38 protein-coding genes, 6 tRNA genes, 1 pseudogene and 1 riboswitch (1 of these 46 cut by a window edge) are annotated in these 50176 nt (G+C 72.3%); of the genes and pseudogenes, 26 read left to right on the top strand and 19 right to left on the bottom strand.

Annotation, left to right across the window (positions count from 1 at the left end; translation table 11 throughout):
* The 5 genes from purL to purM all read left to right on the top strand — a co-directional run.
* On the top strand, positions 1 to 1257 hold the 3' portion of the coding sequence (gene purL, locus ACWDD7_RS02360; protein ID WP_450455778.1) for a phosphoribosylformylglycinamidine synthase subunit PurL. It extends 1002 nt beyond the left edge of the window; the window shows 1257 of its 2259 coding nt (coding positions 1003-2259); its start codon lies beyond the left edge, outside the window; its stop codon occupies positions 1255 to 1257.
* Positions 1258 to 1411: 154 nt separating this feature from the next.
* Positions 1412 to 2209 (top strand): maleylpyruvate isomerase family mycothiol-dependent enzyme, encoded by a 798-nt coding sequence (locus ACWDD7_RS02365; RefSeq protein WP_351880271.1) that lies wholly within the window; start codon positions 1412 to 1414, stop codon positions 2207 to 2209.
* Between the two features lie 122 nt (positions 2210 to 2331).
* Positions 2332 to 2691: an META domain-containing protein gene (locus tag ACWDD7_RS02370; protein ID WP_351880268.1), complete on the top strand. Its 360-nt coding sequence runs from the start codon at positions 2332 to 2334 to the stop codon at positions 2689 to 2691.
* Between the two features lie 203 nt (positions 2692 to 2894).
* Positions 2895 to 4424: an amidophosphoribosyltransferase gene (gene purF / locus ACWDD7_RS02375; RefSeq protein WP_046423025.1), complete on the top strand. Its 1530-nt coding sequence runs from the start codon at positions 2895 to 2897 to the stop codon at positions 4422 to 4424.
* A gap of 34 nt (positions 4425 to 4458) precedes the next feature.
* On the top strand, positions 4459 to 5526 hold the full coding sequence (gene purM, locus ACWDD7_RS02380; RefSeq protein WP_450455780.1) for a phosphoribosylformylglycinamidine cyclo-ligase: 1068 nt from the start codon (positions 4459 to 4461) through the stop codon (positions 5524 to 5526).
* 94 nt (positions 5527 to 5620) lie between these two features.
* Here the strand turns inward: purM and ACWDD7_RS02385 are convergent, their stop codons facing one another.
* Together ACWDD7_RS02385 and ACWDD7_RS02390 are read right to left on the bottom strand one after the other, a co-directional pair.
* The gene (locus ACWDD7_RS02385) at positions 5621 to 5869 is read right to left on the bottom strand and encodes a DUF3073 domain-containing protein (RefSeq protein ID WP_351880261.1); all 249 of its coding nucleotides are present in this window, start codon (positions 5867 to 5869) and stop codon (positions 5621 to 5623) included.
* A gap of 319 nt (positions 5870 to 6188) precedes the next feature.
* Entirely contained in the window at positions 6189 to 7292 is a 1104-nt protein-coding gene (locus ACWDD7_RS02390; protein WP_450455782.1) for a Leu/Phe/Val dehydrogenase, read from the bottom strand.
* Between the two features lie 199 nt (positions 7293 to 7491).
* Here ACWDD7_RS02390 and ACWDD7_RS02395 point away from each other — a divergent pair, with 199 nt between their 5' ends.
* The gene (locus ACWDD7_RS02395) at positions 7492 to 8334 is read left to right on the top strand and encodes a hypothetical protein (protein WP_450455784.1); all 843 of its coding nucleotides are present in this window, start codon (positions 7492 to 7494) and stop codon (positions 8332 to 8334) included.
* 554 nt (positions 8335 to 8888) lie between these two features.
* Complete coding sequence (gene bldC, locus ACWDD7_RS02400; RefSeq protein WP_003949541.1) at positions 8889 to 9095, top strand: developmental transcriptional regulator BldC; 207 nt, start codon at positions 8889 to 8891, stop codon at positions 9093 to 9095.
* 452 nt (positions 9096 to 9547) lie between these two features.
* Here bldC and ACWDD7_RS02405 read toward each other — a convergent pair whose 3' ends face one another.
* From ACWDD7_RS02405 to ACWDD7_RS02440, 8 genes are all read right to left on the bottom strand, one after another.
* A complete protein-coding gene (locus tag ACWDD7_RS02405; protein WP_392212092.1) occupies positions 9548 to 9721 on the bottom strand; it encodes a DUF6274 family protein in 174 nt (57 codons plus the stop codon).
* A gap of 443 nt (positions 9722 to 10164) precedes the next feature.
* A tRNA-Asp gene (locus tag ACWDD7_RS02410) sits at positions 10165 to 10239 on the bottom strand.
* Positions 10240 to 10336: 97 nt separating this feature from the next.
* The gene (gene hrpA / locus ACWDD7_RS02415; RefSeq protein ID WP_450455786.1) at positions 10337 to 14281 is read right to left on the bottom strand and encodes an ATP-dependent RNA helicase HrpA; all 3945 of its coding nucleotides are present in this window, start codon (positions 14279 to 14281) and stop codon (positions 10337 to 10339) included.
* A gap of 70 nt (positions 14282 to 14351) precedes the next feature.
* The gene (locus tag ACWDD7_RS02420) at positions 14352 to 14669 is read right to left on the bottom strand and encodes a hypothetical protein (protein WP_450455788.1); all 318 of its coding nucleotides are present in this window, start codon (positions 14667 to 14669) and stop codon (positions 14352 to 14354) included.
* Positions 14670 to 14745: 76 nt separating this feature from the next.
* Positions 14746 to 14819: transfer RNA gene (locus ACWDD7_RS02425), tRNA-Phe, on the bottom strand.
* 24 nt (positions 14820 to 14843) lie between these two features.
* Positions 14844 to 14918 (bottom strand) — tRNA-Asp (locus tag ACWDD7_RS02430).
* 39 nt (positions 14919 to 14957) lie between these two features.
* Positions 14958 to 15030, bottom strand: a tRNA-Glu gene (locus ACWDD7_RS02435).
* An 80-nt stretch (positions 15031 to 15110) separates the two neighbouring features.
* A complete protein-coding gene (locus ACWDD7_RS02440; RefSeq protein WP_450455789.1) occupies positions 15111 to 16682 on the bottom strand; it encodes a metallophosphoesterase family protein in 1572 nt (523 codons plus the stop codon).
* An 84-nt stretch (positions 16683 to 16766) separates the two neighbouring features.
* Between ACWDD7_RS02440 and ACWDD7_RS02445 the strand changes: the two genes are divergently transcribed.
* The 8 genes and pseudogenes from ACWDD7_RS02445 to ACWDD7_RS02480 all read left to right on the top strand — a co-directional run bounded on the left by ACWDD7_RS02445 (position 16767) and on the right by ACWDD7_RS02480 (position 23604).
* A complete protein-coding gene (locus tag ACWDD7_RS02445; RefSeq protein WP_351877459.1) occupies positions 16767 to 17117 on the top strand; it encodes a metallopeptidase family protein in 351 nt (116 codons plus the stop codon).
* A 120-nt stretch (positions 17118 to 17237) separates the two neighbouring features.
* A complete protein-coding gene (locus ACWDD7_RS02450; protein ID WP_450455791.1) occupies positions 17238 to 17756 on the top strand; it encodes a hypothetical protein in 519 nt (172 codons plus the stop codon).
* A 229-nt stretch (positions 17757 to 17985) separates the two neighbouring features.
* Positions 17986 to 20163: a DEAD/DEAH box helicase gene (locus ACWDD7_RS02455; RefSeq protein ID WP_450455793.1), complete on the top strand. Its 2178-nt coding sequence runs from the start codon at positions 17986 to 17988 to the stop codon at positions 20161 to 20163.
* Between the two features lie 193 nt (positions 20164 to 20356).
* Positions 20357 to 20572: pseudogene (locus ACWDD7_RS02460) on the top strand (hypothetical protein); the annotation flags it as partial.
* Positions 20573 to 20620: 48 nt separating this feature from the next.
* Positions 20621 to 22114 carry an amino acid permease gene (locus ACWDD7_RS02465; protein WP_450455794.1) on the top strand — a complete coding sequence of 498 codons (1494 nt, stop codon included), beginning with the start codon at positions 20621 to 20623 and terminating at the stop codon, positions 22112 to 22114.
* 87 nt (positions 22115 to 22201) lie between these two features.
* A tRNA-Lys gene (locus ACWDD7_RS02470) sits at positions 22202 to 22274 on the top strand.
* A 65-nt stretch (positions 22275 to 22339) separates the two neighbouring features.
* Entirely contained in the window at positions 22340 to 22876 is a 537-nt protein-coding gene (locus tag ACWDD7_RS02475; RefSeq protein ID WP_450455796.1) for an NADPH-dependent FMN reductase, read from the top strand.
* Positions 22873 to 23604, top strand: coding sequence for a leucine-rich repeat domain-containing protein (locus ACWDD7_RS02480; protein WP_450455797.1), 732 nt, complete (start codon positions 22873 to 22875; stop codon positions 23602 to 23604). The genes ACWDD7_RS02475 and ACWDD7_RS02480 overlap by 4 nt, the downstream gene beginning before the upstream one ends.
* Before the next feature lie 106 nt (positions 23605 to 23710).
* On the opposite strand, the gene ACWDD7_RS02485 is transcribed toward ACWDD7_RS02480, so the two are convergent.
* Together ACWDD7_RS02485 and ACWDD7_RS02490 are read right to left on the bottom strand one after the other, a co-directional pair.
* Positions 23711 to 24367 (bottom strand): DUF2637 domain-containing protein, encoded by a 657-nt coding sequence (locus ACWDD7_RS02485; protein WP_450455799.1) that lies wholly within the window; start codon positions 24365 to 24367, stop codon positions 23711 to 23713.
* A gap of 10 nt (positions 24368 to 24377) precedes the next feature.
* The gene (locus ACWDD7_RS02490) at positions 24378 to 24551 is read right to left on the bottom strand and encodes a hypothetical protein (RefSeq protein WP_285563442.1); all 174 of its coding nucleotides are present in this window, start codon (positions 24549 to 24551) and stop codon (positions 24378 to 24380) included.
* Positions 24552 to 24744: 193 nt separating this feature from the next.
* Here ACWDD7_RS02490 and lspA point away from each other — a divergent pair, with 193 nt between their 5' ends.
* The 5 genes from lspA to ACWDD7_RS02515 all read left to right on the top strand — a co-directional run bounded on the left by lspA (position 24745) and on the right by ACWDD7_RS02515 (position 29183).
* A complete protein-coding gene (lspA, locus tag ACWDD7_RS02495) occupies positions 24745 to 25275 on the top strand; it encodes a signal peptidase II (protein WP_450455800.1) in 531 nt (176 codons plus the stop codon).
* A gap of 50 nt (positions 25276 to 25325) precedes the next feature.
* Positions 25326 to 26483, top strand: a complete 1158-nt coding sequence (locus tag ACWDD7_RS02500) for a dihydrofolate reductase family protein (protein WP_450455802.1) — start codon at positions 25326 to 25328, stop codon at positions 26481 to 26483.
* A 66-nt stretch (positions 26484 to 26549) separates the two neighbouring features.
* A tRNA-Met gene (locus tag ACWDD7_RS02505) sits at positions 26550 to 26623 on the top strand.
* A gap of 314 nt (positions 26624 to 26937) precedes the next feature.
* Positions 26938 to 27102: riboswitch (cyclic di-AMP (ydaO/yuaA leader) on the top strand.
* Positions 27103 to 27111: 9 nt separating this feature from the next.
* Positions 27112 to 28173: a M23 family metallopeptidase gene (locus tag ACWDD7_RS02510; RefSeq protein ID WP_351876910.1), complete on the top strand. Its 1062-nt coding sequence runs from the start codon at positions 27112 to 27114 to the stop codon at positions 28171 to 28173.
* A 65-nt stretch (positions 28174 to 28238) separates the two neighbouring features.
* On the top strand, positions 28239 to 29183 hold the full coding sequence (locus ACWDD7_RS02515; RefSeq protein WP_450455804.1) for an aldo/keto reductase: 945 nt from the start codon (positions 28239 to 28241) through the stop codon (positions 29181 to 29183).
* 21 nt (positions 29184 to 29204) lie between these two features.
* Here the strand turns inward: ACWDD7_RS02515 and ACWDD7_RS02520 are convergent, their stop codons facing one another.
* From ACWDD7_RS02520 to ACWDD7_RS02535, 4 genes are all read right to left on the bottom strand, one after another.
* On the bottom strand, positions 29205 to 30578 hold the full coding sequence (locus ACWDD7_RS02520) for a PrsW family intramembrane metalloprotease (RefSeq protein ID WP_450455805.1): 1374 nt from the start codon (positions 30576 to 30578) through the stop codon (positions 29205 to 29207).
* Positions 30579 to 30620: 42 nt separating this feature from the next.
* Complete coding sequence (trmB, locus tag ACWDD7_RS02525; RefSeq protein ID WP_450455807.1) at positions 30621 to 31433, bottom strand: tRNA (guanosine(46)-N7)-methyltransferase TrmB; 813 nt, start codon at positions 31431 to 31433, stop codon at positions 30621 to 30623.
* A gap of 13 nt (positions 31434 to 31446) precedes the next feature.
* Positions 31447 to 32703, bottom strand: coding sequence for an L-2-hydroxyglutarate oxidase (gene lhgO / locus ACWDD7_RS02530; protein ID WP_450455809.1), 1257 nt, complete (start codon positions 32701 to 32703; stop codon positions 31447 to 31449).
* A gap of 102 nt (positions 32704 to 32805) precedes the next feature.
* Positions 32806 to 34230 (bottom strand): MFS transporter, encoded by a 1425-nt coding sequence (locus ACWDD7_RS02535; RefSeq protein ID WP_351876905.1) that lies wholly within the window; start codon positions 34228 to 34230, stop codon positions 32806 to 32808.
* Between the two features lie 710 nt (positions 34231 to 34940).
* On the opposite strand from ACWDD7_RS02535, the gene ACWDD7_RS02540 reads away from it, so the two are divergent.
* Positions 34941 to 37007: an asparagine synthase-related protein gene (locus tag ACWDD7_RS02540; RefSeq protein ID WP_450455810.1), complete on the top strand. Its 2067-nt coding sequence runs from the start codon at positions 34941 to 34943 to the stop codon at positions 37005 to 37007.
* A 264-nt stretch (positions 37008 to 37271) separates the two neighbouring features.
* A complete protein-coding gene (locus ACWDD7_RS02545) occupies positions 37272 to 40532 on the top strand; it encodes an ATP-binding protein (protein ID WP_450455812.1) in 3261 nt (1086 codons plus the stop codon).
* Here the strand turns inward: ACWDD7_RS02545 and ACWDD7_RS02550 are convergent.
* Both ACWDD7_RS02550 and ACWDD7_RS02555 read right to left on the bottom strand, forming a co-directional pair.
* Complete coding sequence (locus tag ACWDD7_RS02550; protein WP_450455814.1) at positions 40519 to 42363, bottom strand: sigma-70 family RNA polymerase sigma factor; 1845 nt, start codon at positions 42361 to 42363, stop codon at positions 40519 to 40521. The two genes, ACWDD7_RS02545 and ACWDD7_RS02550, sit on opposite strands and share 14 nt — an antisense overlap.
* 223 nt (positions 42364 to 42586) lie before the next feature.
* Entirely contained in the window at positions 42587 to 43372 is a 786-nt protein-coding gene (locus ACWDD7_RS02555; RefSeq protein ID WP_450455815.1) for a TetR/AcrR family transcriptional regulator, read from the bottom strand.
* 374 nt (positions 43373 to 43746) lie between these two features.
* On the opposite strand from ACWDD7_RS02555, the gene ACWDD7_RS02560 reads away from it, so the two are divergent.
* From ACWDD7_RS02560 to ACWDD7_RS02570, 3 genes are all read left to right on the top strand, one after another.
* Positions 43747 to 45111 (top strand): NAD(P)/FAD-dependent oxidoreductase, encoded by a 1365-nt coding sequence (locus tag ACWDD7_RS02560; protein WP_450455816.1) that lies wholly within the window; start codon positions 43747 to 43749, stop codon positions 45109 to 45111.
* Positions 45112 to 45244: 133 nt separating this feature from the next.
* Positions 45245 to 46900 carry an ATP-binding SpoIIE family protein phosphatase gene (locus ACWDD7_RS02565; RefSeq protein ID WP_450455818.1) on the top strand — a complete coding sequence of 552 codons (1656 nt, stop codon included), beginning with the start codon at positions 45245 to 45247 and terminating at the stop codon, positions 46898 to 46900.
* Between the two features lie 52 nt (positions 46901 to 46952).
* Entirely contained in the window at positions 46953 to 47738 is a 786-nt protein-coding gene (locus tag ACWDD7_RS02570) for a class I SAM-dependent methyltransferase (protein ID WP_450455820.1), read from the top strand.
* A gap of 13 nt (positions 47739 to 47751) precedes the next feature.
* On the opposite strand, the gene ACWDD7_RS02575 is transcribed toward ACWDD7_RS02570, so the two are convergent.
* Positions 47752 to 49014, bottom strand: a complete 1263-nt coding sequence (locus ACWDD7_RS02575) for an MFS transporter (protein ID WP_450455849.1) — start codon at positions 49012 to 49014, stop codon at positions 47752 to 47754.
* A 134-nt stretch (positions 49015 to 49148) separates the two neighbouring features.
* Here ACWDD7_RS02575 and ACWDD7_RS02580 point away from each other — a divergent pair, with 134 nt between their 5' ends.
* Entirely contained in the window at positions 49149 to 49697 is a 549-nt protein-coding gene (locus ACWDD7_RS02580; RefSeq protein WP_450455822.1) for a MarR family winged helix-turn-helix transcriptional regulator, read from the top strand.
* The last annotated feature ends 479 nt before the right edge of the window (positions 49698 to 50176 follow it).

A 50176-nucleotide genomic window follows, 5' to 3' on the forward strand; every position in this document is an offset into this window, starting at 1 on the left:
GAGCCGGAGAAGGTCGAGCGCTTCCTCCAGATCTGCGAGAAGTGGGACGTCATCGCCACGGTCATCGGCGAGGTGACCGACGGCGACCGTCTGGAGATCTTCTGGCACGGCGGGAAGATCGTGGACGTCGACCCGCGCACGGTCGCGCACGACGGCCCGGTCTACGAGCGCCCGTACGCGCGCCCCTCCTGGCAGGACGAGCTCCAGGCGGACGACGCGAACAAGCTGCCGCGTCCGGCGACGTCCGAGGAGCTGAAGGACCAGGTCCTCAGGCTCGTCGGGTCCCCGAACCAGGCGTCCAAGAAGTGGATCACGCAGCAGTACGACCACTTCGTGCAGGGCAACACGGTGCTGGCGCAGCCCGAGGACTCGGGCATGATCCGCGTGGACGAGGAGACCGGCCTCGGCGTCGCCATCGCGACGGACGGCAACGGCCGCTACGCCAAGCTGGACCCGTACACCGGCGCCCAACTGGCCCTCGCCGAGGCGTACCGGAACGTGGCCACGACGGGCGCGAAGCCGCTGGCCGTCCCGGACTGCCTGAACTTCGGTTCGCCCGAGGACCCGGCGGTCATGTGGCAGTTCGCGGAGGCGGTACGCGGCCTCGCGGACGGCTGCCTGCAGCTCGGCACGCCGGTCACCGGCGGCAACGTCTCCCTCTACAACCAGACGGGCGAGGCGGCGATCCACCCGACCCCGGTCGTGGCCGTGCTCGGTGTGATCGACGACGTCGCCCGCCGCACCCCGGTCGCCTTCCAGGAGGAGGGCCAGCTGCTCTACCTCCTCGGCGACACCCGCGAGGAGTTCGGCGGCTCGGCCTGGTCCCAGGTGATCCACGACCACCTGGGCGGCATGCCTCCGGCGGTCGACCTGGAGCGCGAGCGCCTGCTGGCCGAGATCCTGATCTCCGCTTCCCGCGACGGCATGATCGACTCCGCGCACGACCTCTCCGACGGCGGTCTGATCCAGGCCGTGGTCGAGTCGGCCCTGCTGGGCGACAAGGGTGCCCGCCTCGTCGTCCCCGACGGCCTGGACGCCTTCACCTTCCTCCTCTCCGAATCCGCGGGCCGCGCCCTGGTGGCCGTGCCCCGCTCGGAGGAGGTCCGCTTCAACGACATGTGCGGCGCGCGCGGCCTCCCGGCCACCCGCATCGGCGTCGTGGACGGCGACTCGGTGGAGATCCAGGGCGAGTTCGCCCTCCCCCTCGCCACCCTGCGCGAGGCCCACGAGGGCACGATCCCCTCGCTGCTGGCGTAGGCACGGCGGCACCCCGAGGCCCCGTCCGTCGCGTCGCGACGGACGGGGCCTCGGGGCCGCGCCGGCATCGGAGCGTCCACCCGGCGTTCCCGCGCGGCGCGACCGCGGGCCGAAATGCGTCGGCGAAGGGGACCGCGCCGCATAGGCTCGCCCCATGCCCCCCGCCAAGAAGCGTGCCCGTGCGTATGACCCCGTCCGGATCCGTGCCGCGGTCCTCGACCAGCTGGGTGTGGTGCGGGATGCCGTACGCACGCTCGGCGAGGAGCAGTTGGCGGGACCCACCCGGCTCGGGGACTGGGCCGTGCGGGAGCTGGTGGTGCACATCGGGATGGCGGTGACCGCCGTGCGCCGGGCGGTGGATCAGCCCGCGCCGGGCAAGGCGGATGCCGTGTTGCTCGACTGGCCGTTCGCGACCTCCGCCAACTCCGCGGTCATCGACGCGTTCACCAGGGAACTCACCGCCGAACATCCCGACCTGGACGCCTACCTGGCGGACGTCGACGCCTCCCTGCGCGGCCTTCTCGCCGAGCACCCCGGCGACCGGCTGCTGCGGACCAACGTCGGCGCCCTCTCCCTGGACGACTACCTCGTCACCCGCGCCGTCGAACTCGTCGTGCACACCGATGACCTCAACGCCGCCGTACCGGGGCTCGACGTGTCGTACGACCGGCAGGCGCTCGCCGCCACGACCCGGCTGCTCGCCGACGCGCTCGCGGTGAAGGCGCCCGGGGGGTCCACGGAGGTGCGTGTGCCGCCGTACGCCGTGGTGCAGTGCGTCGAGGGGCCCCGGCACACCCGGGGCACCCCGCCCAACGTGGTGGAGACCGATCCGCTGACCTGGGTCCGCCTCGCCACCGGGCGGCTGAGCTGGCAGGACGCCGTGGACGAGGCCAAGGTCAGCGCGAGCGGGGAGCGGGCCGACATCGGGGGGCTGCTCCCGGTCATGTCCTGAGGGAACCGGGGGGCGCGCCTCACCGTCGTACCGGCATGAAACGACACAGAACGGCCGCTGGTCTCGCGCTCCTCGTCCCCCTGGCGGTGGCCTGTGGCGCCGCTCCCGGGCACAGTGGAGCCGTGACCGTCGACGAACCCCTGACCGGTGTCGAGTGGCGCGTCGTGAGCGTCGTCGCTGACGGCACGACGCATGCCGCGCCCGCGTCCGCCCGCCTCCGTATCGACGCGCGGGGGACCGCCGCCGGCAACCTCGGCTGCAACACCTTCAGCGCCCCGGTCGCCCTCGACGCGGACCGCGTCACCTTCGGGGAACTCCGCACCACCAAGATGGCCTGCGACAGCGCCCGGATGGCGTTCGAGCGGCTGCTCGGGGGGCTGCTCGGCGGCCAGTCGCTCACCGGAAGGGCCGAGCACGGCGAGCTCACGCTCACCACGGGTCACGGAGACCACGTCAACCTCACCCGCAGCACACCCGAATGATGTGCGACACCTCACTCACGCATACGGCCAAACCGCCCCGCGCACGGCCGCGACGCGTGGAGCGGAACCCCGCCCACCGGTAGACACGCCGCGCTGACCTGCGGAAATGCGGAAACCGCCAAGGAGATCCGTAAACCACCCGTCCGTTACGACCGCGTATCCCCAATTCGGACCAGTGGTCGACCTCGCCTACACTCGGTGCTGTGCCACGTGGTGACGGTCGACTCAATCACGACCTGCTCCCCGGTGAGAAAGGCCCCCAGGACGCGTGTGGCGTCTTCGGTGTCTGGGCTCCGGGTGAAGAGGTCGCAAAGCTCACGTACTTCGGGCTCTACGCCCTCCAGCACCGGGGTCAGGAATCCGCGGGAATCGCGGTCAGCAATGGCTCCCAGATCCTCGTCTTCAAGGACATGGGCCTGGTCTCCCAGGTCTTCGACGAGACCTCTCTCGGATCACTCCAGGGTCATATCGCGGTCGGACACGCCCGCTACTCGACCACCGGTGCCTCCGTGTGGGAGAACGCCCAGCCGACGTTCCGCGCCACCGCGCACGGTTCCATCGCGCTCGGCCACAACGGCAACCTGGTCAACACGGCGCAGCTCGCCGAGATGGTCGCCGAACTCCCGAACGAGAACAACAGCCGCTCCACCCGGGTCGCGGCCACCAACGACACCGACCTGCTGACGGCGCTGCTCGCCGCCCAGGTCGACGAGGACGGCAAGCCGCTGACCATCGAGGAGGCCGCCCAGCAGGTCCTCCCGAAGGTCCGGGGAGCCTTCTCGCTCGTCTTCATGGACGAGCACACCCTCTATGCCGGCCGTGACCCCCAGGGCATCCGCCCGCTGGTCCTCGGCCGCCTGGAGCGCGGCTGGGTGGTCGCCTCCGAGTCCGCCGCCCTGGACATCTGCGGCGCCAGCTTCGTCCGCGAGATAGAGCCGGGCGAGTTCGTCGCCATCGACGAGAACGGCCTTCGCAGCTCCAGGTTCGCGGAAGCAAAGCCCAAGGGCTGTGTCTTCGAGTACGTGTACCTGGCCCGCCCGGACACCGACATCGCCGGCCGGAACGTGTACCTCTCCCGCGTGGAGATGGGCCGCCGGCTCGCCAAGGAGGCCCCGGTCGAGGCCGATCTGGTCATAGCGACCCCGGAGTCGGGCACCCCGGCCGCCATCGGCTACGCCGAGGCGTCCGGCATCCCCTTCGGCGCGGGACTGGTGAAGAACGCCTATGTGGGCCGCACCTTCATCCAGCCCTCCCAGACCATCCGCCAGCTGGGCATCCGGCTGAAGCTGAACCCGCTCAAGGAAGTCATCAAGGGCAAGCGCCTGGTGGTCGTGGACGACTCGATCGTGCGCGGCAACACCCAGCGGGCCCTGGTGCGCATGCTCCGCGAGGCGGGCGCCGCCGAGGTGCACATCCGCATCTCCTCGCCGCCCGTGAAGTGGCCCTGCTTCTTCGGCATCGACTTCGCCACCCGGGCGGAGCTGATCGCCAACGGCATGACGATCGACGAGATCGGCACCAGCCTCGGCGCCGACTCGCTCGCCTACATCTCCATCGACGGCATGATCGACGCGACCACCATCGCGAAGCCGAACCTGTGCCGCGCCTGTTTCGACGGCGAGTACCCGATGGAGCTGCCGGATCCGGAGCTGCTCGGCAAGCAGTTGCTGGAGACCGAGCTGGCGGCCGGTCCGGCCGAGACGGCCGCGGCCGACGCGATCCGCCGCCCGTAACACCCCGCAGTACGACACGAAAGCTCTCACAGTCATGTCTGAGACAACTGGTGCCAGCTACGCAGCGGCGGGCGTCGACATCGAGGCGGGCGACCGCGCCGTCGAGCTGATGAAGGAGTGGGTGAAGAAGACCCAGCGCCCCGAGGTCCTGGGCGGCCTCGGCGGCTTCGCCGGGCTCTTCGACGCCTCCGCCCTCAAGCGCTACGAGCGGCCCCTGCTGGCCTCCGCCACGGACGGCGTGGGCACCAAGGTGGACATCGCCCGCCGCATGGGCGTCTACGACACCATCGGCCACGACCTGGTCGCCATGGTCATTGACGACATCGTGGTGTGCGGCGCCGAGCCGCTGTTCATGACCGACTACATCTGCGTCGGCAAGGTCCACCCCGAGCGGGTGGCCGCCATCGTCAAGGGCATCGCGGAGGGCTGTGTGCTGGCCGGCTGCGCCCTGGTGGGCGGCGAGACGGCCGAACACCCGGGTCTGCTCGGTGAGGACGACTTCGACGTCGCCGGCGCCGGTACGGGCGTCGTGGAGGCCGACCGGCTGCTCGGCGCGGATCGCATCCGCAAGGGTGACGCCGTGATCGCCATGGCGGCCTCCGGGCTCCACTCGAACGGGTACTCCCTGGTCCGCCACGTCCTGCTGAACACCGCGGGTCTGGCCCTGGAGTCGGAGGTGGCCGAGCTGGGCCGCACCCTCGGCGAGGAGCTGCTGGAGCCCACCAAGATCTACTCGCTGGACTGCCTGGCCCTGACCCGCACGGCCGAGGTGCACGCCTTCAGCCACATCACCGGCGGCGGCCTCGCGGCCAACCTGGCCCGGGTGATCCCGGACGACCTGCACGCCGTGGTCGACCGCGCCACGTGGACCCCGGGCGCGATCTTCGACCTGGTCGGCAGGACCGGGCACGTGGAGCGCCTGGAGCTGGAGAAGACGCTGAACATGGGCGTCGGCATGATGGCGGTCGTCCCGGCGGAGTCCACCGAGGTGGCCCTCGCGACGCTGGCCGACCGGGGCGTCGAAGCCTGGGTGGCCGGTGAGATCACCGAGCGTGGCGACAAGGACAGCGGCGCGGAGCTGGTGGGGGACTACGCGAACTGACGCCCACGGTGTGGTGCCCGCGGGACCTGCCCGCGGGTAGCACAGAAGCCGGTCGGTGGCTGTGCCACCGACCGGACTGGTGCTCAGTGCAAGGTCAAGCGCCGCGACGGTGTTGAGAGGGACCCTCGTCCTCGTCCTCGTCGTCCTCATAGAGGTCGGCGTAACGGGAGTAAAGGTCGTCCTCGTCCTCGTCATCGTCCTCGAACGGCTCGCTGTTCGGCGGCTGGCTCGAAGTTGATGCGCCCAGTTCACTGGCCAGACGTGAAAGGTCAGTCCCACCGCTGTTGTACTTCAGCTGGCGGGCGACCTTTGTCTGCTTGGCCTTGGCCCGGCCGCGCCCCATGGCTCGACCCCCTCGGTGACGGGGCTCGACGGCCCCAGAGTCTGACACGCGTTCATGATCTGGATCGGCCTCTCCATGGAGAGGCCGGTCCGTAGGGCTTCCACGGTACCTGAGCCCGCGCCCCTACGGTACGTCGCCCGCAGCACGCGCGTGTGCACAGAACCTTCGAGGCGCCCTGTCCTCGCTGGTCAGTGGCGATTTTAACCACTTATCGGGGAACGACCCGCCGATGGAAGTGAGAGTTCTCTCTAAGCTGCCTTCGGCGGGTACCGCTCATGTGTACGAATTTCGTGCGCGTCGAGTCATGCGCACGGTCGAGTCAGTGACCGGTGCGGCCCGTGCGGGCCTCGGCCATCCGCTGCTCGGCGATCCGGTCGGCCGCGGCGGCCGGCGGAATCCCGTCTTCCTTCGCACGTGCGAATATGGCCAGCGTGGTGTCGAAGATCTTCGCCGCCTTGGCCTTGCACCGCTCGAAGTCGAACCCGTGCAGTTCGTCGGCCACCTGGATGACCCCGCCCGCGTTCACCACGTAGTCAGGCGCGTAGAGGATCCCGCGGTCGGCGAGGTCCTTCTCCACCCCCGGGTGGGCGAGCTGGTTGTTGGCCGCGCCGCACACCACCTTGGCGGTGAGCACCGGAACGGTCTCGTCGTTCAGCGCGCCGCCGAGCGCGCACGGCGCGTAGATGTCCAGGCCCTCGACGCGGATCAGGGCGTCGGTGTCGGCGACCGCCGTCACCCCCTCGTACCGGTCGAGGATCCGCTGGACGGCGTCCGGGCGGACGTCCGTGATCACGACCTTCGCGCCCTCGTCCAGCAGGTGGCGCACCAGGTGGTGGCCGACCTTGCCGACTCCCGCGACACCGACCGTGCGGTCGCGCAGCGAGGGGTCGCCCCACAGGTGCTGGGCGCAGGCGCGCATGCTCTGGTAGACGCCGAAGGAGGTGAGCACCGAGGAGTCGCCGGCGCCGCCGTTCTCCGGGGAGCGGCCGGTGGTCCAGCGGCACTCGCGGGCCACCACGTCCATGTCGGCCACATAGGTGCCGACGTCGCAGGCGGTGACATAGCGCCCGCCGAGGGAGGCCACCATCCGGCCGTACGCGAGGAGGAGCTCCTCGGTCTTGTCGCGCTCGGGGTCGCCGATGATCACGGCCTTGCCGCCGCCGTGGTCCAGGCCGGCCATGGCGTTCTTGTACGACATCCCGCGCGCGAGGTTGAGCGCGTCGGTGACGGCCTCGGCCTCGGTCGCGTACGGGTAGAAGCGGGTACCGCCGAGGGCCGGGCCCAGAGCGGTGGAGTGGAGCGCGATCACGGCCTTGAGGCCACTGGCGCGGTCCTGGCAGAGCACGACCTGCTCATGACCGCCCTGCTCCGAGTGGAACAGGGTGTGCAGGACATCAGCAGGCGCGCCGGTTACGTCGGTCACTGTGGTGACTCCTGTGTACTAGCGGCGGGTGGGGATCAGCTCCCGTACGGGTGGCGGGAACTGGTGGGATGAGCGTAGAGCCTCCGTCCGAGCACCGTCCGCGCAGTGGTGAGGATCACTCGCACGGGGCCACCGCACCCCCCTGACCGTGGCACGATTTGCAGTGTTTCGAGCCGGGTCCGAAGGGGAGGGAGCAGGCGTGCCGAAGGTGTCCTCCGTGGTCGTCCCCTATGCCGCCTATCTGCGCGTGTACGAGCCGCTGGGCGCCTTCCCCGAGCCGGAGCGCGGGCACTGGGCGCGTTACGCGCGGCGTCCGGACCGGCCCTCGTACCAGGACGAACTGCGCCGCTCCCTCGCCGACTTGGTGCCGACCCCGCCGGTCGCGGTGCCGGTGCAGGAGAGCGGCGACGCCTTCGTGCTGGAGGTCGACGGGGTGGTCTGTGTGTGCCCCTGGCGGACCCGGTTGCGCGGCTGGCAGGCGCTGGAGGGGCTCGGCGACGAGCTGCCCCCGCCGGTGCTGGACGCGGTGCTGCCGCCGGTGGTGCGCCGGCAGGCGGCGCTGGACTACGAGCGCTGGCTCGCCCGCAACCCCGACGCGCGCCCGTGGATCCGCACGGCGACCTGGCAGGTGCCGCTGAACTGGTTCGTGCTGGTCGCGGACGAGGAGCGGCAGTACGACAAGGGGACCGCCGAGGCGCCTCCGGTGCTGCGCTACCGCACGCCCATGGTGCAGGCCCGGCGCCGGGTGGCGCGGGCGCTGCGCACCCTGAGGGACACCATGGAGGAAGGGCCGCTGATCGACGGCCTGGTGGACGTCGGTCGCTGGCTGGAGGAGTTCCATCCGCGCTCGCTGGTGGAGCTGGACTACGGCGGCCTCGTGCATGTGATGTCGGCGGGCGAACTGGAGGACGACCACTCGGCGGCGGACGTGGCCGAGGGCGTCGAGGCGCTGCGCCAGGGCGACGGGGCGGCGGCCGGGGAGGCGTACGCGCGGCTCGTGGAGCGGTGGCGAGCGGTGCGGGACCGGCGTTCGGCGAACTGACGTTCAAACAGAAGTAGCCGGAAAGTGACGTGCGCCACAGCTGAGACGGTGTCGAACGGCGTACGGTCGACCGCGTTTCACCCAACTGACGGGCCGTCGGCTCCGATCTGGGCGTTTGTGCCGAGAACGTCCTAAGGGTGATGAACTGCACGTACAGGGCCCTTGCGCCTCTTCCCCCTCCTCGTGCCAAAATAGGACAAGGAGTCCGGGGAGGGTTCCTTCCGTCCGTGTGTGGTGCACTATGGGCGGAATCTCTGCATTGCACGCTTTGGGGGGTCCGGTGCCTCCTGATCGTCCTGTGACTGATCGTCACAGTGGCGTGACTGTCCGCTATGGCATGGTCCATCGGCTTCCGTCGCTGATGAACACCTGGGAGGGCAATTCCATCGGTTTGGCCGACCGGGCTGGACAGATGGTGTAGTTGTAGTGCCGAGGACAAGCCGTTCGTCCTATAACCGACTCGACTCGCGTCCGCCATTTCGGGCAACGCGGGTCAAGGTGCAGAATTTAGAGGAAAGAACCGAGAAGGTTCGGTTCTCCCGAGGAGGCCGCTCATGACCGCTCGCACCCCTGATGCCGAGCCGCTGCTGACCCCGGCTGAGGTCGCCACCATGTTCCGTGTCGACCCCAAGACGGTCACGCGGTGGGCGAAGGCCGGCAAGCTCACGTCGATCCGCACGCTCGGCGGGCACCGCCGTTACCGCGAGGCCGAGGTCCGCGCCCTGCTCGCGGGTATCCCGCAGCAGCGCAGCGAGGCCTGACCGAGCAGGCGGAACAACTGAAAACAGGGCGAAACGGCAGGCCCCCCAACTTGCCGAGCCGCCCGAAACCCTAGCTTCAAGCGACGCGGGACCTGCCCCAACAGGCCCCACGCCCAAGCCGAAAAGAACGTTGTAGGCAAGCGACACAGGGTGCGTCGTCGATCGCGCTGGACTCCGCCGGGTCCAGCGCGATCTGTTTTGTGCGCTGGTCGGGGGCGGGGTGCGGGCTCGGCGGGGGTGCCGGGAGTGCCTGGGGTGCAACTCCGGAGCAGAGTGCAATTGCACATATTAAATTGACCTGTTGTAGGACGGGAGTAAATGCCGGGGTTCGGAAAACTCGTGCGGTGACACCCGTCACATGCCGGGCTACTTGTTGCCTCGGGCATCCGTGCGCTAGAGGAAGCGCTGGTTCCAGTGTCCCCTGGGTCAACGGGAGTTGAGGCTTCCGTTGGTCACGACGTGCGGGGCCCTTGGTCCTCGGCGCGTTCCCTGGGGCCCGCGTCCATCGCCAGTCGCAGCAGGCGGTGGCAGACGGGACAGTGACGGGTGAGGTGCCGGTACGACGAGGCGGCCGCGAGATGTGCTCTCAGCAGCGCCCGCGTCTCATGTCTGACCGATGTCGCCATGGCCGCCTCCCCGGACCTCCACCCTGAACCGGTCCCTGCCCCTTTGGGTACCGAGGGAACCGAACGCCGTCAAGGCCGCGCGACGGCATGGAGGCGTCCGAGAGCGTCCAGGAGGAGGCGGGTGGGGTTCTGGTGGGGTTTGCTGGAATCCGTTGGCCTGGGGCGCCGTTGCGGCTGCGCCTCGACCGGGCGTTCCGGCGCGGTGGGGCCGGGAGGCCGGGCGGGGGTCGACGGGTTCGGCCGGGCGCGGGCCGGGGGCATGGGCGAGGCCGGCGGTCGTCGGCGGACGCGGGCTTCTGTCTCGCCGCGGTCCTGACGAGACCAGTCCTGTCGGATCACGGCTTCGCCGCGGGCGCGGCCTCCGTCTCGGCGGAGTGATGGCGAGCGTGGCGGGGTATGAGTGAGGCCCGCATCCCTGGGGGATGCGGGCCTCTACTTCACTGCGGTCCTGACGGGATTTGAACCCGCGGCCTCCACCTTGACAGGGTGGCGAGCACTCCAAACTGCTCCACAGGACCAGGTTTCGCGGCGCTTGGCTTGTTGCTTTGCGCTGCGAGATGAGACTGTACAGGAGGTGAGGCCGCCTGGTCGAACTCACCCCCTGTGAGCGATCGGTTACGGTGCCGCCGCGTCGATCGCCTTCACGATCCGCTTGTCGGAGACGGGGTACGCCGTGCCCAGCGCGTGGGCGAAATAGCTGACCCGCAGCTCCTCCAGCATCCAGCGGATGTCCAGGACCTGCTGCGGAACCGGCCGCCCCTGCGGGAGCTGCTCCAGCAGCCAGGCGTACTCGTCCCGCATCTCGTGGACCTTCTCCATGCGCGTGGTGTCCCGCTGCACGTTCGCCGGCATCTGCTGAAGCCGCCGGTCCGCCGCCACCAGGTACCGCATCAGATCGGGCAGCCGCCGTATCCCCGCCCAGGTGACGAACCCCGGCTTCACCAGCGCGTCCAGCTGCTTGCGGACGTCCGTGAGGTTCGCGAGCAGCGCGGGGCTCCGCACGCTCTTCAGGCGCCGCTCACAGGCCTGCCACGCGGCGAGCACCTGCTGCACCTGCCCGACCGCGCGCACCGTGGTGTCCACGATCTCGGCCCGCACCTTGTCGTACAGCTTCCGGTACGACTCCTCGTCCCACGCCGGCCCCCCGAAGTCCGCGATCAGCTTGTCCGCGGCGGCCATCGCGCAGTCGTCGAAGAGCGCCTGGATGGAGCCGTGCGGGTTCGCGGACAGCCCCAGCTTCTGCTGGTTGGAGAGCTTCTCGGAGGCGAACTTGGCCGGGTTCACCGGGATGTTGCGCAGGATCAGCCGCCGGGTGCCCCGCCACATGGCCTCCGCCTGCTCGGCCTCCGTGTCGAAGAGCCGTACGGAGACCGTGTCGCCGTCGTCCACCAGCGCCGGGTACGCCTTCACCGGCTGCCCGGCCCGGCGCGTCTCGAAGACCCGGCTCAGCGTGCCGATCGTCCAGTCGGTCAGCCCCGAGCGCTCCAGCGCCGGGCCGCCCTCGCGGGACGCGGTCGCCGCCGCGGCCTGGGACAGGGCCTTGCGCGCCTTCGGCTTCAGGCTGAGCTTGAGCGCCTCCAGGTCCTTGTCCTCGGCCAGCTTCCGGCGCCGTTCGTCGACGATCCGGAAGGTGATCCTGAGATGGTCGGGGACCTTGGACCAGTCGAAGTCCTCCGCCTCGAACGGCACCCCGACCATGCGCTTGAGCTCACGGGCCATCGTCACGGTCAGCGGCTCCTGGAGGGGCACCGCCCGCTCCAGGAAGGCCTTCGCGTAGTTCGGCGCGGGCACGTAGTTGCGCCGGATCGGCTTGGGCAGCGACCGGATCAGCTCCGTGACCACCTCTTCCCGCAGGCCCGGGATCTGCCAGTCGAAGCCCTCGTCGGTGACCTGGTTGAGGACCTGGAGCGGGATGTGCACGGTCACACCGTCCGCGTCCGCGCCCGGCTCGAACTGGTAGGTGACCCGGAACTTCAGCGCGCCCTGCCGCCAGCTGTCCGGATAGTCGGCCTTGGTGACCGCCTCCGCGGACTCCCGGATCAGCATCTCCCGCTCGAAGTCCAGGAAGTCCGGCTGCTCGTGCCGCTTCCGCTTCCACCAGGAGTCGAAGTGCGCCCCGGAGACGACGTGTTCGGGTACGCGCTGGTCGTAGAAGTCGAACAGCGTCTCGTCGTCCACCACGATGTCCCGGCGCCGCGCCCGGTGCTCCAGCTCCTCGACCTCGCTGAGGAGTCTGCGGTTGTCGGCGTAGAACTTGTGGTGGGTGCGCCAGTCGCCCTCCACCAGCGCGTTGCGGATGAACAGCTCGCGGGAGACCTGGGGGTCGATCCGGCCGTAGTTCACCTTGCGCTGGGCGACGATCGGCACGCCGTACAGCGTGACCTTCTCGTACGCCATGACGGCCGCCTGGTCCTTCTCCCAGTGCGGTTCGCTGTACGTGCGCTTCAGCAGGTGTCCGGCGATCGGCTCGACCCACTCGGGCTCGATCCTGGCGTTGACCCGCGCCCACAGCCGGCTGGTCTCCACCAGCTCGGCCGACATCACGAACCTGGGCTGCTTCCGGAACAGCGCCGAGCCCGGGAAGATCGCGAACTTGGCGTTGCGGGCGCCCAGGTACTCGTTCTTGTTGCCCTCCCGTACGTCCTTCATCCCGACGTGGGAGAGGAGGCCGGCCAGCAGGGAGACGTGCACGCGGTCGGCGGGCGCGTCGTTCTCGTCGAGGTGGATGCCCATCTGCTTGGCCACGGTCCGCAGCTGGGTGTAGATGTCCTGCCATTCGCGGATGCGCAGGAAGTTGAGGTACTCCTGCTTGCACATCCGCCGGAACGAGCTGGAGCCGCGCTCCTTCTGCTGCTCGCGGATGTACCGCCACAGGTTGAGGTAGGCGAGGAAGTCGCTGGTCTCGTCCTTGAAGCGGGCGTGCTGCTGGTCCGCCTGCGCCTGCTTGTCCGCGGGGCGTTCGCGCGGGTCCTGGATGGACAGGGCGGCCGCGATGACCATGACCTCGCGGACGCAGCCGTTCCTGTCGGCCTCCAGCACCATGCGGGCCAGGCGCGGGTCGACGGGCAGCTGGGCCAGCTTGCGGCCGGTGTCGGTGAGGCGCTTGCGCGGGTCCTTCTCGGCGGGGTTCAGCGCGCCCAGTTCCTGGAGCAGCTGCACGCCGTCGCGGATGTTGCGGTGGTCCGGCGGGTCGATGAAGGGGAACTTCTCGATGTCGCCGAGGCCGGCCGCGGTCATCTGCAGGATGACGGAGGCCAGGTTGGTGCGCAGGATCTCCGCGTCCGTGAACTCCGGCCGGGCGAGGAAGTCGTCCTCGCTGTACAGCCGGATGCAGACGCCGTCGGAGGTACGGCCGCAGCGGCCCTTGCGCTGGTTGGCGCTGGCCTGCGAGACCGGCTCGATGGGCAGCCGCTGGACCTTGGTGCGATGGCTGTAGCGGCTGATCCGGGCGAAGCCGGGGTCGATGACGTACTTGATGCCCGGGACGGTGAGGGAGGTCTCGGCGACGTTCGTGGCCAGCACGATCCGGCGGCCGGTGTGCTGCTGGAAGACCCGGTGCTGCTCGGCGTGCGACAGCCGCGCGTACAGCGGCAGGATCTCGGTGAACCTGTACTTCTTCTTCTCCAGCGCGTCCGCCGTGTCGCGGATCTCCCGCTCGCCGGAGAGGAAGACGAGGATGTCGCCCTTGCCCTCGGCCTGGAGTTCCTCGACCGCGTCGCAGATCGCGGTGATCTGGTCGCGGTCGGCGTCCTCGGACTCCGCTTCGAGAAGCGGCCGGTAGCGCACCTCCACCGGGTACGTACGGCCGCTGACCTCGACGATCGGGGCGTCGCCGAAGTGCCGGGAGAAGCGCTCGGGGTCGATGGTCGCCGAGGTGATGACGACCTTGAGGTCCGGCCGCCTGGGCAGCAGCTGGGCGAGGTAGCCCAGCAGGAAGTCGATGTTGAGGGACCGTTCGTGCGCCTCGTCGATGATGATCGTGTCGTAGGCGCGCAGCTCTCGGTCGGTCTGGATCTCGGCGAGCAGGATGCCGTCCGTCATCAGCTTGATGAAGGTGGCGTCCGGGTTCACCTGGTCGGTGAAGCGCACCTTCCAGCCGACGGCCTCGCCGAGCGGCGTGCGCAGCTCCTCGGCGACGCGCTCGGCGACGGTACGGGCGGCGATCCGGCGGGGCTGGGTGTGTCCGATCATGCCGCGGACGCCACGACCCAGTTCCAGACAGATCTTGGGGATCTGCGTCGTCTTTCCGGAACCGGTCTCACCGGCGACGATGACGACCTGGTGATCGCGGATGGCCGCCGCGATCTCGTCCTTCTTCTGGCTGACGGGCAGCTGCTCGGGATAGCTGACGGGCGGCACGCGCAGGTGCCGGTCGGCCATCCGGCCCGCTGCCTTGTCGATCTCGCCCTCGATCTCGGCGAGAACGGCGTCACGGGCCTCGGGCTTACGAATCTTGCGCGCGCCCTCGATCCGCCGCCCGAGCCGGTGCGCGTCGCGCAGCGACAACTCGGTCAGACGGGCGGCGAGGGAGCCGAGGGCGGGGGCTGGATGCGTAGACATACGCGATCCAGGATCTCATCTCGGCCGAAAGACGGTCGACCGATTTGACGCCGGTCCGGAACGACGCGGTCTAGGAGGCCGGCGCGGCGGGCGCGGGAACCGCGTCGGCGCCGCCGGGGGCCGCGGGGGTCTGCCGATGCGCCGCACCGGTCCCCAGCGTCATGGACCGCGCCGTGTTGGAGACGGCCTTGATGCCCAGGTACGCCGTGGTCATGCTGCTGACCGCGGTGAACGCCGCGGTGAGGATGCCGACGATCACCGAGGTGTTCCCCTGGAGCCGCCACACCCCCACGACCGCGACGGCGACGATCGCGACATTGCTGACCATCACCGCCAGCAGGCCGTACTTCGCCTTGTCCTTCTCCAGCTCGACCTCGGTACCGGTCATCGTTCCCCCTGTAGCCGCCCTGCGACGCTGCCACGAACGACGAAGGCCCCGTTCGACGAACGGGGCCTTCTGGTTGTGGCTGGGGCCGGGGTCGAACCGGCGACCTATCGCTTTTCAGGCGATCGCTCGTACCAACTGAGCTACCCAGCCACGAGGTTTCACGTGAAACCTCAGCGGTCCTGACGGGATTTGAACCCGCGGCCTCCACCTTGACAGGGTGGCGAGCACTCCAAACTGCTCCACAGGACCAAGCTGTTTGTGTGCAACAGTGTCGCACACGGTTCTGCGTGCCCCCAACGGGATTCGAACCCGTGCTACCGCCTTGAAAGGGCGGCGTCCTAGGCCGCTAGACGATGAGGGCTATCGGCCCGCCTGGGCGCTTCTCAGCGCGTCGGGGACGTGAGAAGCATATGGGATGGCGAGGGGGATCGCCAAAACGGTTTACGGACGGCGCGGGGCCCTCGCCCCGCCGGAGGGCGAGGGGGCGGTCGGCGCGGGCGAGGCGCCGGGCCGGTTGTCGTCCGCCAGATGGCGGCTGACCTCGGCCGTCGCCAGTCCCAGGCCGCCCAGCCGGATCGCGTCCCAGGCCTGGAGCCGATGGCTGTCGCGGTCGAAATAGAGCACCGAGACCTCGATCGGCGCCGGGTACCTCCCCTCCACCGCGCGCAGCCCGCTGCCCCCGGTCGAGCCCTCCATTCGCAGCCGCGTGCCGTACGGCAGCTTCTCGTCCCCCTCGTGGTGCAGGTGCCCGCACAGCACCAGCGGCACCTCCCCGTCCGTCTCCCGCGCCGCCACCGGCTCGTGCGCGATCGCCACGTCCACCGGCGTGCCCGCCGCCCGCTGGGAGCGCAGCGCGCTGTCCAGCCGGGCGCCCGCCAGCCGCTCGGCCGCGTCGCCGCCCGGCACCACCGCGCGGTCGGGGGTGAACTGGGGATCGCCCATGCCCGCGAAGCGCAGGCCGCCCACCGTCCGGGCGTGCCCGTCGTCCAGCACATGGACGTTCTTCATGTGCTCCAGGTACCGCTGGGTGACCTTGGAGTCGTGGTTGCCCCGCACCCAGACGTACGGCGCGCCCAGGTCCGCGACCGGGTCCAGGAAGCCGTTCTCCGCCGCCGTTCCGTGGTCCATCGTGTCGCCGGAGTCCACGATCACGTTCACCCCGTACTGCTTCACCAGTGAGGCGATGATCTTCCAGCTCGCCGGGTTCAGATGGATGTCCGACACGTGCAGGACCCGGATGGTGGAGGGGTCCGGCTGATAGGCGGGGAGCGTGGACGCGACGTCGTACAGCTTGGTCACGTTCGTCACCAGGCGCGCCAGCTCCTGCTGGTAGACGTCGAATTCGGTGACGATGCTGCGCGCGTTGCCGATCACCGAGGGCGCGGAGGACAGCAGCCCGGAGAACCTCGGCTCCAGCACCGACTTCGGGTTCCAGGTGGCGTACGCCGACGCGCCCGAGGCGGCCAGCAGCGCGAGGGCCAGCCCGCCGGCCGCGAGCGCGCGGCGCGGGCGCCGGTAGACGGCGAGCCCGAGGAGGCCCGCGCCGGCGACCACCGCGACGCAGGAGCGCACGGCGAGGTCGAACGCGCCGTGCTCCACGTCGTGGACCACCTCGTCCTGGAGGCCGGAGATCCGGTCCGGGTGGTCGACCAGTTCCTGGGCGCGCGGCGGGTCCAGCTGGTCGACGTCGACGTCCAGGCGGACCGGCGCCACATGGCTGTCCAGGCTCAGCGCGCCCAGCGGGGGCACGTTGATCCTCGTGCCGCCCGACAGGGAGGGGCGCAGCGCCATCGTGGTGTTCACCGGGCCGACCGGCGCCCGCACGTTGCCGACGACCAGCAGTCCCAGCCAGGCGCCGACCAGCACGACCGCGGTGAGGCCGACGGCGCCAGGCCGGGGCCGCGGGCGGGCGGCGAGCTCCAGGTCGGGGAGCGGGCGGGGGCGGGGGCGGCGGAGGAGGGCTGCGACGCGGTTCGGCACACGGGTGAGGACGGCGACGGGGACGCGGACCATTGGTCCCGTATGCCCATGCGCGGGCGCGGATATGCGGGGGTTCGCCGTCTCTCGTACGGCCCTCACGTGCCCGACAATGGCCAGGTGCTGGAGATGACGCGCGAGGAGTTCGAGGAACTGGTCGCCGAGGCGCTCGACCGGATCCCGCCGGAGCTGACGCGGCTCATGGACAACGTGGCGGTGTTCGTGGAGGACGAACCGCCCGCCGGCGACCCCGGCCTGCTCGGCCTGTACGAGGGCACCCCCCTGACCGAGCGGGGCGAGTGGTACGCCGGGGTGCTGCCGGACCGGATCACGATCTACCGGGGGCCGACGCTGCGGATGTGCGACACGCGCGAGGACGTCGTGGCGGAGACCGAGGTGACCGTGGTGCACGAGATCGCCCACCACTTCGGCATCGACGACGCCCGGCTGCACGCGCTCGGTTACGGGTGACGGGTCGTCACGGCCGAAGCCGTGTGCGCGGTGACGTGATGCGCACGGGCCGCGTGTCCTCCTGCGGGCGACGGGAGTTGGGAAGGTTGACTCCTTTCCTTGCCCCCGGAGGTGGCCGCCGTGCGCCCCTTGCCCGTACCCGTCCGACTGGTCGCCGCGGCACTGGCCGTCACCGCCGCCGCCGGCTGTGTGAACGTGGCCGACCCCGGGAGCCGGACCGCGCCCTCGCGCTCGGCGGGGCGGCACGGCGCCGACGGCGCGGCGGCGGGCGCGGGCCCCGCGGCGGACGGTGTGGCCGGGCCCGGCCGGATCGCGCCCGAGGGCGGCGGCGAGCACGGGCACGGCGGCGAGCGGGAGCCGGGGGAGTCGGCCCCGGCGTCGTCGGCGGGCGCGTCCGGCACGGACAGCGCCTCCGCGGCCCCCGCCGAACCCCGCAGGAGCCCCGGGGCCCCGCCGGCGCCGCCCCAGGGCCGGCCGACCCCGGGTCCCACCTCCGCCCCGCCCCCGCCCCCGGCGACCACCCCGCCCCCGCCCGGCACCGAGCCCCCGTCGGCCGAACCCTCCTCCTCGGCGCACGAGGACCCCGGTCCCCAACTGGTCCAACGGGAGCCGGCGCCCGCGGCGGGCGTCCCGATGTGACGGGACGCACAGGGATTCGGGCCCTCCGGATCGGCCCTCGGTTTGCCTTCGGGGGTGGAGGGTGCGTATGGTGGCAGATCGTTTGATCCCATTTGCCCGGCGCCACCGCAGAGCGCGCCGTGTGGCGCGTACTCTCCCTTGCCGTGGCGGACCGCATTGAGGCGGTCGTGTGCGAATCACGGAGTTGACGGGCGCGTGCCGACGAGACTCCGGAAGGTTTCGCATTCGCATGTCCGTGTCCAGTTTTGACCAGATCGTCGTGCCCGAAAACGAGAACGAGAACGAACTCGTGGACGAGACGACCGAGGCCACTGAGACCCAGGCCCCCGAGGCCCCCCAGACCACCTTCACCGACCTCGGCCTGCCCGAGGGCGTCGTGCGCAAGCTCGCGCAGAACGGCGTGACGACCCCCTTCCCGATCCAGGCCGCGACCATCCCGGACGCCCTGGCCGGCAAGGACATCCTCGGCCGTGGCCGCACCGGCTCCGGCAAGACCCTCTCCTTCGGCCTGCCGACGCTGGCCCAGCTGGCCGGCGGCCGCACCGAGAAGAAGCGCCCCCGCGCGGTCATCCTCACCCCGACCCGCGAGCTGGCCATGCAGGTCGCGGACGCCCTCCAGCCGTACGGCGACGTCGTCGGCCTGAAGATGAAGGTCGTCTGCGGCGGTACCTCCATGGGCAACCAGATCTACGCCCTGGAGCGCGGCGTCGACATCCTGGTCGCCACCCCGGGCCGGCTGCGCGACATCATCAACCGCGGCGCCTGCTCGCTCCAGGACGTCCAGATCGCCGTCCTGGACGAGGCCGACCAGATGTCCGACCTGGGCTTCCTGCCCGAGGTCACCGAGCTGCTCGACCAGGTCCCGGCGGGCGGTCAGCGCATGCTCTTCTCCGCCACGATGGAGAACGAGATCCAGACCCTCGTCGACCGCTACCTGAAGGACCCCGTCTCCCACGAGGTGGACGCGGCCCAGGGCGCGGTGACGACCATGTCCCACCACATCCTCATCGTGAAGCCCAAGGACAAGGCGCCGGTCACCGCCGCGATCGCCTCCCGCAAGGGCCGCACGATCATCTTCGTCCGCACCCAGCTGGGCGCCGACCGCGTCGCCGAGCAGCTGCGCGACGCGGGCGTGAAGGCCGACGCGCTGCACGGCGGCATGACCCAGGGCGCGCGTACCCGCACCCTGGCCGACTTCAAGGACGGGTACGTCAACGTCCTCGTCGCCACCGACGTCGCCGCCCGCGGTATCCACGTCGACGGCATCGACCTGGTGCTCAACGTGGACCCGGCCGGCGACCACAAGGACTACCTGCACCGTGCGGGCCGTACCGCGCGTGCGGGCCGTACCGGCACCGTCGTCTCGCTGTCCCTGCCGCACCAGCGGCGCCAGATCTTCCGCCTGATGGAGGACGCCGGTGTCGACGCGGGCCGGCACATCATCCAGGGCGGCGCCGCCTTCGAGCCCGAGGTCGCCGAGATCACCGGCGCCCGGTCCATGACCGAGGTGCAGGCCGAGTCCGCGGGCAACGCCGCGCAGCAGGCCGAACGCGAGGTCGTCCAGCTGACCAAGCAGCTGGAGCGCGCCCAGCGCCGTGCGACCGAGCTGCGCGAGGAGGCCGACCGCCTGGTGGCCCGCGTCGCCCGCGAGCGCGGCGAGGACCCGGAGACCGCGGTGGCCGAGGCACAGGCGACGGCTGCCGAGGAGCTGGCGGTCGCCGAGGAGCCGGCCGAGCGGGAGACCGAGCGCGAGGAGCGTCCGGCGGCCTCGGCGGCGCCCGAGCGCCGGGAGCGGCGGAGCTTCGACCGCGACCGTGACGACCGCGGTGGCCGTCCCTTCGAGCGTCGTGACGACCGTGGCGGCCGTTCCTTCGAGCGCCGTGACGACCGTCGTCCGTTCGACCGTGACCGCCGTGACGACCGTCGTGACGACCGTGGCGGCCGTTCCTTCGAGCGCCGTGACGACCGTCGTCCGTTCGACCGTGACCGCCGCGACGACCGCCGTGACGACCGCGGCGGCTTCCGCCGGGACGACCGCGACGACCGCCGTGACGACCGTGGCGGCCGTTCCTTCGAGCGCCGTGACGACCGTCGCCCGTTCGACCGTGACCGCCGCGACGACCGCCGTGACGACCGCGGCGGCTTCCGCCGGGACGACCGCGGTGACCGCCGTGACGACCGCGGTGGCCGTCCCTTCGAGCGCCGTGACGACCGCGGTGGCTTCCGCCGTGACGACCGCGCCGGCCACCGGGGCAGCGACCGTCCGTTCAACCGCGAGCGCCGCGACGACCGTCCGGGCTTCCGCGCCGGCGGTCACGACCGTCCCTTCGGCCGTCGTGACGACCACCGCGGCACCGGCTCCTTCGGCCGCCGCGACGACAAGCCGCGCTGGAAGCGCAACGGCTGACACCGAGTGAGGTGACGAAGGGCCCGTACGACACGTTCGTACGGGCCCTTTCGCATCCCCCGAAAGCCCGGGTGGCCCCAGGGCGGCTTCGCCGGAAGGTATCCGGGAGCGGATGACCGAGGCTCGCTGCGGGGCTACCGGGTGCCGTGCGGGAGGGCGCCGACCCCGGCCACGCCGTACACGAAGCTCGGGCGGGCGGCTCAAGGCCCGCGTAAAGGTCTTCGGTGGCTGGGGATCGACGTACAACGCGGTCCTCGGAGTCGGCGACATCACGGGGGACGGGAAGAACGACCTGGTCGTACGGGACACCGAGGGACGCCTTTACCGCTATGGCGGCACGGGCAATGGTTCCTTCGGCGGGCGGGCGCTGATCGGGAGCGGATGGCAGGGCTACAAGGGCCTCTTCTAGCCAGGACGTGATGCATGTCACGCCCCCGGCGAGGGAATTGCTGGGGGCATGACAGATGAGGTGACAGGCGCGCCGCTCTCCGACGAGGAACGGCTGGCCCAACTCGGTTACACCCAGGTCCTGGCCCGCCGCATGTCGGCCTTCTCGAACTACGCGGTCTCCTTCACGATCATCTCGGTCCTGTCGGGCTGTCTGACCCTGTACTCCTTCGGTATGACCACGGGCGGTCCCGCCGTGATCACCTGGGGCTGGGTCGCGGTCGGCCTGATGACGCTGCTCGTGGGGCTGTCGATGGCCGAGATCTGCTCGGCGTACCCGACCTCGGCCGGTCTGTACTTCTGGGCCCACCGGCTGGCGCCGCCCCGCTCGGCGGCGGCGTGGGCGTGGTTCACGGGCTGGTTCAACGTGCTGGGCCAGGTCGCGGTCACCGCGGGCATCGACTTCGGCGCGGCGTCCTTCCTGGGCGCGTACCTCAACCTCCAGTTCGGCTTCGAGGTCACCCGAGGCGGCACGGTGCTGCTCTTCGCCGCGATCCTGCTGCTGCACGGCCTGCTGAACACCTTCGGCGTGGAGATCGTCGCCTTCCTGAACAGCGTGAGCGTGTGGTGGCACGTGCTCGGGGTGGTGCTCATCGTCGGCGCGCTGGCCGTCGTACCCGACCACCACCGCTCGGCGTCCTTCGTCTTCACGCACTACGTCGACCGGACGGGCTGGGGCAGCGGCGTCTACGTCGTCCTGCTCGGCCTCCTCATGGCCCAGTACACCTTCACCGGCTACGACGCCTCCGCCCATATGACCGAGGAGACGCACGACGCGGCCACGGCGGGCCCGAGGGGCATCGTGCGCTCCATCTGGACGTCCTGGATCGCCGGGTTCGTGCTGCTGCTGGGCTTCACCTTCGCGATCCAGTCGTACGACGGGGAGCTGGCGTCCCCGACCGGCGCGCCGCCGGCCCAGATCCTCCTGGACGCGCTCGGCGCCAGCTCGGGCAAGCTGCTGCTCCTGGTGGTGATCGGCGCCCAGCTCTTCTGCGGCATGGCCTCCGTCACCGCCAACAGCCGCATGATCTACGCCTTCTCGCGCGACGGCGCGCTGCCCTTCTCCCGCCTCTGGCACACGGTCAGCCCGCGCACCCGCACCCCCGTGGCCGCTGTCTGGCTGGCCGCGCTCGCCGCGCTGGTCCTCGGTCTGCCCTACCTGATCAACACGACGGCCTACGCGGCGGTGACGTCCATCGCGGTGATCGGCCTCTACATCGCGTACGTCGTCCCGACCTTCCTGCGGCTCCGCAGGGGCACGGCGTTCGAGCGGGGGCCGTGGCACCTGGGCCGCTGGTCCGGCGTGGTCGGGGTGGTCTCGGTCCTGTGGGTGGCGGCGATCACGATCCTCTTCATGCTCCCGCAGGTGTCCCCCGTCACCTGGGAGACCTTCAACTACGCCCCCGTCGCCGTCCTCGTCGTCCTCGGCTTCGCCACCACCTGGTGGCTCGCCTCCGCCCGCCACTGGTTCCTCGACCCCGCCCGCCCCCACGTCAAGAACTAGCCATCCTCCCTTCGACGCGGCCGGGTCCCCCCTACCCGATCGGAGACCCGGCCTCCTCCGGCTATGCTCGGACAGGCAACATCGCCTGGGCCCTTAGCTCAATTGGCAGAGCAGTGGACTTTTAATCCATTGGTTGTGGGTTCGAGTCCCACAGGGCCTACGGAATCGCCCCCAGCTCAGAGGTAGTTCGAGCTGGGGGCTCATCCGTTTCGAGGGGGTTCGGGGATGATCCTGCTGCTTTCCGGGAGCCTGCGGGTCGGCTCCACCAATGAGGCGCTGCTGCGGACGGCGCAGGTCGTGGCGGCGGAGGCGGGGGTGCGGGCCGTCGTCCACGACGGGCTCGGGCGGCTTCCGCACTTCAATCCCGACGACGACCGGGAACCGCTGCCGGCGGCCGTGGCCGAGATGCGGGCGGCGATCGACGCGGCGGACGCGCTGCTGATCTGCACACCGGAGTACGCCGGGACCCTGCCGGGCGCCTTCAAGAACCTGCTCGACTGGACGGTCGGCGGGACCGAGATCTGCGACAAGCCGGTCGCCTGGGTCAATGTGGCGGCGCCGGGGCGGGGGCAGGGCGCGGAGGCCACGTTGCGGACGGTGCTCGGGTACACCGGGGCGGCCATCGTGGAGGCGGCCTGTGCGCGGGTGCCGGTGGGGCGGGCGGACGTGGGGGAGGACGGGGTCGTCGCCGACGCGGAGGTGCGCCGGCGCGTCGGGGACGTGCTGGGGCTGCTGGCGGCGGCCGGGGCGGGGCAGGCGTGACGCCGGACCCCGCGTACGTGCTGGATCTCTGGCGGCGGCAGCTGGGGCGTGTGCCGGAGTCGGTCTGGGAGCGCGCCGGGCTCCAGGTGCTCATCCTCGCGGACAACGGGCTCACCGCGCTGCCGGGCGACATCGGGCGGCTGCGGGGCTTGCGGACCCTGGACCTCGGGCACAACCGGCTCACCTCGGTGCCCCCGCAGATCGGGGAGCTGGCCGGACTCGACGGTTGTCTCTACCTGCACGACAACGAGCTGGGCGAGATCCCCGAGGAGGTCGGGAACCTGGCCCGGCTGAGGTACCTCAACGTCGGGGAGAACCGTCTCACGGCGCTGCCCGAGGGCATCGGGCGGATGGCCGCTCTCGTCGAACTCCGGGCACAGCACAATCGGCTGACCGCGCTGTCCGACAGCATCGGCGACCTGCGGGGGCTGCGCGAACTCTGGCTCCGGGGCAACGCGCTCAAGGGCCTGCCCGCGTCCGTGGCGGCGCTGAAGGAGCTGCGCCACCTCGATCTGCGGGAGAACGCCCTGGCCGAACTGCCGGGAGTGCTCGCCGGCCTGCCCCTGCTGCGGCAGCTGGACGTGCGGAGCAACCGGCTCACCCGGCTGCCCGACTGGATCGTGGACCTGCCCTCACTGGAGAAGCTGGACCTGCGCTGGAACGACTGCCCGCGGGAGTCGTCGCAGGTGGCCGCGCTGGAGCGGCGAGGGTGCGTCGTCCTGCTGTGACAGGGCATGACAAGGCGTGACGGTGCAGGACGAGGCGTGACCGTACAGGACGAGGCGTGACCGCGCCCGCCGGTGCCCCGGCGGGCCGGCCCCGTCGCCGGCGCACTCACCGGATGTCGTACGGCCCCTGCGCCTTGGGGTGGCGGCGGCTGTGCGCGGCGTGCCGAGGCCGGCTCACCTTGGAGGAGACCTGGCCGACGATCTCCCAGAAACACACCAGCGCGGTGATCGGCGGGATTCCGAAGATGATCAGGGAAAGCGGGGAATGCGCCGCGTGACAGACGCACAGCGCGACCGCCAAGGTGGAGGCACCCAGCAGAACGCCCCACGATCTCCTGGCACTTCGGCTCTGGACCGTCGCCCGGAGAATGGACAGCGCCGCCACGAGCCAGGGTCCGTACACCGTCAGGGGCCACCACTGCGCGAGGCGCATCGGCAGTACGGAGGAAGCGGTGGCGCGGAGTTGGGCGTAGGAATAGGAGAAGGACCAGCCCAGCATGCACAGCGCGCACACCGAGATGGTGGCGATCAGCAGCGTGACGTGCGCACCGCGCTGGTTGTCGCGCAGTGATCCGGGGTCGGTGCGGATGCGCCGGCGGTTTCTCCGGTGGCTGGACCTGGCGCCCGGCGGGGCGGCCGGGTCGGGATTCGCGGCGGACGCGCCGGACAGCATCTGGGCCAGCTCTTCGACCGGGTCCCACTGCATCTCCAGCGTGCTGAACCCGTAGTCACACAAAGCGTCTTCATCGTGAATCCTGTCCATCGGCCGAGTCCTAGAGCCTCACCATCGCCCGCAGGTACTCACTCTCCAGCTGGCGGATTCTCCTCAGAAAGTCGTCGAGGAGATCTGAACAGCCGTCGGTGAACACCTCGCCTTCCTTGCCTTCCAGCCGGAATGTGACCGGCGAGTGGAGATTCAGCGCTGTGCGTCTCTCAGTGCGTGCCACGGTCAGCTAACGAGCCTCTCGGGAGGAGGGGGTGTGGGGCATTCGGGTGCTTCTGTAACTCGAAAGCGGGGTTCGGCGGTCCTATGACAGCAACTGGAGAAAATACGAATGCCGTTTTCGTCGGCCGTGGTTCACCGGTGACGCCCCGCACGGCGGCCCGTACGCTGGGCGGGAAACGGGGAGGGGTACGGGCGTGACGCAGAGCGAGTCGAGCGGGGCCTCCGGGGCACGGCGGCGGGGGTGGGTGCTGTGGCTGGTGGCCGCCGTCGCCTACGCCGTCGACCTGGGGAGCAAGCTCGCGGTGGTCGCGGGTCTGGAGGGGCGCGATCCCGTGCCGGTGCTCGGGTCCTGGCTGGAGCTGAGGGTGCAGCGCAATCCCGGCGCGGCCTTCGGCATGGGCAGCGCGACGACCATCGTGTTCACGCTCATCGCGCTCGCGGTGGCCGCCGTCATCATCCGGGTCTCGCGCCGTCTGACCAGCACACCGTGGGCGATCGCGCTCGGGCTGCTGCTGGGCGGTGCGGTCGGCAACCTGACCGACCGGCTCTTCCGCTCGCCGGGCGGGATGCGCGGCGCGGTGGTCGACTTCGTCTCGGTGCGCGACTTCAGCGTCATGAACCTCGCCGACTGGGCGATCACCTGCGGCGGCGTCCTGATCGTCGTCCTGTCCTTCGCCGGGCACGAACCGGGCGGCGCGCGCGCTCCCCGGGAGCGGACCGGCTGACGGCTCCCCGGGAGCACGCGGGCCGGCACCGGGGCCGCACACTGGAGCCGATGAGCACCGAGCGAGCCCTCACCGAGCCCTACCCGTACGTGCTGCTGTCCGCCGCCGTCTCCCTCGACGGCTGCCTGGACGACACCGGCCCCGAGCGGCTGCTGCTGTCCGGTCCGGCCGACTTCGACCGGGTCGACGCGGTACGGGCCTCGGCCGACGCCCTCCTGGTCGGCGCCGGCACCCTGCGCGCCGACAACCCCCGCCTGCTGGTCAACTCGGCGAAGCGCCGTGCCGCCCGCCGCGCGCAGGGCAGGCCGGAGTACCCGCTGAAGGTCACCGTCACGGCGACCGGTGACCTCGACCCGGGGGCCGTCTTCTGGCACACCGGCGGGGAGAGACTCGTCTACACGACCGACCGGGGCGCGGCGAAGGCCGCCCGCCTCCTCGGCGCCACCGCCGACGTCGTCCCGCTCGGCCCGGCGCTCGACTGGCGCGCCCTGCTCGGGCATCTGCGCGCGGTGCGCGGGGTCGGGCGGCTCATGGTGGAGGGCGGCGGCACCGTCCACACCCAGCTCCTCCAGCAGGGCCTCGCGGACGAGCTGCACCTGGCGGTCGCCCCGCTGATCGTGGGCGACCCGGCGGCCCCGCGGCTGTTCGGGCCCGGCCGCTACCCGGAGGGGCGGCTGCGGCTGATCGAGTCCCGGCCGGTCGGGGACGTCGTGCTGATGCGCTACGCGCCCACCGCGCCCGGCGCCGGCCCGCTGCCCACCGCCGCCGACCGGCACTGGCTGCGCACCGCCTGTGAGCTGGCCGAGCTGTGCCCGCCCTCGGAGACGGCCTTCAGCGTCGGCGCGGTCGTGGTCGCCGCCGACGGCACCGAGCTGGCCCGGGGCCACTCCCGCGAGGGCGGGGACCCCGTGGTGCACGCGGAGGAGGCGGCGCTCGCCAAGACCGACCCCGCCGACCCGCGGCTGCCCGGCGCCACCGTCTACAGCAGCCTGGAGCCCTGCGCCCGCCGCGCCTCCCGGCCCGCGCCCTGCGCCGAGCTGATCCTGCGGGCGGGGGTGCGCCGGGTGGTGACCGCCTGGCGGGAGCCGGACACGTTCGTCGTGGCGGCCGACGGCACGGGAGTGCTGGTGGGCGGGGGCGCCGAGGTCGTCGTCCTGCCCGAGTACGAGGCGTCGGCCAAGGCACCGAACCGGCATCTGCTGGGCTGAGCGCGACCCCCGCTTTCCAACCGATGTGCTTTCCACCCCGGTGATGGCGTACAGTGGAGTCAACGACGCGGGGTGGAGCAGCTCGGTAGCTCGCTGGGCTCATAACCCAGAGGTCGCAGGTTCAAATCCTGTCCCCGCTACTGAAAACTCAGGGCCGGAATCCGGAAACGGATTCCGGCCCTGAGTGTTTTCCGGGTGCCCTGAGGAGTGCACCCCCGAGGGGGCGTCACCCATGGTGACCGTGCGACCGCCGAGCGCATAACATCTGAGTCACCATCAAAAACCCGATGACTCCTGAACGTCGGTCAACTCGCCCGGTTTGAGGGCTTCCTGGGCGGTAAGTCCGCGGGTCGGAGCGTTAATGATCAAGCCGAACGGCTTGGAAACTTCCCCCCGGGTCTATTAACGTTCGATAACGCAGCGCGGTCGTCCCAGCCGTCACCCGAGGCGGCTCCGTGCGCACGCGCCGAATCCCGTAAGGGAACCGGGGAACCACCACCTTGGGGTGAATCACGCGGACACCGTCGTGAACTCAGCGAGTCACGAGTGGCAACGCGCGTAGGAGACCTTCCTGCTCCGAACCCGTCAGCTAACCCGGTAGGCGGAGGAAGGAAAGGAGCACGCCCCCGTGGCGTCCAACCGGCCTGCCCCAGAAGCCCCGTTCGTGCCCGCTCAGCGCGAACCCGAGTCGTTCGGCTACGGCCCCGGCCCCGACGACGAAGGCCCCTGGGAGGAGTGGAACCCCACCGAGGAGTCCGTCGCACCGGTCCGCGGCCGGCACCGCGTCGCCAAGCAGCGCGGCGGCTTCGCCCGCAGTTCCACCGTCCTCGGCGTCGGCGTGATCGCCGCGGTCGGCGCGGGCGGCATCGCGAGTGCCAACACCGGCAAGCCGCCGGTCTCCATATCGATGCCGGACATGCCGAACGTCTCGGTGCCCCACCTGTCCTCCGTCGAGCACTTCTTCGGCGACGACTCCGCCGACGCGCCCAAGGCCGGTACCGCGACCGCGACCGCGCTCACCGACCTCGGACAGACCACCGAGGGCGGCAAGAGCACCGACGCCGGCGAGGCCCTGCGCAACCGGATCATGGCCCAGGCCGAGCAGCAGCAGGGCCAGGCCGACAGCAAGGCCACCGCCGCGATGGTCGCCGCGGCCCAGCAGCAGAGCGACGACGCGGCCGCACGGGCGGAGAAGGCGGCCGCCGCCAAGGCCGCCGCCGCCAAGGAGAAGGCGGAGGCCGACGCCAAGAAGGCCGCCGAGGCCGCGCGGCTGGCCGAGCTGGCCAAGCAGTACACGCTGCCGGTCGTCTCGTACACGATCACCGGCACCTTCGGGCAGCCCGGCGCCATGTGGTCCTCCGGCTACCACACCGGCCTCGACTTCGCCGCCCCCACCGGCACCCTGATCAAGGCCGTCCACGGCGGCACCATCACCCAGGCCGGCTGGGCCGGCGCCTACGGCTACCGCACCGTCCTCACCCTGGACGACGGCACCGAGCTGTGGTTCTGCCACCAGTCCTCCATCAACGTCTCCGTCGGCCAGAAGGTCACCACCGGCGAGGTCATCGGCCGCGTCGGCGCCACCGGCAACGTCACCGGGCCGCACCTGCACCTGGAGGTCCACCCGAACGGGCAGGCCACCGCCGTCGACCCGGCGCCCTGGCTGCGCGACAAGGGCCTCAACCCCTGACCGAGGCCCCGGTTCGGGCACCGGCGGTGGAATGCGATCACCCACCGCCGGTGTTGATGTGGAGCATGACTTCTCCGCGCACACTGGGTTCTTCCGACATCGAGGTCTCCCCGCTCTGCCTGGGCGGCAACGTCTTCGGCTGGACCGCCGACGAGCAGGACTCCTTCGCCGTCCTGGACGCGTACACGGCCGCGGGCGGCAACTTCGTCGACACCGCCGACGCCTACAGCGCCTGGGTGGAGGGCCACGAGGGCGGCGAGTCCGAGACCGTCCTCGGCAAGTGGGTCAAGGCCCGCGGCAACCGCTCCGACGTCGTCATCGCCACCAAGGTCAGCCAGCACCCGCGGTACCAGGGCCTGTCCGCGGCCAACATCAAGGCCGCCGCCGACGCGTCCCTCGCCCGCCTGGGCACCGACTACATCGACCTCTACTACACCCACTTCGACCAGCCCGAGGTGCCGGTCGAGGAGATCATCGGCGCGCTGGACGAGCTGGTGAGGGCCGGCAAGGTCCGGCAGATCGCCGCGTCCAACATCAGCGCCGAGCGGCTCCAGGAGTCCCTGGACTTCTCCAGCCGCGAGAACCTGGCCCGCTATGTGGCGCTCCAGCCGCACTACAACCTGGTCTCCCGCGACACCTACGAGGGCGCGCTCCAGGACCTCGTCGCCCGCGAGGGGCTGTCCGCGGTGCCGTACTTCGGGCTCGCCTCGGGCTTCCTGACCGGCAAGTACCGGCCCGGCGCGAAGGTGGACAGCGCCCGTGCCAACCGTGCCGCGGAGTACGCGGAGACCGAGCGCGGCCAGAAGGTCCTCGCGGCCCTCGACGAGATCGCCGCCGCGCACGGCGCCCCACAGGCCACCGTCGCCCTCGCCTGGCTGGCCGCCCAGCCGACCGTCACCGCCCCGATCGCCTCGGCCCGCACCCTGGAGCAGCTCCCGCCGCTGCTGGCCGTCGGCGACCTGAAGCTGACGGACGACGAGCTGAAGAAGCTGACGGACGCGTCGGCGTGAGGCGCCCCCGCCACCGCTGAGTCATCCGCGGTACGGGTTGTACGACGGGTACGGCGCCGCCGGGTAGCCGTACCCGTCTCCCGGACCGTGCGCGTGCCCGTACCCGTATCCGTGCCCCGGTACGGGCATGTACGCGTGCCCGTACGGCACGGGCGCCCACGCCGTACGGGCGGGCGCGGGCGCGGCCGTGCGGGCCGCGTACTCCAGGGCGGGGCGGGCGGCCTCGCGGCGCTGCCACAGTTCGTCCAGCAGTTCCCGCTCGCGTACGACGAAGTCGGCGCCCGCCAGGCCGCGGCGGCCCCGCCGCCGCAGCAGCGCGAGGGCGGTGGCGGACGACTCGTACCGGGCGACCGACCGTGCCGTGGCGCGGTCGGCGTGGTGGCGGGCGTAGTCGCGGGCCATGCGGCGCGCGCGCATCGAGCCCAGCGCGAAGGGCTCGGCCGGGCCCAGCCAGCCGGCCAGCACATAGGCCGGCAGCTCCTCGCGCACCGTGCGCAGCTCCCGCTGCCGGGTCCAGATCGCGAGCCAGGTCAGCAGTCCGAACGCGGGCAGCATGAAGGTGCCGTAGACGGCGAGGAAGCCGTACTGGCCGAAGGTGGCGGAGCCGTTCCACAGGGCGTGCATGCACATCGCGAGCAGCAGTCCGCCGAGCGGGATCAGCACCCGCCGGGCGCGCCCGCGGGCCCCGTACAGCGCGCCGAGGCCGAAGCCGATGCCGGTGCAGGTGGTGAACAGCGGGTGCGCGAACGGGGACATCACGATGCGCACGAAGAAGGTGGCGGCGGTGACGGAGACGACGCCGTGGCCGCCGGTGAGCTGGTCGGTCCCGAAGGCCGTGCCGAGATAGAGGATGTTCTCGGTGAACGCGAACCCGGTGGCGGTGATCCCGGCTATCACCATCCCGTCCACGATCCCGGTGAAGCCGCGCCTGCGGAAGAGGAAGACGAGCAGGACGGCGGCGGCCTTGGCGGACTCCTCGACGATCGGCGCTATCACGGTGGCGCCGAGGGTGTCGGCGCTCGCCGGGTCCGCGGTGGAGGTCGCGATCCACTTGGTCGCGAAGCTGTTGGCGACGATGGCTATCAGCGCCGCCGCGAACGCGCCCCAGCAGAACGCGAACACCAGGTTCCGCCAGGGGAAGGGCGTCACCCGGTCCAGCCAGCGGAACGCGGTGATCAGCCAGGGCACCGGCAGCACCGCGAGGCCGAGGCCCACCAGGAACCCCTCGGTGCCGGTCTCCCTGCGCACCAGCGCCAGGATGACCAGGCCGGACAGGGCCAGCAGCGTGATCAGCGCGCCGTAGCGCACCCACCGCAGCTGCCACCAGTGCGGGTGGCGCAGCACGCTCTCGCCGGGGCTCGGGGGGTACATCGGGTACACGGGACTGGTGGCCACGGCATCGACCCTAACGGTGGCGGGGCGAGGGGCTGGAGCGCTTTAACGACGGCGGAAGAGCAGATCGTTCACGACATGACCCTTGTCCAGGCCCTGCCCCTCGAAACGGGTCAGCGGCCGGAACCCGGGCCGGGGCGCGAAACCACCGTCGGCCTGCGTGTTCTCGAAGTCGGGGTGGGCGGTGAGCACCTCGAGCATCTGCTCCGCGTACGGCTCCCAGTCGGTCGCGCAGTGCACCGGCGCGCCGGACTTCAGCCGGGTCGCGGCGAGCGTGAGGAACTCGGGCTGGATCAGCCGCCGCTTGTGGTGCCGCTTCTTGGGCCAGGGGTCCGGGAAGTAGACCCGCAGCCCGTCGAGCGCGTCGGGACGGAGCATCTCGCGCAGCAGGATGATCGCGTCCCCGTTGCCCACCCGGACGTTGTCCAGGCCGCCGCGCTCCGCGAGGGCCAGCAGATTGCCCTGGCCGGGGGTGTGCACGTCGACCGCGAGCACGTTGGTGCCGGGGTCAGCGGCGGCCATCTGCGCGGTGGCCTCGCCCATGCCGAAGCCGATCTCCAGGACCACGGGACGGTCGTTGCCGAACAGTTCGGCGAGGTCGATCACCCGCTGCCCGTCGATGTCCAGGCCCCACGTGGGCCACAGCCGCTGCAGCGCTTCGGCCTGCCCGGTGGTGACCCGGCTGCGGCGCGGCTGGAAGCTGCGGATCCGCCGCTCGAAGTGCGACCCGGCGGGATCGGCCCGCGGGCCGTGCGGGAACCGCGGCTCGCCCTTGGCCCGGGCGTGCGGCAGGGCGGCGCCGGGGCCCCGCGGGGCCGGCTCGGACAGGGTCTCGGGGGTGTTCAGCGCATCAGACACAGTACGAACGAGTCTACGGGCGCGCCGCGGAGGCACCCTCGCCGCCGACCGCCGCCAGCATCTCCAGCGCGCGGCGGGCGACCTCCCGGCCGATCGGCAGGGACGCGGTGGCCGCCGGGGACGGCGCGTTCAGCACATGCACCGCGCGCGGGCCCTCCTTGATCAGGAAGTCGTCCACCAGCTCCCCGTCCCGCAGCACCGCCTGCGCCCGCACCCCGGCCGGCGCCCGCACCAGGTCCTCGGCCTCCACCGCGGGCAGCAGCCTGCGCACCGCCGCCAGGAAGGCCCGCTTCGACAGCGAGCGGCGCAGCTCACCCGCGCCGTACCGCCAGTGCCGCCGCGCTATCGCCCACGATCCCGGCCAGGCCATGGTCCCGGCCAGCTCCCGGGGCCGTACGACATGCCAGCCGTATCCCTCCCGGGCCAGCGCCGGCACCGCGTTGGGGCCGATGTGCACACCGCCGTCGATGCCCCGGGTCAGATGCACGCCGAGGAACGGGAACGCCGGGTCCGGCACCGGATAGACCAGCCCGCGCACCAGCTCGGGCCGCGCCAGCTCGTAGTACTCCCCGCGGAACGGCACGATCCGGACCCCGGGCTCGTCCCCGGTGAGCCGGGCCAGCTCGTCGCAGTGCAGCCCGGCGCAGTTCACCAGCACCCGCGCGCGGACGACGTCCCCGGCCGCGGTGCGCACGGCCACGCCCCGCTCGGGCCGCCGGTCCACCCGGACGACCCGGGCGCCGTAGCGGATGTCGGCGCCCGAGGCCAGGGCGAGCTGCCGGGCGACGCCCGTGAAGTCGCACACGCCCGTGGTGCCGACGTGTATCGCGGCCAGTCCGCGCACCTCGGGTTCGTACTCGGTGATCTGGGCGGGGCCCAGCTCGCGCACCGGTATTCCGTTCTCCCGGCCGCGCTGGACCAGGGCGTGCAGCCGGGGCAGCTCCGCGCGCTCGGTGGCGACGATCAGCTTGCCGGTGACGGCGTGCTCGATGCCGTACTCGGCGCAGAACTTCACCATCTCGGCGGCGCCCCGCACCGCGTACCGCGCCTTGAGGGAGCCCGGCCGGTAGTAGATCCCGCTGTGGATGACCCCGCTGTTGCGCCCCGTCTGGTGCCGGGCCGGGCCCGGCTCCTTCTCCAGCACGGTCACCCGGGTCCCCGGCGCCGCCCTGCTGACCGCGTACGCCGTCGACAGCCCGACGATCCCCCCTCCGACCACGAGCACATCACAGTCGTACGCCCCGACCGGCACCTGCACCACCTCCCACATCGATAGTGCACTGCGCCACTGACAGTGCCTTCAAACGCCGGGGTGATCAGTACCGCACGGGTGCCGGGGCGCGGAGCTGCGCCGGAGCCATCAGAAGGGGAGCTACGCCGGAGCCATCAGAAGGGGCCGGGCCCGCTCCCGCAGCTCCACCACCCGCGGCTCGTCCCCGTACGCCTCCAGGCGGTGCAGCAGATCCCGCACGTACTCCGTCGTCCGCGCCGAGGAGATCCGCCCGGCCACCTCGACCGCCCGCACCCCCTGCTCGCACGCCGCGTCGAGGTTGCCCGACTCCAGCTCGGCCACCGCGGAGACGACCAGCCGCAAGCCGTGTGACCGCACGAACTCCTCCGTCGGCTTGGACAGCGCCTGCTCGGTGAACCGCCGCACCTGCCGCGGCAGCTTCAGGTCCCGGTAGCACTCCGCCGCGTCCGCCGCGAACCGGTCGTACCCGTAGAAGCCGAGCCACGAGGGATCGTTGTCCCCCTCGCGCGAGCGTTCCAGCCAGCTCTCCGCCGCCTTCAGCGCCGCGCCCGCCGCCTGCGCGTCCCCGGCGCGCGCGTGGGCGCGGGCCTCGACCAGCCGGAAGAAGCTCATCGTGCGCGCCGTCGCCAGCCCCCGGTTGCGCTCCAGCGCGGCCTGCGCGAGGTCGACCCCCTCGTCCCCGAACCCCCGGTACGTCGCCTGGAGCGACATGGAGGCGAGGACGTACCCGCCGAGCGGCACGTCGGCCGCGGCGCGCGCGAGCCGCAGCGCCTGGATGTAGTACCGCTGCGCCGCCTCCTGCTGACCGGTGTCGAACGCCATCCACCCGGCGAGGCGGGTGAGTTCGGCGGAGGCGCCGAACAGCGCGCGGCCGACCTCGTCGGAGTAGCCGCCGAGCAGCAGCGGCGCCGCCTCGACGCGCAGACATTCCGGCACCATCGACGAACGCCAGTCGCCGCCCCCGTACTTGGAGTCCCAGCGCCTGGCGTCCTCGGCGGCCTCCCGCAGCTTGCGGACATCACTGTGGCCGACTCTGACCGGTGCGCCGGCGCCCTCGGCGGAGCCGTCCTCCCGCGCGACCGAACTGTCGGCGGGGGTTATCAGCCAGCGTGAGGCGGGCGTCGCGTACGCGCTCACCGCGAACGAACCCGCGAGCGACTGCCAGATCCCCCCGGAGCCGGCCCGGCGCCCGGCGAGGTCGAGCCGGTACAGCTCGGTCGCCGACCGCACCGCCTGCGCCACGTCCCGCGGGAAGGCGAGGCCCACCTCGGGAGCGGGGTCCGCGTCCGCCAGGCCGATCTCGTGGAGCGGCACCGGGCGGCCGAGCTTCTGTCCGATGGCGGCCGCGATGAGGTGCGGCGCGGCGCCCTGCGGCACCATGCCCTTCGACACCCAGCGCGCCACGGACGTCTTGTCGTAGCGAAGTGTCAACCCGCGTTGGGCGCCAAGGTCGTTGACGCGACGCGCGAGTCCTGCGTTGCTGATTCCCGCGAGGGCGAGAACGGTGCCGAGTTTTTCGTTCGGCCCGCGTTGCTCCCTGGACATGCGCCACCCCTCGACACAGACGGCCGCCGCGCAGGCATAACCGCGCGGCATTCGTAAACCCAGCGTAGTTCGCCGCATCCCAAGCGTTAAGGGGCATTGTTCCGGATGGCGGGATTGTGGTCCGTACGGGAGTGCGGACCAGTACGCACCGTGCACGGACCGGTCGTCGCGTGCCCCCGCGCGTGTGGCCGTGCGCCCGGCCGTGCGCTCTTCTCCGGCCAACTCGCGGACGGTTTCCTGGTCTTGCGTGGGTCGGCCCGCTGTACTGGATCCAGTGGGCTGGGGGACACCGCCACCTTCATCCCCGCGGGTGGCGGACCGGTCCGGGAGGCGGAGACCGCCTCCCGGACCGTGCGTACGTCCGGAGCGCCGCGCGGACCGCGAGCCCCTACGGAGCGTGCTCGTCTCCCGTGCCCGGTTCGGTATTTGGCTGAAAATCGTCCCGCAGCGATGTGGGCGATTTCCGCTCCGACCATACAACTTAGGGGCGTGAAGGGCGTTTTGGGGGAGCGCATCGGGGCGCATTCGCGTCGCGCCCCGCCTGGTGGGCACCCGCCCGCGCCCTGGACCGCGGTCACCGTCCGGCCGTCAACCTCGTTTTCCTCCCGGCGTCATGGGCGGTGTCACCACACCTCTCCCACGCGTTCTTCGTGGCAGCATGGGGACCGGTTCGATCGGTGCACTGGTTGTCCACAGGCTGTGGAGGCACGATGCGGTGGTTGGTGGGGTGGAGCAGCGCCGCCGCGGGCGCGACCGGGCCCGGCTCCGCCGGCTCGCTGGGCTACGACGGCGAGACCCTGCACCCGGTCGGCTCCCAGCTCCTGTGGGGCGACCCCGATCCGCTGTGGGCCGTCGGCGACTGGCGCCCGGACGAGGTGCGCGTGGTCAAGGCCGACGAGCAGAACCGGATCGCGGTCCTCGGCATCTGCGGCGCCTCCGACGAGGAGCTGCGGCGCGGTCTGTTCACCGCGCGCGGGGGCGCGCTGCGCCATCTGACGAGCTGGCCCGGCAGCTACACCGCCGTCGTCCAGGTCGGCCGCCGCATCACCGTCTGCGGCGATCTCGCGGGCGCCCGCCCGGTCTTCCACACCCCGTGGGCGGGCGGTACGGCGTACGCCACCGCCGCGCTGCCGCTCGCCGACCTCATCGAGGCCAACCTCGACTTCGGCCATCTGGCCGCGCTGCTCGCCGCCCCGGACGTCCCGGCCGCGCTGCGCGACACCACCCCGTACGAAGGGGTGCGGCGCATTCCGCCGGGGCACGCGCTGGTGCTGCGCGCGGGGGCGCGGGAGATCGCCGGGTACGACCCCGTCTCCTCGCTCGCCGTGTCCGCGCCCCCGGCCGACCCCGACCGTGCGGTGGACGCGGTGCGCGACGCCCTGGTGGAAGCGGTGCGCACCCGGCTGTCGGCGCCGCGGCACGTGCCGGACCTCGATCCGGGCCCCGTGCCCGGGATGGGGCCCGCCGAGCGGCGCGCCCGGCGCGGGATGCCGGTGCCGGGGATCGGCGCGGACCTGTCCGGCGGCCCGGCCTCCGCCACGCTCGCGCTGCTCGCCGCGGGGCTGCCCGGCCGGCCCGGCACCCTGCTCGGGCGCGGCACGGGTGAGCGCCTGCTGGCCGTCACCTTCAACGACCTCGCCGTCGGCGGCCGCGAGGCCGAGGTGCAGCGCGCGGGGGCGCTCGCGGCCGACCCCCGGCTGCACCATGTGGTGGTGACCGGCGGCGAGGAGACCCTGCCCTACGCCGACCTCGACGGCCCCCTCACCGACGAGCCCGGACCCTCGCTGGTCACGGCGGGGCGCCACCGGGCGCGGCTGGCCGCGGGCAGCGCGGACCACTTCACCGGGCACGGGGCGCGGCAGGTCCTCGACGCGCACCCCGCCCGGCTCGCCGACCTCCTGATGGACCGCAGGCGCCGCCATCTGGTCCGGCCCGTCGCCGCGCTCGCGCGGGCGGACGGCTCGGTGCTGGTCCCGGCACGGGTGTACGGCGCGGCCCGGCGGCTGGCCCGTACGCCGTACCGGGCCGGCCTCGAAGCGCTGGCCGAGCGGCTGATGCGGCGCCGGTTCGAGGAGCCGAAGGGGGCGGTGGGGGCGTCCCTCGCGGCGCTGACCTGGGCGGCGCCGGGGCCGGCCGCCCGGTGGCTCACGGGGGAGGCACTGGCTGAAGTATCGGTTCTGCTCGAAGGGGAGGCGGATCGTTCGGGTACCGGGGCGCAACGGCCGGGTGACCATCGGGCCCGGGCGGCGCTCGCCCGGTACGCGGCGGATCTGCGCGTTCTGGAACAGTCCGCGGAGGTCCGGTCGCAGCGGCTGCACGCGCCCTTCCTCGACAACCAGGTGGTCCGGGCGTGCCGTGAACTGCCGGAGGCGCTGCGGGTGCAGCCCGGTGCGCGGGCGGCGGTCCTGCGCACGGTCCTGGACGGCACCGGCATCACCGACCTGCCTCCCGGCTGGGGCACGCCGTCCCACGCGTCCTCCGCGGCGGCCGCGCGGGCGGGCCTGCGCCTGTCCGCGGACCCGCTGCTCGACCTCTTCGCCAGCCCGCTGCTGGCGGACGCGGGGCTGGTGGAGGCGCGGGTGGTCCGCAAGGCGCTCCGCGCGGCGGCCTCCGGCGGTTCGACGGTGGACGGCCTCGCGGATCTGGTCTCCCTCGAACTCTGGCTCCACCGGCTGCTGTCCCGCCGGGGCACGTGCTGGACGGGGACGCCGGCGCGGTCGCGGGCGGTGCCGGCGGGGATCCAGCCGCGAAGGGACGCGTTGGCCTCCGGCGCGTGAGGGATTCGGCGGGCGCGTCAGGGGCGGGGCGTGCGGTGGTGCGGCGACGGCGGGTCCGTCGCGGCCGGCCGGGTGGTTCCCCGCGGCCCTGGGGGACCGCGGTGCCGTCGGTCGTGCGGCACTGCCGTGCCGGCCGCGGGCGGGCGGACCCGCCACCGGGCACCGGTATCCACCGGCACCGGTATCCACCGGCACCGGTACCCAGCGCGCGGCCTGTGCCGAAACCCCCGTGCCTCGCACCGGGCCCCCGGCGACAATGACCCGGTGCGGTACAGAATTCTCGGCATCACCCAGGCGGCGGACGCGCACGGCAACCCCCATCACCTCACCGCCCCCCGCCTCCGCACCCTCCTCGCCGCCCTGGCCCTCAGGCCCGGCCGCACCACCACCCCGGACACCCTGATCGCGGAGATCTGGGCCGACGCACCGCCCCAGGACGCCCCCGCCGCGCTCCAGGCACTCGTCGGCCGGCTCCGCCGCGGCCTCGGCAAGGACGCCGTCAGCTCCGCCCCCGGCGGGTACCGGCTCGAAGCCACCGAGGACGACGTCGACCTGTACGTCTTCGGACGGCTCACCCGCACCGGCACCAAGGCCCTCGCCGACGGCGACCCCGCCACGGCCCACCGCACCCTCACCGCGGCCCTCGCCCTCTGGTACGGCCCGGCCCTCGCCGACCTCCCCGACCGCACCGCCGCCACCCGCCCCGAGGCCCTGCGCCTGGAGGCGACCCGCGCCCGCGCCGCCGCCGCGCTGGAACTGGGCCGCGCCCAGGACGTCGTACCGGAGCTGAGGGAGTTGACCACGGCGCACCCGTACGACGAGCCGCTGCACGCCCTCCTCATCCGCGCCCTGCGCGACACCGGCCGCCCCGCCGACGCCCTCGCGGCCTACGAGTCCGCGCGCCGCACCCTCGCCGACACCCTCGGCACCGACCCCGGCATCGAACTGAGGGACTTGCACGCCGAGTTGTTGCGACAGGTACACCGCCCGGCGGCACCGCCGCCGCCCGCCCGCCGCGGCAACCTCCGTCCCCGCCTCACCTCCTTCGTCGGACGCGAACCGGAACTCGAAGCCGTACGCGCCGACTTGAGCAGATCCCGCCTCGTCACCCTCACCGGACCCGGCGGCTCGGGGAAGACCCGGCTCGCCGAGGAGGCCGCCGCCGTCCTCACCCCCGCCTGGCTCGCCGAACTCGCCCCGCTCGACCAGCCGGACGCCGTGCCCGACGCCGTCGTCAGCGCGCTCGGCCTGCGCGAGACCGTGCTGCTGAGCACCGAACTGGCACCCCAGCAGACCGACCCCACCGCCCTGTTGATCGAGTACTGCGCCCCCCGCGGCGAACTCCTGATCCTCGACAACTGCGAGCACGTCGTCGACGCGGCCGCCGCCCTCGCCGAGACCCTGCTCACCCACTGCCCGGGACTCACCATCCTCGCGACCAGCCGTGAACCCCTGGGCGTCCCCGGCGAGTCGGTGCGCCCGGTCGAACCCCTCGTCCCGGAGCAGGCGCACCGCCTCTTCGCCGAGCGCGCCAGGGCGGTGCGCCCCGACGCCGACGCGGCGCTGGGCGACACCGCCGCGGTGGCGGAGATCTGCCGCCGCCTGGACGGCCTGCCCCTCGCCATCGAACTGGCCGCGGCCCGGCTCCGGCTGCTCACCCCGCGGCAGATCGCCGACCGCCTCGACGACCGCTTCCGCCTGCTCACCTCCGGCAGCCGCACCGTCCTGCCCCGCCAGCAGACCCTGCGCGCGGTGGTCGACTGGTCCTGGGACCTGCTGGACGAGCGCGAGCGCACGGTCCTGCGCGAGGTCTCCGTCTTCACCGGCGGCTGGGACCTCGCCGCGGCCGAGGCCGTGTGCACCGGTCCGGTGGCGGACACGATCGGCGCGCTGGTCGACAAGTCCCTCGTCCTCGCCACCCCGCAGGACGGCCCCGGCGGCATGCGCTACCGCATGCTGGAGACCATCCACGAGTACGCCGCCGAACGCGCCGCCGAGGTTCCCGGGCTGCGCGCCGCCGCCGAACGCCGCCACCTCGCCTGGGCACGCGCCCTGGCCGAGGAGGCCGATCCGCGACTGCGCTCGGCGGACCAACTCACCTGGATCGCCCGCCTGGAGACAGACCTGGACAACATCCGCGCCGCACTCGACCGCGCGGTGCGCACCGGCGATGAGGCGGAGGCGGGCGCGCTCACCCTGGCCATGGGCTGGTTCTGGTGGCTGCGCAACTACCGCCAGGAAGGGGTGGACCGGGTGCGCCGGGTCCTGTGCCTGGGCGCCGCCCTCGACACCGGCGGGGCCACCGACCCGGCGACCCTCATGGCCCTGGCGGAGTCCGCCGACCACGTGGCCGCCCTGCTCGCCGCCCCCGACGCCGAGACCGGCCACCCGCTGCGCGAACTCCGCATGGACCTGCGGTTGTTCGAGCTGCTCCTCACGGCGGGCGGCAGCATGGACCGGCTGGCCCGCGACGAGCGGGCATCGCGCTACCTCGCCCTCGTACGGGCGGCCTACGAGCACGGCGGCCCGCAGGCCGCCCGCCTCCCCGGCGTCATCTGGCCGATGACCGCCTACTACCTGGGCGGCCCGGGGGACGTGGTCCGGGACATGGCCCCGGTGGTCGCCAACTGCCGTGCGCACGGCGGTGAGTGGGAACTCGGCGCCGCGCTGATGTACCGCGCCCATGTGCTGGTCGACTCCCCGGGCAATCTGCGCGGCGTGGACGAGGACCTCGCCGAACTGCGCGTGCTCAGCCGCCGTGTCGGGGACCGCTGGATGCGGGCACAGGTGTGCAGCGCGGCCGGCGAGGCGGCCATGGCGCGCGGCCGTTTCGCCGAGGCGCGCGGGGAGTACGAGGAGGCGCTGCGCCTCGCTTACGAGGTGGGCGCGTACGCGGAGTCGCCGTTCCTGCTGGCCCGCCTCGCCGACATCGCCTTCCGCTTCGGCGACCGGGAGACCGCGCTCGCCGCCCTGGACGAGGCGGGCGCCGCCGCGGACCGGTACGCGGTCCCGGAGTCCCGCGCCTTCGTGCTGCTGATGCGGGCCTTCATCGCCCTGCACGACGGGCGGACCGCCGAGGCCCGCGCGTACTTCGAGGCGACCTGCCAGGCGGCCGGCCCCGAGGCGTCCCCGCCGCAGTTCGCGGCCGTGCTGCGCACCGTCGAGGCGCTGCTGGTGGCCGAGGAGTCGGGTCCCGGGCACGGGCTGCCGATCCTCGCCGGGGCGCTGGACGAGGCCGTCGGCCTGCGCTGCGCCGAGTCGATCACCGGGGGCCTGGTGGACGCCGCAGCCGGTCTGCTGGGCCGGCTCGGCGATCTGCCGGGCGCGGTCCGGCTGTACGAGGCCGCCGACCACTGGCGCGACGGCCGCCCGCGCAGCGAACCCGAGCGCACCGAGGCCGCCCGGGTACGGGCCGCCGCGCGCGCCGCCCTGTCGGCGGACCGGTACGCGGCCGAGCGGGCCCGGGGCGCGCGCTACGACGCGGCCGACGTCCTGGACGACCTCCGGCGGGCTACCGGCAGGTGAACCGGGACTCCGCCCAGTCGGCCAGCGCCGTGCGGTCGAAGGAGTTGCTGTGCGGCCGCACCACGAGCTGTACGGTCGTACGCCCCGTGAGGTCCACATGGACGGGAACCGCCCGGTCCCGGCCCTTGACCATCCCGGACCGCCACAGCTCGACCCCGTCGCCGTAGACGGCGAAGGAGACCTTGCCGAGGCCGTGGGTCATGTCGTCCACACCGGCCAGCGCGTCGTAGGCGGTGCACTGCCGGTTCAGGGCGATGGTCACGGAGGACTCGCCGCGGACGGTCGCCCCCTGCGCGTATCTCTCGCCGCCGATGTCGAGGCCGTACCGCTGCCACACCCAGCTGCTGCGGCCGAGCGCGATCTCGGGCCGGGTGCCGTCGCCGGTCACGTCGTAGCGCAGCTCGCTGAGCTGGTAGACGACGGTCGGCGGCGGGGGAGTGGGCGTCGGCGTCGGGGTGGGCGTGGGGGTCGGCGTGGGCTTCGGGGCGGGCCCGGGGGGAGCGGGCTTCGGCGTCGGTCTCGGCGTCGTTTTCGGCGTGGGCGTGGGCGGCGGAGGGGGCGTCGGCGCGGGGACGGGGGCGGCGGGCACCACCGGCTTCTGCGTCGGCTGCGTCGGCGTCGGCGTCGGCGTCGGTTTCGGCTTCGGCTTCGGCGGGGTGGGCGTCGGGGAGGGGGGGTGTACGACGACCGGCGGGGCCGATGACGGCTCGGCGACCTCCTTCGCCGGACGGCCGTCGTACACGAGGCCGAAGGCCACCGCGGCGGCGGCGACCGCGACGACACCCGCCGCGATGCCCGCCTTCACCGGCGCCCCGACCGCCTCCGAGGCGGCCGCGCCCGCGGCACCCGTCCCGCCGGAGGACCCGTTCGCCGCCGCGGCGGCACCCGCGGCCCCGGCCGCTCCGGCCCCCGCGCCACCGGCGACGAGGCCGAGCGCCTTGGCGTACCCGGCGGCCCCGAACCAGCCGATGACCGCGACCGGTACGACGGCGGGGATGCCGCCGGCGACCTCTTCGATCTGCGCCGCGGCGAGCCGGCACCTGGCGCACTCCTCCAGGTGCTTGCGCAGTCCCCGTTCGGCGCGGACGCGCAGCTTGCGGCGGGCGTAGGTGCCGAGCCGGTCGGCGTAGCGGGCGCACTCGGCGTCGTCGGTGAGGGTGCTGCTGACATGGGCCTGGAGGTAGGCCTGCTTCAGGCCCTCGCGGGCGCGGCTGGCGAGCACACGGGTGCCGTTGGCGTCCAGGCCGAACAGGACGGCGACCTCGCTCGGGGACTCGTCCTCCACCTCGGTGTGCCACAGCACGGCCTGCCAGCGCTCGGGCAGCGAGCGGAAGGCCCGCATGGCCATGGACTGCTCGGCCTCGTGCAATGCCCGTACGTCGGCGCCGAGATCGAGGATGTCGTCGTCGGACCCCTCGAAGGGGCGGGCGGCCTGCCGGGCGAAGGCGGCGAAGTCGTCGACGAGTTGCTCGCGCCGCGCCGACTTGATCCAGTGCGCGGCGACGCGTCGCACCGAGGTCAGCAGGTAGGCCCGTACGGCGTGCTCGGGCCCGGCACCGCCGCGCACGGCCTGGAGCATCCGGGCGAAGACCTCGGCGGTGAGGTCCTCGGCGGTGTGCGCGTCCCGGCAGCAGGTCCGCGCGTACCGGCGCACCGCGTCGGCATGCCGCCGGTACAGCTCCTCGTAGGCGGAGTCGTCCCCGCCCCGCATCCGCTCGACCAACTCGGCGTCGTCGGCCGGTACGCCCCGCTGCGCCGGGATGTATCTGCGGCCTTGGCTCGGCACCTGCGCACCGACACCCTCGTCCTCGCGCGCCCCGTCAACACTCATCGTGGAACGCCCCCGACCCGGCCCGACATCACCACCACAGCGTCCCACATCGTCATTTCTTCAACGACCCCCTCCGCCTCCTGTCACCCGTCCGAGGGGAATCGCCCGCGGGGGATCGCTCCGCGGTGCCGGCAGGGCCCGAAAAGGGCCACCCGCACCACCCGAGCGCGAAGGTCGCACGGGTGATGCGGGTGGGCGGACGAAACCCCCGCCGGGGGCGCGATCAGCCGATCGCGGGGCGGGAGCGCAGACCCTCCAGCAGAATGTCCAGCAGCCGCGCCGACGCCGCCGCCTGCTGCGCGGCATCCGGCAGGGACGGCGCCGCCGTGGCGATCACCAGCAGCACGTCGGACACGGACACATCCGCCCGCAACGCGCCGGCCGTCCGTGCCCGCTCCACCAACTGCCCCACGACCGCGAGCAGTTCGCCGGACCCGGCGTCGTCCGCGACCGCGGAACCCTGTCCCACGAGCCGCAGGTCACCGCCGCCGGGCTGCACCCGCTGCTGCGGCACCCGGGCCTCCCCGACCACGGCGTCCACGCCGCCGGCCGCACCGGCGGAGTCCTCCGCGGAGCCGACCCGCAGCACCTGCGGCGGCAGCAGACGCCCCGCCCCGGAGGCCACCGACGTCCGCAGGAACCGGGACAGCGCCGACCACGGCTCGTCCTCCTGCCCGAGGGCCGCCCGCGCCTGCTCGGTGAGCCGCGCCGTCTCCTCCTCGGCTATCCGCCGGACCAGCACGTCCTTGCTGGGAAAGCGCCGGTACACGGTGCCGACACCGACCCGCGCGCGCCGCGCCACGTCCTCCATCGGCGCGCCGTAACCCAGCTCGCCGAACACCTCGCGCGCCGCGCGCAGCACGTGCTCCAGATTGCGCTGTGCGTCCACCCGCAGCGGCGTCGTCCGCGCCACGTCCGCGCGCCCGTTCGCCGCCGCCACCGCCGGCACCGTCGATCCTCCGGCCGCCATCGCGGTGGCGGCCGACCAGTGGGTGTCCTGAATATGCATGTGTTTCCCCCGGTACATGACGTCTCCCCCCGGAGACACTCCCCGTCACTGATGCCGGGGCGCACGATGGCACCGATCGCCGCGGCCCCGCCCGTCGCAGAGCCCGTGCGACCACATCCCCTACACCCCGTCGACACGAACATAGTTGAGAGGCAGTCAATTCAGAAGGGGCAGGTTCCGCACACTGCGCCCCCCGATCGGAGTACGAGACATATACGTCCCGGTTCCGGGCGCGTCCGCCCGCGCGTCCGCCCCCGCTGACCTGCCACCTTTCCCCGGAGCCGGCCACCACGTCCGTACGGCCGCACAGCAGGCCGCCGGTCACACAAATTGCCGGGCCTGTGGACAAACCACTGCGCCGGGTGCGTCATGGGATGGTGAAGGAACGTGCGCGCATTCTGGTTGTCGGCGGCGGCTACGTCGGGATGTACACGGCCCTGCGCCTCCAGCGGAAGCTGAAGGCCGAGCTGAGGCGCGGTGAGATCGAGATCACCGTCGTCACACCCGACCCCTATATGACGTACCAGCCCTTCCTGCCCGAGGCGGCCGCGGGCTCGATCTCGCCCCGCCACGTCGTCGTACCGCTGCGCCGCGTCCTCGACCACTGCCGTGTCGTCATCGGCGAGGCCACGTCCATCGACCACGCCGCGCGCACCGCCACCGTCACCACCCTCGCCTCCGCCGACGCGGGCCGCGCCGAACTCCTCGGCTACGACGAACTGGTGCTCGCCCCCGGCTCCGTCGCCCGCACCCTGCCCCTGCCCGGCCTCGCCGAGTACGGCATCGGCTTCAAGACCGTCGAGGAGGCCATCGGGCTGCGCAACCACGTCATCGAGCAGATGGACATCGCCTCCTCCACCCGCGACCCCGCCATCCGCGACGCCGCCCTCACCTTCGTCTTCGTCGGCGGCGGCTACGCGGGCGTCGAAGCCCTCGGCGAACTGGAGGACATGGCGCGCTACGCCGCCCGCTACTACCACAACGTCCGTGCCGAGGACATGAAATGGATCCTCGTGGAGGCGAGCGACCGCATCCTGCCCGAGGTCGGCGCGGAGATGGGCCGCTACACCGTCACCCAGCTGCGCCGCCGCAACATCCAGGTGCTCCTCGGCACCCGCCTGGAGTCCTGCGCCGACCGGGTCGCCGTGCTCAGCGACGGCCAGCGCTTCCCGACCCGTACGGTCGTGTGGACCGCCGGCGTCAAACCGCACCCGCTGCTCGCCGCCACGGACCTTCCGCTCACCGACCGCGGCAGGCTGAGGTGCACCGCCCAGCTGACCGTCGAGGGCGCCGAACACGCCTGGGGCGCGGGCGACGCCGCGGCCGTCCCGGACGTCACCGCCGCCGAACCCGGCACCCTCACCGCGCCCAACGCCCAGCACGCCGTGCGCCAGGCCAGGGTCCTCGGCGACAACCTTGTCCACGCCCTGCGCGGCGAGCCCCTGGAGACCTACGCGCACGCGTACACGGGGTCCGTCGCCTCCCTCGGCCTGCACAAGGGCGTCGCCCAGGTCTACGGGCGCCGGCTGAAGGGCTACCCTGCCTGGTTCATGCACCGTGTCTACCACCTCAGCAGGGTGCCCACCGTCAACCGCAAGGCCCGCGTGCTCGCCGAATGGATTCTCTCCGGACTGTTCAAGCGGGAGATCGTCTCGCTCGGTTCACTCGAACATCCGCGCGCGGAGTTCGAACTCGCGGCCGGGGGAAAGCATCCTCACGACCCGAAGGGGTCGTCCTGACCCGAACCAGGAACTGCACGGCCCGCCCCACCGTCTGACGGATGTCGCCCGCCGCGGCCGGCTCCCTGCCAGACTGCCCCACGACATCGGACGGGCACCCGCCCGCCCTCGCACCCACGAGGCCTTCCCCACAGTGAACTTCACGCGCTGGAGCGCCCGGCTCCCCGGAACGCAGCGCCGCGCCGCCGCGCGGACCGAGACCCCGGTCCCATCGGACCGGCGAGGGGAATGCTCCGTGCCCGCGGCCCGCGCCGGGGGCCCCACCGACGGCACCGGCCCGGTGCCCGCCGTCGACGGACTGCCCGCCCGCGACGTCCTCGACCGCGTCCCGGCCCTCGTCGCCCTCGTGCACGGCCCCGACCACCGCCTCGCCTACGTCAACGACGCCTACACGGCGGCCTTCGGCGCCCGCCACACCGGCGCCCCCGCCCGCGAGGCCCTGCCCGAACTCGCCGAACTGGGCCTGCTCCCGCTCCTCGACCAGGTGCTGCGCAGCAGCCGCCCCCGCACCCTGAAGTCCCGCCGCGCGGTCGACGGCCGCTCGTACACGTTCACCTGCACCCCCGTCGCCGAGGACGGCGACGGCGGCGACGGCGCGGTTCTCGTCTTCGCCACCGACGTCACCGACCACGCGGAGGCCGCCGAACGGCTGCGCGCCAGCGAACGCCGCCAGCGCGAGACCGCCGTCACCCTCCAGCGCTCCCTGCTCCCGCAGGACCTGGAAGAACCCGACGACCTGCGCATCGCCGCCACCTACCAGCCCGGCGGCACCGAGGCCGCGGTCGGCGGCGACTGGTACGACGTGATCACCCTCGGCGGCGGCCGCACCGCCCTCGTCATCGGCGACGTCATGGGCCGGGGCGTGCGCGCCGCCGCGGTCATGGGCCAGCTGCGCACCGGCGCGCGCGCCTACGCCCGCCTCGACCTGCCCCCGCACGAGGTGCTCCAGCTCCTCGACGGCCTCGCCACCGAGATCGACCCCAACCAGATCGCCACCTGCGTCTACGCCGTCCACGACCCGAACGAGGGCCGGCTGGTGTACGCCTCCGCCGGGCATCTGCCGATCCTGGTCCGCGACGAGCACGGCACGGTCTCCCGCGCCGACGAACCCACCGGCCCGCCCCTCGGCACCGGGGGCTGGATGCACTCCTCGGGCTCGATCGCGCTGGCCCCCGGCTCCACGGCGGTCCTCTACACCGACGGCCTGGTGGAGCGCAGGAACGAGGACCTGGACGAGGGCATCGCCGCCCTGGAACGCGCCCTGGCCGGCGCCACCGGCTCCCCCCAGGTCGTCTGCGACCGCCTGGTCCGCTCGGCCGGGGTCACCGCCGACCACGACGACGACGTGGCCGTCCTGGTCCTCCAGCACCCTGCGCGTACGGGCCCGGACGGGGAGCTGTTCCGCAACGCGGCCCTGGAACTCCTCGGCGGCGTCGAGGCCGCCCCGCGCGCCCGCGCCTTCGCCTCCGGCGTCCTCACCAGCTGGCGCTTCCCCGCGGAACTGCACGACCTCGGCGTCCTCGCCACCAGCGAGCTCGTCGCCAACAGCCTCCAGCACGGCACCCCGCCCATGCGCCTGAGGCTGCGCCGCACCGACCGCCGCCTCATCGTGGAGGTCACCGACGGCGACGACCACCTCCCGCGGCGCCGCCGCGCCGAACCGGCCGACGAGTCCGGCCGGGGCATCGCCATCGTCGCCACCATCGCCTCCACCTGGGGCTGCCGCCGCACGCCGGACGGCGGGAAAGCGGTCTGGTGCGAGTTCCTGCTGCCGAAACCGAGGCCCTGAGCAGCGATCACGGGTTGGCCTGCACCCCGTCCCCGGTGTTACAAGCACACCTATGGCAGACACGCGCAGCACCGAAGGCCCCGAGGCGTACGACACCCACAGTGCCCCGATCATGGCGCCCTTCGTGGCCGCGCTGCTGGACGCGGTGCACCTCGGCCCCGGCGAGGCCGTGCTCGACCTCGCCTGCGGCACCGGCTTCGCCGCCCGCGCGGCCGCCCCTCTGGTCGGACCGACGGGGCTGGTCCGCGGCGCCGACATCGACGAGGGGATGATCCGTGTCGCGCGCGCACGCGGGCCCCGTATCGACTTCACCGCGACCCCCGCCGACCGGCTCCCGTACGACACCGCCACCTTCGACGCGGTCGTCTGCCAGCAGGGCGCCCAGTTCTTCCCCGATCTGGCCGCCACGTTCACCGAGGCGGCCCGGGTCACCCGCCCCGGCGGCCGGTTCGCCGCCACCATCTGGGCCCCGCTCGACCGCCAGCCCTACTTCCTCGCCCACGAGCGCGCCCTGCGGACGTACGCCCCCGACGCGCTGCGGTACTTCCTCCGCGCCTACGTCCGCACCGCCGAGGAACTCACGACGGCCCTGCGGACGGCCGGCTACCGCGACATCACCCACCGCGAACTGACCCGCGACATCACCCTGCCGCCGTTGGACGAGTACGCCGAGGCCCACCTGAGAGCGCTGTGGGGCGGCCTGATCACGGAAGCCGGCGGCGCACAGGCCCTCACCGGGGCCGCCCGCCTCGTCCGCGACCGCCTGGCCGCCCACACCGCCCCCGACGGGACGGCGACGCTTCCCTTCACGGTGCTGCTGGTCACCGCCACCCGCTGAAGGGCTCCCCGCGTCACGCCTCGGCGGGTACCGACTCCGCGGGCGCCCCGCCCCGGCTGACCACGCGGCTGCCACGCGCCGCCCACGGCTGATCCTGCACCGCGGTGAGCCGGCGCCCGAGCCGCAGCGCCAGATACGTGATGCCCAGCGAGAACAGCAGGAAGGTCACGATGTACGGCGCGTGCAGCGAGGCCCCGAGGGGACCGCCCACCGCCGGACCGACGGCCAGCGCCAGCTGCTTGACCAGCGCGAACGCCGAGTTGTACTGACCGGCGAGACCCTCCGGCGCCAGATCGGCGACCAGCGGGGCGACCGTCGGCGACAGCATCGCCTCACCGAGACCGAACAGCGCGTACGTCGACACGAACGCGGCCGTCGCCATCTCCTGGCTGCCGTGCCCGAGCCCCGCGTATCCCGCGGTCAGCCACGCCACCGCCCAGACCAGGCCCACCAGGGCGATCACCCGGGTACGCCGGGCGCGCTCCACGAACTTCAGCACGGCGAACTGGGCGACCACGATCATCAGCGTGTTCGCGGCCAGGGCCGTACCCAGCGATGAGGTGGATATCCCGGCGGCCTCCACGCCGTACGCGCTGAGACCCGACTCGAACTGGCCGTAGCAGGCGAAGAACAGCACGAAGCCCAGCACGCACAGCTGCACCATCGCCCGGTTGCCCAGCAGCCGCTTCCAGCTGCCCTTCGCGGACGCGGGCGCGCCCTCCAGACGGGGGGAGTGCGGCATCCGCACGGTCGCCATCACCGCGACCAGCAGCAGGAACATCGCCGCCTCGATCGCGAACAGCAGGGTGAACGACGACACGCGCGTGGTGTCGACCAGGTGGCCGCCGATGAGGCCGCCGATGCCGAGGCCCAGGTTCTGGAGGAAGAACTGCGTCGCGAACGCCCGTGACCGGGTGTCGGCGCTGGAGCAGTCCACGATCATCGTGGCCAGCGCCGGCTGCATCACGGCCTGCCCGGCACCGAGCACCGCGGCGGCGAGCAGGACGGACCACGCGCTGCCCGCGAGCCCCAGGCACAGTGCGCCGAGCGCGGCGGAGACCAGGGCGGCGAGCAGGACCGGCAGCGGGCCGCGCCGCACGATCGCCCGGCCGGCGAACGGCAGCACGATCAGCGCGGCCACGGCGAACACGGCGAGCACGAGTCCCGCCGTCATGGCCCCCAGGCCCCGCACCTGCGCCACATAGACGTACAGGTACGGAACCGTGAAGCCGAGCCCGAATGCGCTGAGTGCGTTGCCCACGTGGATCCGGCGCATCGCTGCGCCCATCGCCCTGGTCACGTTCACCTCTCTCACTAGTTAGGAGTGAAGACTTCAAAGCTAAAGTTCGAAGCTAAAGAGTACACAGTGAAGGACTTCAAGGCAAAGCGGGTGCGTGCCATACTCGGCCCATGGCCGACACCGCCGGCGTCACTGAGCCGACCCTCGAAGAACAGATCGCCGCCTACCAGCGCGAGTTCCAGGACCTCGACCCGCAGGTCGAGAAGATCGTGTCGGCCCTGTCCCGGCTCAACCGCCGGATGAACGTGGCGTACGGCCGCCAGACCGCCGCCCTCGGCATCAGCAACGCCGAGTGGGAGGTGCTCAAGGCCCTGGTCCTCTCCGGCGCCCCCTACCGGATGGGCCCCAGCGACCTCGCCAAGCGCCTCGGCCTCACCCCGGCCGCCATGACCCACCGGATCGACCGCATGGTCGCGGAGGGGCTGGTCACCCGGGAGCGCGACGAGTCCAACCGGGTGCGGGTCATCATCGAGCTGACGCCCGAGGGCCGGGAGAAGTGGCTGGAGGCCATGCGTCTCGCGACCGTCTTCGAGGAGGACCTGCTCCAGGACCTGACCCCGGCCGAGCGCTCGGTGCTCGGGGAGGTCCTCACCACGCTGCTGCGCAGGGTGGAGCACGCCCAGCCGGACGCCGGCGGCCGCCTCAGCGACCTCGACTGAGGCCGCAGAAAAGATCTTGACAGGCCGCGGTTGACACGCCCCTGGGCGGGTCCGTAAAGTTCTTCGGGTTGCCGCGGAGCCGTAACGTCTTCGCGGTGGCACCTCAGCCGCTTCGAGCGGCACCCCTCACACCATAAGCACGATCTCCCTCCCGGGTTGATTTCGGCGTGCCCGAATTCAATTCGAATAGGGATTCGGTGGCCCGATTGGGAATCGCCGGACGGATCCGCTAAGGTTTGAGACGTCGGAACGGCCCAACGGCCGGGAAGACAAACCCCGCTGACCGGGGATCAGACACCGAAAGGGTCTGATAGAGTCGGAACCGCCGGAAAGGGAAACGCGAAAGCGAAAACCTGGAAAGCACCGAGGAAATCGGATCGAGAAAAGATCTGATAGAGTCGGAAACACCGAAGGGAAGCCCGGAGGAAAGCCCGAGAGGGTGAGTACAAAGGAAGCGACCGTTCCTTGAGAACTCAACA

The organism is Streptomyces sp. NPDC001056 (assembly GCF_053598955.1).

Coding starts and splice junctions, on each gene's coding strand:
- hrpA (WP_450455786.1), bottom strand. CDS start 14,281: ATGTCTACGCATCCAGCCCCCGCCCTCGGCTCCCTCGCCGCCCGTCTG.
- ACWDD7_RS02575 (WP_450455849.1), bottom strand. CDS start 49,014: ATGCGCCGGATCCACGTGGGCAACGCACTCAGCGCATTCGGGCTCGGC.
- ACWDD7_RS02540 (WP_450455810.1), top strand. CDS start 34,941: ATGCGGTGGTTGGTGGGGTGGAGCAGCGCCGCCGCGGGCGCGACCGGG.
- ACWDD7_RS02475 (WP_450455796.1), top strand. CDS start 22,340: ATGATCCTGCTGCTTTCCGGGAGCCTGCGGGTCGGCTCCACCAATGAG.
- ACWDD7_RS02555 (WP_450455815.1), bottom strand. CDS start 43,372: ATGCATATTCAGGACACCCACTGGTCGGCCGCCACCGCGATGGCGGCC.
- ACWDD7_RS02535 (WP_351876905.1), bottom strand. CDS start 34,230: ATGTCCAGGGAGCAACGCGGGCCGAACGAAAAACTCGGCACCGTTCTC.
- purM (WP_450455780.1), top strand. CDS start 4,459: ATGTCTGAGACAACTGGTGCCAGCTACGCAGCGGCGGGCGTCGACATC.
- ACWDD7_RS02560 (WP_450455816.1), top strand. CDS start 43,747: ATGGTGAAGGAACGTGCGCGCATTCTGGTTGTCGGCGGCGGCTACGTC.
- ACWDD7_RS02550 (WP_450455814.1), bottom strand. CDS start 42,363: ATGAGTGTTGACGGGGCGCGCGAGGACGAGGGTGTCGGTGCGCAGGTG.
- lhgO (WP_450455809.1), bottom strand. CDS start 32,703: ATGTGGGAGGTGGTGCAGGTGCCGGTCGGGGCGTACGACTGTGATGTG.
- ACWDD7_RS02405 (WP_392212092.1), bottom strand. CDS start 9,721: ATGGCGACATCGGTCAGACATGAGACGCGGGCGCTGCTGAGAGCACAT.
- ACWDD7_RS02385 (WP_351880261.1), bottom strand. CDS start 5,869: ATGGGGCGCGGCCGGGCCAAGGCCAAGCAGACAAAGGTCGCCCGCCAG.
- ACWDD7_RS02515 (WP_450455804.1), top strand. CDS start 28,239: ATGACTTCTCCGCGCACACTGGGTTCTTCCGACATCGAGGTCTCCCCG.
- ACWDD7_RS02365 (WP_351880271.1), top strand. CDS start 1,412: ATGCCCCCCGCCAAGAAGCGTGCCCGTGCGTATGACCCCGTCCGGATC.
- ACWDD7_RS02500 (WP_450455802.1), top strand. CDS start 25,326: ATGAGCACCGAGCGAGCCCTCACCGAGCCCTACCCGTACGTGCTGCTG.
- ACWDD7_RS02465 (WP_450455794.1), top strand. CDS start 20,621: ATGACAGATGAGGTGACAGGCGCGCCGCTCTCCGACGAGGAACGGCTG.
- ACWDD7_RS02455 (WP_450455793.1), top strand. CDS start 17,986: ATGTCCGTGTCCAGTTTTGACCAGATCGTCGTGCCCGAAAACGAGAAC.
- ACWDD7_RS02485 (WP_450455799.1), bottom strand. CDS start 24,367: ATGGACAGGATTCACGATGAAGACGCTTTGTGTGACTACGGGTTCAGC.
- bldC (WP_003949541.1), top strand. CDS start 8,889: ATGACCGCTCGCACCCCTGATGCCGAGCCGCTGCTGACCCCGGCTGAG.
- ACWDD7_RS02570 (WP_450455820.1), top strand. CDS start 46,953: ATGGCAGACACGCGCAGCACCGAAGGCCCCGAGGCGTACGACACCCAC.
- ACWDD7_RS02440 (WP_450455789.1), bottom strand. CDS start 16,682: ATGGTCCGCGTCCCCGTCGCCGTCCTCACCCGTGTGCCGAACCGCGTC.
- ACWDD7_RS02580 (WP_450455822.1), top strand. CDS start 49,149: ATGGCCGACACCGCCGGCGTCACTGAGCCGACCCTCGAAGAACAGATC.
- ACWDD7_RS02420 (WP_450455788.1), bottom strand. CDS start 14,669: ATGACCGGTACCGAGGTCGAGCTGGAGAAGGACAAGGCGAAGTACGGC.